Here is a 52890-nt window from a genome sequence, read left to right as displayed (position 1 = left end):
GGTCTATGCCGGCGCACCACATGGCATCACCGACACGCACAAGGACCAGCTCAACGCCGACCTGCTCGCCTTCGCCAAGGCCTGATGGTTGTTCGCCGGTGCCGCCTCCGCAGGTGGCGCCGGCACTCTATGTCAAACGCTTCAGCCAAGGATCAGAGCCATGACCTCTTCCCACAATCCCGCCGACGTCTCCGGCCCCGACCGTCGTGAATTCCTTGCAGGCACCAGTGCGGTCGCAGCCTCCGCCCTTTTGCCGAAAGGCACCTATGCCGCTGATATCAAACATTTTCAGCATGGTACCTTCGATATTTCCGTCGTCAGCGACGGCTTCATCATGCTGCCGGTCAGCATCGTTCTGCCGGATGCAACGGCGGAAGAGCGGCCGGAGATCATGCGCCGGCTTGGCGGCACTCCGGAAAAGGCGCCGTTTCACACCAATATTCCGGTCATTCGCACGGGCGACGATCTGATCGTGGTCGACGACGGCTCGGGCACGCGTTTCCAGGAGAGCGCCGGCAAGCTTCACGCCAATCTGCTGGCGGCCGGCATCGACGCGAGTGCGGTGACGAAGGTGGTGCTGACGCATGCCCATCCCGACCATGCGGGCGGCACCGTCGGAGCCGATGGCAAGCTCACCTTTCCGAATGCGCAGTACTTCGTTTCGGAGGGGGAATGGCAGTTCTGGACCGATCCGAACTTCGAAAAGGTGATGCCGCAGGTGCTCCATGGCTTTGCCAAGGGCGCGCAGCGCGATCTCTTTGCGGTCAAGGACCGGCTGACCCTGGTGAGGCCCGGCGACGAAATCGTCAGCGGCATGCAGGTGCTCGACACGCGGGGCCACACGCCCGGTCATATCTCGCTTCAGCTTTCCGGCGGCGACGGCGCCGGACATGAGGGCCTGGTGATTACCGGCGACGCGGTCACCAGCAACATCGTCTTCTTCGAGCACCCCGATTGGCATTTCGGCTTCGACACCGATGCGGAGCTCGCCTTGAAGACCCGCAAGGCCCTGATTGATCGGGCCGTGTCGGAGCGGCTGGCGCTGCTTGGTTATCACTGGGCCTATCCGGGGATCGGGCGGGCCGAGCGAAACGGGACGGCCTATCGCTTCGTGGCGGCGTCGTAGCGGCTTGGGGCCGGCAAGTCTTGCAGCGCAGTGGACGGGCGCGTCTCTCAGGAGGCGCGCCCATCGATCCGATCTCAGACAGTAAGTTCGCTGTCCTTGATGTCGCTGACCGGCGCAAGGAACGGCAGCGCGAACGGGCGCAGATCGCTGCGTTTGGCTGTCAGTAGAGGCCAGTCGGGGTTGACAAGCGCGCCACGGCCGAGCGCGATCATGTCCGCCCCGGCCTCCATCACGTCTTCCGCGCGGGCAAGATCGTGCAGGCTGCCGTTGGCGATGAGGAAGAGGCGCGGCGCGTGGCGACGGGCAAGCGCCACGAGCGAGGTGTCGCCACCCTCGAAGGCCGGCTGCCAGGCTTCGAACTCGGTCACATGGACGAAATCGGCGGGGCTTTCTGCGAGCGCCTCGAACACGCGCGCAGCACCCGGTTCCCGCTCCACCCACTTGTGCCTGAAGTCGTTGACCTTGCCCTGGGAGAGGCGCAGCCCCAGCGGAATGTCCGGGCCGATCGCCGTTCGCACCGCTTTCAGCACCGCGAGCGACAGGCCGAGCCGCTCGACGATATCGCCACCCCAGCGATCTGTCCGCCTGTTCGAAAAATCGGTGAAGAACTGGTCGAGCAGATAGCCGTTGGCGCCATGGATCTCGATGCCGTCGAAACCGGCGACGTCGATTGCAAGGCGTGCGGCGGCTGCGAAGCCTTCGATCGCCTCGGCGATTTCGGCTTCGCTGATTTCGCGCGGCAGGGCATAGGCGCCGTCGCCGTGATAGCCGGCCAATTGGCTGCCCTTCGGGCGGACGGCGGAAGGGCCTACGGTCTCGGACCTATGCGGATTGCCCTGTGCCAGCGCGCCGCCATGCATGAGCTGCGCGAAGATGCGGCCGCCGGCGGCATGGACCGTGTCGACGATTTTTCCCCAGGCTTCCGCCTGTTCCTGGTCCGTCAAGCCCGGCTGATCCTTGTAGGTCTGGGAATAGGCCTTGTCGGTGTAGATGCCTTCGGTCGTGATCAGGCTGAAGCCGCCGCGGGCGAAGCGCTCGTAATAGCGGGCCATGCGTTCGCCAGGAACGCCGCCTGCCAAGGCGCTGATGCGGGTCATTGGCGCGACCGAAAGGCGGTTGGCAAAATCGATCCCCTTGAGGGAGGTGCCGGTGAAGACCGACGAGGGGATGCTCTGTGGTGCGTTCATGTCATTGATCTCCGGTGAGTGCGATCGCTTCGATTTCGATCAGCGCCTCGGGTGAAGAGAGGGATGGGACCTCGACCATGCTTTCGGCGGGGTAGGGTGCCGAAAGCCATTGGCGGCGAAGCGCCACCAAACGGCCGGCGGTCTCGATGGAGCGCAGGAAGATCGTGGTCTTGACGATCCTGTCGAGCCCGGAGCCGGCCGCCTTCAGGGCGCGGTCGATGTTGCGGAAGGCCTGATCTGCCTGGCGGTCGAAATCCCCGGGAGCGATGATCCGGCCGTCGTCGCCGATGGCCACCTGGCCCGAAACGAAGACAAGGCCATTGGCTTCGATCGCCTGGGAGATCAGGAACGGTGCATAGGGATCAGGCCGGGTGACGGCCTGTACCAGAGGCATGGGATGTCCTTTCGGGACGCGCGTGCACTCGCGGGCGTCAGCGGCCCGCATCGAGCGCGATTGCCTCGATCTCGATCAGCGCGTCCGGTGAATAGAGCGAGGAGACCTCGATGATGCTGTCGGCGGGATAGGGGGCGGAAAACCACGTGCGGCGCAGTTCGATGATCTTTGCGAAGTTCTCCATGGAGCGCAGGAAGATCGTGACCTTGACGATCCTGTCGAGGCCGGATCCGGCGGCCTTCAAAGCCCGGTCGAGGTTGCGGAAGGCCTGTTCGGCCTGGCGGTCGAAGTCGCCGACGCCGACGAGTTCGCCGTCGTCGCCGATCGCGGCTTGGCCGGAGACGAAGACGAAACCGTTGGCCTTGATCGCCTGGGAAAGCAGGAAGGGCGCATAGGGATCCGGCGTGGTGACGACCTGTTCGAGAGACATGGCATGTCCTTTCATGCTTGAGATTTTCTCAGCTCGGCGCTGTTGCCTTGGCTGTTGATCTCAATATGCTGGGGCGGTCTCCGGCTGACAAAGAGTGATTTCTCAGCTAATAGATGAGTTCAGTTCATTCATCGAGGATATGATGAGAAAGTTGCCACCGCTTGGCGCGCTCAGGGTTTTCGAAGCCGCCGCCCGGCGGATGAGCTTCAAGCATGCGGCCGAGGAGTTGAATGTTTCGGCGACCGCCGTCAGCCACCAGATCCGGCAACTGGAGGAAATACTTGACGTGAAGCTCTTCGAGCGCGGGACGCGGCAGGTGCGGCTGACCGCCGCTGGAAAGCTACTGTTTCCCGTCTTGCGTGATGGTCTCGACCGTTTCGAGCAGGCAATTGCCGATGTGCGCCGTCAGCGGACGGAAAAGGTGGCGCGGCTGACCTCGACCGTCGCCTTCGTCGCTAAGCGTCTGGCGCCGCTTGCCGGTTCCTTCCGCGAGACCTATCCCGAATGGACGTTGAGGCTGGATGCGTCCCACCGAATGGTCGACCTGGAGGCCGATGCGGACGCGGCGATCCGGCTTGGCGGCGGTGACTATCCGGGGCTCATCACAGAACCGTTGTTTGCGGATCGCTTCGCACCGGTTTGCGTGCCGCGACTGGCTCCGGCCGGGACCGCCGACCTCAAGCACGCGACGCTTATCCACTATGACTGGGGGACGCTGCGCCGCCACGATGCGCGTGCGCCGGTGTGGCGGCATTGGCTGGAGCGCGCCGGCGTCACCGATGTCGAGGCGGGCGCGGGGCTCTCCTTTACCGACGAGATCCACGCCGTACAGGCCGTCGTGGCCGGGCAGGGGATCGGCCTGCTCAGCCTGACCCTGGTTGCCGAGGAACTCGCCTCCGGCATTCTCGTCCAGCCGTTCGACCTGACGCTGGAAAGCGACCGCTACGACCTCGTCTACAGTCCGCGAATGGCCGAGCGGCCGGCGACGAAGGTTCTGCGCGCCTGGGTGGCGGAACAGTTCTGCGACGCCGATTGTCGCGGCCTGCGGCATGGCGCTCTGCCGCCTTTGTAGCCGCCGACCCCACGGACTTCATTCCTGCAGGTAAGGATATCCGAGCGACCTTGCATTGACATATCGGTAAATCTCGATATGAACGGGGTATGGAACTGCTCGATATATTCAAAGCCCTCTCAAACCGGACGCGTCTTGAAATCCTTCAAGGGTTGAAGGATCCGGTGAAGAACTTTCCCCCGCAGGATGAGGGTGACGTTCTGACGGTGGGTGTCTGCGTCAGCAGCATTCAAGAAGGCGTCGGCCTGTCGCAGTCAACGGTGTCTGACTATCTTGCAACGCTGCAGCGGGCGGGTCTGGTCGAAGTCAGGCGCATCGGCCAGTGGACCTACTACAAGCGGAACGAGGCAACGATCCGTGCTCTTGCCGCGATCATCGGCAAAGAGCTCTAATTTTTTGCCGCGATATATCGACAATTCCCGATATCCCTTTTTATCGAAACGAGGAACTGCAATGAAAGCGATGATACTGAGATCATTTGGCGGCCCGGAAGCGTTCGAGCTTTGCGAGGTTCCGAAGCCTGTGCCGCAGGCGGGACAGGTCCTGGTGCGGGTGCATGCAACCTCCGTCAATCCGTTGGATTACCAGGTCCGGCGCGGCGATTATGCCGAACTGGTGCCGCTGCCGACCATTACAGGACATGACATATCTGGTGTGGTCGAAGACGTCGGGCCGGGTGTGACGAGCTTCTCTATCGGCGACGAAGTCTGGTACACCCCGCAGATATTCGACGGGCCAGGAAGTTATGCCGAGTACCACGTCGCTGCCGAGAGCATTGTCGGGAAAAAGCCGGCCGCGCTGAGCCATCTTGAGGCAGCAAGCCTGACGCTCGTCGGCGGGACGGCGTGGGAAGCGCTGGTCGTGCGTGCGGCGCTCCGAGTGGGGGAAAGCATTCTCATACACGGCGGCGCAGGAGGGGTCGGTCATGTGGCGATCCAGCTTGCAAAAGCCGTGGGAGCAAGGGTGTTCACGACGGTGCGCGAAGCAAACGTCGAGTTTGTCCGAAGCCTGGGTGCCGATGTCGTCATCGATTACGAAAAGGAGGGCTATGTCGACGCCATCCTGCGGGAAACCGGTGGTCGCGGCGTCGACGTCGTGTTCGATACCATCGGCGGCAACACATTGTCGCTGAGCCCGGACGCGCTTGCTCAACTTGGCCGCGTCGTCACGATCGTGGATATTGCACAGCCACAAAACCTCGTTCAGGCCTGGGGCAAGAACGCGAGCTATCACTTTGTCTTCACAAGACAAAACCGCGGCAAGCTTGATGAGTTGAGCGCATTGGTAGCGCGCGGTCAGCTGCGGCCACATGTTGGCGCCGTCTATTCGCTCTCCGACATTCCACTCGCCCATGCCCGCCTGGAGAGCCCCAATAACGGCATGCGCGGAAAGATCGCGATTGCAGTGGGACCGTCGGCTGATCTCGCAAACGTATCTTGACCGTCAAACGCACTTGAGTGCCAAGCCGCGAAGGTGGGGCCCGGGTTTCCGCGACCCCACCGGGGCGGGGCTCATTCCATCGCTGCGATTTCATGCAATTACGGCGGCCGGAGCCGGCCGACCGCTGGACGAACTCTTTGTTGCGGCGTACCCTGCGCATGCTCCAAAAGGTAGAGCTGCAATCAACGACGAGGCAGCCATGCGCCGCGTGATATCCTACCTCACAGTTGCTTCATTTTTCTGGACATCCGCCTTTGCCGACCCTGCCACGCTGACGGCCAACGTCAATTTCCGAACCGGCCCCGACACCGGGTTCGCGTCGATGCAGGTCATCGCGCAAGGCGAGGAGGTAGACATCAAGGAATGCGATACCGCTGCGACGTGGTGCGCCGTGTCCTATGCCGGCGCCAACGGTTTTGTCGCCGGCAAGTACCTGCAGCAGTCCGATGCCAGCACGCCAGCCTGGCCAAAGGTGTTCACCTCGGAGGCCGGGGCGACCTTGACGCTCTACCAGCCGCAGATTTCCGATTGGGCCAACTTCACCCAGCTCGACGCCCTGATTGCCGCCGAAGTCAAGATGACGGCGGACGCCAAGCCTGCCTACGGCATCATCGCCGTTTCCGCCAAGACGCTGGCCGACGACGACAGCGGGAACGTGACGCTGACCGACGTGAAGGTCACGCGGGTCGATTTTTCGACGCTCGGGCGGCAAGAGCTTTCGGATCTTGCGCTTGAGGTCGGCAAGCTGTTGCCTGCCGATCCGATCGTCGTCTCGCAGGAGCGGCTGACCGCGAGCCTGATGGACTACAAGCGGCTCGCCGACGTCCCCGATATCAAGGCGGATCCGCCGCCGATCTTTACGAGCGAGACGCCGGCGATCCTTGTTCAGACCAATGGCGCGGCGGTCCTGGCACCGGTCAAGGGCGTCCAGGGCCTTTCCTTCGTCACCAATACGAACTGGGATCTCTTCAAGGTCGATGCGGACAACAGCTACTACCTGCGCGACGAGAAGAACTGGCTGAAATCGGGTGCGCTCGAAAGCGGCTGGGCGGCTGCAGACGCGCTTCCGGATCTCATCTCCAAGTTGCCGGACGACGAGAGCTGGAAGGAGACGAAGACGGCCCTTCCTCCGGCGCCCTTTGCGGATAAGGCCGTGCCCAAGGTTTTCTATTCGGACCGTCCGGCAGAACTCATCGTTCTTGAGGGAAAGCCCGCGCTCGAGCCGATCAATGGCACAAGTCTGGAGTGGGCATCGAATACCCGAAGCGGCGTCTTCTACCACACGCCGAGCAAGACCTGGTACACGCTGTTGTCCGGGCGGTGGTTCTCGTCGAGCTCACTCGATGGACCGTGGGTCTTCGCCACGCCCAACCTGCCGGCCGATTTCCTGAACCTGCCGAGCGATGCGCCATACTCCGTCGCGCGCGCTTCGATCCCCGGCACGTCGGAAAGTGCCGAGGCGCGGCTGAGGGCCAGCATTCCGAGAATGGCGCGGGTTTCGACCGACGGGTCGGTCATGGCGCAGCCGACCTACAGCGGCGAGCCGAAGTTCGTGCCGATCGAAGGCACGGCGATGTTCTATGCGGTCAATTCCAATGAGCTGGTGATCAAGGTCGCCGACAAGTATTTCCTGCTGAAGGACGGGATCTGGTTCGTCGCCGATACGCCGACCGGTCCCTTTGCCGTCGCGCGCGCGGTCGCGGATGAAATCTATACGATCCCGCCGTCCTCGCCGGTCTACAATGCCACCTATGTGCGGGTCTACGATACCGAGGATGACGCCATCTGGTACGGCTACACGCTCGGCTATCTCTACATGTACCTTGCCTGGGACACAGTGGTCTGGGGATCGGGCTGGTACTATCCGCCCTATTGGGACTATGACGATGGCGGCGATTGGCCCCCCTATTATCCACCTCCGATCAGCTATGGCATGGGCGCCTTCTACAATCCCGCCTACGGAACCTTCGGGCGTTATGGTTATGCCTACGGCCCGAATAGAGGGCTTGTCCTCGGTGCGGGCTACAATCCGAAGACCGGCACGTATTTCCGTGGCGGCGCCGTAGCCGGACCGAGCGGAGCGCGAGGGTTCGTCGCTGCGTACAATCCAGGCACCGGCAATGCGGCCATCGCTCGAGGCGGGCAGGGCGTCTATGGCTCCTGGGGAAGCGTGTCGGTCAAGCATGGCGGCGAGTTTGCCAAGATCAGCGGCGGGTCGACCGGGACGGCGGGTGGTCTGCGCTGGAAGAACAGCAGCGGCAATAGCGGCTTTGCCGTCGGCAGCAAGGGCGGCGATGTCTATGCGGGCCGGAACGGCAATGTCTATCGGCGCGAAAACGGCCAGTGGCAGAAGCACACGCCCGATGGCTGGCAGCCCGTCCAGCGGCCGCAGGGCGAAGACCTGAGGAACGCCGCCAAGGGGGCGGTTGCCAATCGTCCGCAGGCGGCGCAGCGCCGGCAGGGAGGCGCGGTCAACAGGCCCGCCACCGGCCGCAACCGGCCGCAGGTGCGCGAGCGCGCCCCCGACTATCTGGCGATCGACCGAATTGGACGCGAGCTCGGCAACCGGAATGAACTGAGCCGCAGTTATGGCCGCCGCTTCCCCGAAGGGGGCGGAGGGTTCCAGAACTTCGACCGGGGCGGTGGAGCGATTTATGGTGGCGGCGGCGGCTTTGGCGGTGGCAGCTTCAGCGGTGGCGGCCATCGTGGCGGTGGCGGCTTCACCGGCGGCGGTGGCCATCGCGGCGGCGGCGGTTTCAGTGGTGGCGGCGGTCGCGGCGGTGGCGGCTTCAGCGGCGGTGGTGGTCGCGGAGGCGGAGGCGGCGGAGGTTTTCGCGGCGGCGGCGGTGGGCGCGGGCGCTGACCTGCGTTTTCCAGGACCGGCCTTTGCCAAATGCGTTTCGACGGCAGGGTGCCCTGCAGGGTCAAGCCGAGCCCTCGCGATCGGCGACCTTGGCTGCCCTTCTGGGCCGAACGTCAACGACGCTTGGAAAGACGGATCGTCGCCTGACCCATTTGCTCAGGCTCCGCGCGACGATGCGAAAGCGGCAGCTTACCCCAAAAGCATCCCGCCTTCAGGTGGGATCACTGGGAGCGGAAGGGTGCTCTAGAATAAAAGCGCCAGACCGCTCTGAAAGCGTCCCCCAATGCGTCCGGTTGAACGCCCGGCGTTCTAGTCGTCGAAGCCGAAGACGTCATCCGGCTGCCAGCGCCGGCTGGTGAGACGCAGCGACCGGTCGGGCTCGATAATATAGGTTTCGTAGACCTTGCGGCCGTAGGAATCGATGAACTGGTGCGGCACGATGCTGCCGACCGGCGACTTGGTCAGCTTGGTGCGCGGCTGGCCGCCATAGGTGATGCTGCCGGGGATCGGCTCGAGATTCGGCGAGTAGCCGTAGTAGGTGGAGCTGGTCGTTGCGGTGCAGCCGCTCAGAAGCAGCGCTACGGAGATGACGGCAAGGGCGTGTTTCATGTCGGCGATCCTCTTTGCGGGTGCGCTTGCTCTTTTCGCGCTGCAATCGGTTTTGGTCCTCAGCGCGCTAAGCGACGTGCCGCAACACGTTGATCTATTGTACAATTTCCTGATGCAAAGCCAAGAGCGGGCATCACTTGCGAGCGTCTCCGATGGCAGAGCCGTCGGAAGGGTCCGCGCACCTCATCGTCCGAAAGCCGGTGACCACGGAAGCGCGCAAGCTTGCGTCATCCGTTCAGGAACGTAGGGTGGCGCTCGCGAGTTTCGGTGAACATGCCTGGTGTCGGTCACCAATTTGTGTTCGTACCCAGATTTGTCGCCCGGCGGAATTTCGCTCGGCGAAAAGATACGTTACTTCTCGGGCGAACGTTCCGGCGGATCGTGCGTTTTGCTTTCAGGCTCCGCGCCGTCCGTCCCTCGACTTGACCGGGTATTTGATGACCGCCGAACAGTCCCTCGCGTTTCTCGTCATCGGCGCCATGATGGCCTTCTTCATCTGGGGGCGGTTTCGATATGACGTGATCGCCTGTTCGGCGCTGATGCTGGCGGTGGCCGTCGGCATCGTTCCCTACGACCATGCCTTCGATGGCTTCAGCGACGACATCGTCATCATCGTCGGCAGCGCCTTGATCGTCAGCGCCGGGGTGGCGCGCTCGGGGATCGTCGACGCGGCGATCCAGCGGTTCCTGCCGAACATCTCGTCGGTGCGGGCGCAACTTGCGCTGCTGGTCATTACCGTGACCGTGCTTTCGGCCTTCATCAAGAACATCGGCGCGCTGGCGATCATGCTGCCGGTCGCCTTCCAGTTTGCCCGTCGCTCCAATGTGCAGCCCTCGGTCTTCCTGATGCCGATGGCCTTCGGCTCGCTGATCGGCGGGCTGATGACGCAGGTCGGCACGTCGCCGAACATCGTCGTGTCGCGGGTGCGCCAGGAACTGACGGGCGAAAGCTTCACCATGTTCGACTTCACGCCCGTCGGCGCGACGCTGGCTGTGGTCGGCTGCATCTTCCTGCTCTTTGCCTACAAGCTGGTGCCGCAGCGCACGAGCAGCCAGGTCTCGGTTCATTCGGCGATCGAGATCACCGACTATACCTCCGAGGCGGTGGTTGCGGCCGGGTCGCCGGCAATCGGCAAGGCGCTCAGCAATCTGGTCAAGCTCGGCGATGGCGGTGCCGTCGTCATCGCAATCTTTCGGCGCGGCCTGCACCTGGCGCCGCTGCCCGACGTGACGCTTGAGGCCGACGATATCCTGCTTTTCGAGGGCGGTCCGGCGGCGCTCGATCGCATCGTCTCCCAAGGCAAGCTCAAGATTGCCGGCGACCGCGCGCCGCATGGACGCGAAAAGGCCGGGGACGAGATCGAGGCGATCGAGGCCGTCGTCGGCAGCGGCTCGCCGCTCGAGGGCATGTCGGCGCAGCGCCTGGCGCTGTTCAACACGCACAATATCAACCTGCTTGCCGTCAGCCGCCAGGGCGAACGGCTGAAGCAGCGGCTCGGCAGCATCCGTCTTCGGGCCGGCGACATCATCGTGCTGCAGGGCGCGCGGCGAGAGCTGACGCTCTTCCTGCAGGATTTCGGCTGCCTGCCGCTCGCGCAGCGCGAGATCCTGCTGGGCACCACCCGCAAGGCGCCGCTGCCGCTGATCGTGCTTGCCGCAGCCATGGGCTCGACGGCGGTCGGCCTCGTGCCGGTGCCGATCGCCTTCTTTGCGGCCGCACTTGCCATGGTCGTCTTCCGCATCATTCCCTTGCGCGACTTCTATCGCTCGGTCGACGGACCGATCCTGGTGATGCTGGCAGCGCTGATCCCCGTCAGCGATTCACTGCGCACGACCGGCGGCACGGACGTCATCGCCGGCTGGCTCGGCACGGTCGCGGCCGGCCTGCCGCCGGCGGGCGCGCTCACCATCATCCTGCTTGCCGCCATGGCGGTGACGCCGTTCCTCAACAATGCCGCAACCGTGCTCGTCATGGCGCCGATCGCCGCAAGCTTTGCCGGTGCGCTCGGCTACAAGCCCGAGGCCTTCCTGATGGCGGTCGCGATCGGCGCCGGCTGCGATTTCCTCACCCCGATCGGCCACCAGTGCAACACGCTGGTCATGGGGCCGGGCGGCTACCGCTTCAGCGACTATCCGCGCCTCGGCCTGCCGCTGTCGCTGGTGATCGTGATCGTCAGCATTCCGACGCTGATGCTGGTGTGGCCGCTGCGTTAGGCCGCCGGCGGGTCAGGGGATTGAGGAAATGACGAGAGCACCATCGGATATCTGCGATGCCTTCGGGTTTTGTCTCGTGCTGGAGCGGTACGGATGGAGCGATCTGTACATCGCTCACGAGGGTGGCACACTGAACTGCCGGATCAGTGCGGTCTTCACGGATGTGGCGGAAGAGCTCTTGAAGCTATGCCGCTGCATTCTGGACAACGAGGCCGAGTCGATCGCGCTCTTTGACGAACCCGGTGGTTATCTTGTTTCATTGACGCCGGATGCTCAGCAACAACATACAATGCTGTTGGTCGTTTGGGAGCTTCGTGGGGACCTCGGAGTGTCCCGGATTACCGGTAGCGAAACAATAGCTCTGTCCATGCGAGTTAAGCGCAAGCAGCTGCTGGGCGCAATCATGGCGGAGCTTTGGAAGGCTGATCAGTTTCTGTTCGAGCCGTCGTTTCAGAAGGGCCGCGGGACAGACTTCCCCAGAGATCAATTGATCGCCCTCAATAAGGAATGGGATGTTCATACGTCCCTCGGCCCGTCATTCCTCAAGTAATGAAGCGAGAGTCTGCCGGGAAGTCAGGTGGATCATCAGCCGCTACCCAAGCATCGTAACCAGCACCGCACCCCAGAGCGCCAAAAGCACGTTGCCGATGGCATAACCGAGGCCGTAGCCCAAGGTCGGTACCTTGCTGCCTGCCGCCTCCTGCACGGCGGCAAGCGCCGGCGCCGACGTGCCGGCGCCGCAGCAGGTGCCGGCGAGCACGCCTTCGTTCATGCGGAAGACCCAGCGGCCGAGTGCCAGTGCCGCTAAGTGCGAGATCAGGCAGATCAGCAGGCTGGCGACCACGAGCGCCGGGCCGGACTGGACGAGGCCGGCTACAAAGCTCGGCCCGGCGGAGATGCCGACACAGGCGATAAAGGCGCAAAGCCCGACGCTGTCGAAGAACCAGAGCGTCGCCTCGGGCACGAAGCCGAAGGTGCGCCGCACCGAGCGCAGCCAGCCGGCGCAAAGGCCGGCGATCAGCACGCCGACGGCGACGCCGAGGCCGATCTCGAGCGCGCCGAGTTTGAGGGCGGGGATGCCGATCAGGCCGCCCAGGAAGATGAAGACGCCGACGAAGACCATGTCGGTCGCGGTCGTCTCGCGGTCGGCATAGCCGAGCAGGGCGGCCGCGTCCTCGACATGGCGGCGCGCGCCGGCGATCGACATCACGTCGCCGCGGCGCACCGTCAGGCCGGGAAAGATCGGGATCGGCTGGCCGGCGCGCAGGATGCCGCGCAGGAACACCGAGCGTGCTTCCGGCTGCTGCCTCAGCTGCCACAGGCGTTTTCCGGCCACCTCCTTGTTCGTCACGACCACGTCGAGCACTTCGACCGGGATGTCGAGAAGCTCGCGGTCGTCGATCTCCGTGCCGATCCGGCTGGAATATTCGACGAGGAAGCCGCGAAGGCCTGCGACGGCGATGATGTCTCCGGCCTGCAGTCGCTCCTTCGGCGTCACGGAGACGATCTCGCTGCCCCTGCGGATCTGCTCGATATAGGCCTTCTGGTTTTCGGGAACGCGTGCTTCCGCTTCGGCAACCGTAAGGCCCACCAGGTTGTCGCCGATGACGAAAGCGCGCGCCTCGATTTCGCGTCGGGCGCTGTCGCCACTGTTCTGCGGGGCGATGTTGAGTTCGGCCTCGAGTTCGGCGCAGGCATCCTTCAGGCTGCGCCCGAACATGCGGGGCGCGAGTTGCGACTGGACGAGGATGGCGGTGACGACGCCGACGAGATAGGCGACGGCAAAGCCGGTGGCCACAGCGGATTCGAACTGGCTCGCTGCTTCCGCCGTTGGCGCCGTCTTGCGGAAGGTGTCGATGGCGACGCCGACCGTTGCCGATTCCGTCGTCCCGCCGGCAAGCACGCCGGCTGCCGTTCCGAGATCGAAGCCGAAGAGCATGGAAAGAACGATGGCGGTCGCGAGCGCCACGACGCAGAGCATCACGGTGACGGCGATCTGCGGCAGCGCGTCGGCGTTGAGGCTCTGGAAAAATTGCGGGCCGGTGCGATAGCCGATGGCAAAGAGGAAGAGCAGGAAGAAGGCCTGCTTGACGTCGTTGGAGAGCACAGCGCCGGTCTGGCCGATCAGCACGCCCGCCAGCAGACAGCCGGTGACCGCACCGATGGTGATACCGAAGATGGTGATCTTGCCGATCGCGTAGCCGATGCCGAGCGCGAGAAACAGGGCCAATTCGGGATGCGCCCTGAGGATGCTGAAGATGGTCTCGATCACGCGGCAGGGCCTCCCGTTTGCCGACCGAAGAGGCGTCTTCAGCCGGATGATGCGCTGGTCGCCACAGCGCCGCGCGCCTTGTGAGATGCGCGAAGATCGCTGTTGCACCTTGAAATGCCGGCAAGGACTTTCGTGCTTGCCGAAATGCGGGGATGCTCGTGAGCCGGGGAAGCGCTGGCCAGGCGCAGGTGCATGACGGCGGCCGGCAAGTTGCCGGCCGCCCTTGAGCTGCTAGCTGATCTTCAGGCCCTTGGCGGCCTGGTAGGTCTGCACGTAGCCGCGCGCGACAGAGCGCACGGCGCGGCCGATCTGCGAATAGGCGTCGTCATTGAGGTTGGCGAAGGAGACGCGCGCCGACCAGCTTGGCGCGTCGAAGCCCGAGCCGTTCAAGAGCACGATCCCGTGGTCCTCGGCCAGCCGGAAGGGAATGTCGAGCGGGTGGATGTTGTCCTTCACCCAGGTGACGACATCCTCGCCGACATATTTGCGCAGCCAGAACTCGAAATCGATGATGCCGTAATAGTGGTCGAAGTAGATGCCGGGGTTGGACTCGACTCCCATGCCCTCGACCAGGTTCCAGAAGCGCTTGGTGCAGATGGCGATGCAGGCCTTCTGGTAGAGCTTTTCGACATCCATCAGCTCGACGAGGCTGAAGAGCGACATCATCACCTGCTGCGGCAGCGACAGGCCGGCGGTGTGGTTCAGCGCCACGTCGCGGCTGTCGGCAACGATGCGGTCGATGAACTTCACCTCGCGCGGCTTCGGCGTCATTGCCTTGTAGCGTTTTTCCAGAAGCTTCTGGATCGGCTCGCCATGGGCCTTGATCTTCTCGTCGAAGATGTTGTCCTCGGCCACCGCAACCACGCCGAGGCGCCAGCCGGTGCAGCCGAAATACTTCGAATAGGAATAGACGCCGATGGTGTTGCGCGGCAGATGGCCGAGCAGGGACTGGAAGCCCGGAACGAAGGTGCCGTAGACGTCGTCCGTCAGCACGATCAGGTCGGGGCGCTTCTTGTTGACGAGGTCGACAAGGCGCTTGATCGAATCCGGATCCATCGCCACGGCGGACGGGTTGCCGGGGTTCACCAGGAACAGCGCCTTCACCTTGGGGTTCTCCAGCGCCTTGATATCTTCGTCGGTGAACTGGAAGCGGTCCTCCTGTTCTGCGCTGACGTTGATCGTCTTGAGGTCGTAGTCCTCCAGTTCCGGCATTTCGAGATAGGGCGTGAAGATCGGCGTGCCGAGCGCGATCGTGTCGCCGGCGTTGAGCAGGCGCGCATTCTTCAAGGCCTTGAAGATGTAGCACATGGCAGCCGTGCCGCCTTCGACCGGGTAAAGGTCGAACTTCGCCTTCGGCCGGTGGCCGGCGCACATCGCCCACATCAGATATTCATGGGTGATGATTTCGTTGTGGTGCAGCGCCCGGTCGGGCACCGGATAGTTGTCGCCGATGATCGAGTCGGTCAGTTCGTGCAAGAAGCCATCCGGGTCGAAGCCGAAGGTCTTGATGGCGTAGTTGACCGCATCCGAAAGGGTCTTTGCCGGCGGGATGCCTTCATCCTCTTCGTCCCAGTCGGCGGTGTTCTGAAGCAGCTTCTTCGTCCACTTCTCGAAGCGCTGATGGACGCCGTCCTTTGGCGGCATGCCGGCCACACCCGCCTTCGGGTCGTAGTAGGCGCGCTTGGCTTCCGTCAGCGCGAACTGGCCGAGCAGGAAGAAGGCTTCGCGGGCGCGCGTCGCCGTCCAGTTGGGGTTGCCGCGGCCGGCATTGAGGAAGGCCTTGGCGGACTTCTGCGAGGTCGTCCTTGCGAGCTTGATCAGTTCGTCCTTGATTTCGAACGGGCTGAGATCGGAAATGCTGTCGTAGAATTTGCGGTCCAACATGATCCACACTCCCTGTGATCTGTAAACTTGGAACGATGGTCTCGGTCGTGCCCGCCCGCCTCAGGCGAGCATGATGACGATGACGAGGCCGAAGATGGTCAGCAGCGTGTTGCCGATGGCGTAGGGCATGCCGTAGCCGAGTGCCGGCACCTTGCTCTTGGCCGCCTCCTGGATCATGCCCAGCGCTGCCGTCGTCGTTCGCACGCCGGCGCAGGCGCCAAACAGGATTGCCGGGTGGAACTTGAAGACATAGTGGCCGAGAAGCACCGCTGCGATCATCGGGATCGAGGTTGCGACCACGCCCCAGATGAACAAGGAAATGCCGACTTCCTGCAGCCCGGCGACGAAGCCCGGACCGGCGCCGATGCCGACCACGGCGATGAAGATGTTGAGGCCGAGCGTGTTCAATAGCCACAAGGCCGGCGACGGGATGCGGCCGAAGGCGGGGTAGGTGGTGCGCAGCCAGCCGAGCACGAGACCGGCAAGCAAGGCGCCGCCTGACGTGGAGAGGCCGATCGGAATGCCGCCGATCGTGATCGTGAGCGCCCCGATCATGGCGCCGATGAAAAGCCCCCAGCCGAGGAAGGCGATGTCGGTCGTCTCGACGGGCCGGTCGGCAAAGCCGAGCGCCTTGATCGCCGCTTCGACATGGCGCTTGGCGCCGCCGATGGTGACGATGTCGCCACGCTCGACGGTGGTACCCGGCAGCACCGGGATCTCGACCAGCGAGCGGATGATCTTGCGGGCGTAGACGCCGCGCGCCCAGTCCTCGTTGCTCACTTCGGCAAGCGTCTTGCCGGCGAGCGCCCTGTTGGTCACGTAGACGTCGACGACCTCGGCTTCGGCGTTCAAGAGTTCCTTGTCCTCGACCTCGACCAGCTTCGAATCGAGGTTTTCGACGAGCAGGGCGCGCCTGCCGGAGAAGGCAACGACATCGCCCGGCTGCAGCACGGTGTTGCCGTCCGCCTCGATGATCTCGCTGCCGCGGCGGACGCGTTCGACGTAGACGCGGATGCCCGGAAGCAGGTTCTTGACCGGCGTTCCGGTGAGCCCGCTTGCCTGATCGACCCGATAGGCGCGAAGGCCGAAATCGTGATAGGCGCGGGTGATGCCGGGTTCGCTGCTTTCGGCGCCGCCGCCGAGCTTGGCCTCATATTCCTTGCAGGCGGCCGGCAGATCGATCCCGAGCAGCCTGGGCCCAAGCTGGGCGAGAATGATCGCCGAACCGATCGTGCCCCAGATATAGGTCACCGCATAGGCGATCGGGATCTGGTCGGCAAAGGTCTTGGCCTGTTCGGGCGTCAGCCCGAGCGAATTGATCTGGTCGGTCGCAACGCCGATCGCCGCCGAGATCGTCTGCGAGCCGGCATACATGCCGGCGCCATAGCCGAGCGGCAGCCCGGCGATCAGCGCGCAGAGATAGGGAACGATCAGGCAGAGCACGAGGACCGAAAGCGCAAAGGCGATTTGTTTCGGCCCATCGGTGCTCAAGCCCCGCACGAATTGCGGCCCGACGCCGTAGCCGACGGCGAAGAGGAAGATCAGGAACAGGGTTGACTTGAGGTCGCCTGAAACCTGGATGCCGAGCTGGCCGATCAAGACGCCGGCCAGAAGCGTGGCGGTGACGTTTCCGAGATTGAAGCCCGCGACCTTGATGGGGCCGATGAGGAAGCCGATGCCAAGCGCGAGGAAGACGGCGACGGGCGGGTAGGTCCGAAGCGTGTCGACGAAGAAATCGATGGGATTCACTGCTGCTATCCCCTTCAGAAAGTTGAGTTGCCATCACTTTATTTCGGGACTTGCGCGGCTAAGTTGAGCTTGTCCTCGTGGTTTGTCGTCGCCCAATCTTAATCCCGGCGATTGTTGTCCCGGTTGTAGAATTTCTCAACGGCCATGGGGTTACGTGAGCGTAACGTACGTTACATTTCAGCGGTTTACTTGAGGCGAGGGGCGGCGGTGGGCGGAGCGAAAGGCGCGTCCGCTGTGCAAGGACGATGCACCCGGCCCGGTCCCGTCAGAATTTCAACTCTGGTGTTGTAAGTTGCCGCGCGTCTCACAGCGTCCCGGGCAGGGCGCTTTTCTTCGCTGTGCCTGGCAAAGTGCTGGACGCGCGAGGAACCGTGCGCTTTCCTGTTTGCTCCGGAGTTGGCAGAACTTCGAGATGGGGAGGCTATCCTCGAACCGAAGGCGGCATCATCCCGCCGGCCAGCCGGTTTCGACGGGTGCTTCGAGGGAAGACAAGGAAAGGGAAGCAATGGCAGACGAGGTCGTTCAACGGCTGGAGGCACTCGGGCATCGGCTCCCGACGCCGCCAAGGCCGCTTGGTGCCTACCGTGCGGTGGTCGAGGCGGGCGAGATGCTGCATGTCTCGATGCAGGGGCCCCTGCTTGACGGCCGGTTCGCGTTCACGGGTCTTCTGGGACGCGAGGTGTCGATCGACGACGGACGCAGGGCGGCCGAGCTTTCCGTCCTCAACGCGCTGGCGCAGATCCACGAGCATCTCGGCCGCTTCGAGCGCATCCGCCAGATCGTGCGGCTGGAGGGGCATGTGGCCTGCACCGAGGATTTCCTCCAGCATCCGCAGGTGCTCGATGGTGCATCAGAGCTGCTGGCGGCCGCGTTTGGCCAAAGGGCCGGCCATGTGCGCTCCGTCTGCGGCGTGCGCAACCTGCCGGGCAACGTGCCGGTTGCGGTAACGCTGACGGCGGAACTCTTTCCACCGGAGTTCTGAGAAAACGAGCGTCGCCTTGAAGCCTGAGGTCACGGGGCGTCGCTCATCCGTTCGGTTCACGAGCAGGGGGCTGCTTCTGCCGGCCCCGCGCTGCCTCAGATGGCGATGCCTTCCAGGGCGATGATGCGTGTCCGGGCGCAGCGCTCGCGGATCGCCTTCAGGCGCTGATACTCCGGCGATTGATACCACGAGAGCAGGGACGGCATGTCCGGGAATTCGAGGATGACGAGCCGGTGCGGCTCCCAGTCGCCTTCGAGCACCTCAGTTGCGCCGCCGCGGCCGAGATAGCGTCCGCCATAGCGGGCTTCCGTCGCCGGCACCTCTCTTTTGTACTCCTCGAAGACCGCTGCATCCGTGATATCGACATCTGCGATCAAATAGGCAGCCATGGCAAAGCTCCTTTCCACGCAAGCCGGCTCTCAAGGATACGCCGTTCGTCCCCGTCAGGCGAGGTTCAGCCCAGGCGAGCCCGTGATGCTTGGCGTTCATTTCCTTGTTGATTCTTGTTATGTTATTTTATAACAAGATCGCATGACGAAGCGCCGCATGTTGATAGAGCCTGACACGGACGCCCGCGCGGTTGTCTCGTCAACCGATTCATGCGAGGAAGGCATCGATGGTGCTGCGTCCGCGACAATGCGGAAGCGGCTGAAAAGGGAACACGGAACGGACGACCCTGACGGGACCGAGACCGTGGCTGCCCCCGCAACTGTGAGCGGACAGCGCATTCACACCATGTCACTGGTCGAAGACCGGGAAGACGTGGATGCGCCGCGACCCGCGAGCCAGGAGACCTGCCATCGAACCGATCAACCACAGCGGACGGGGTGTTCCGATGGAAAAGAACTGGCTTTTCAGCGACGGTTTTCCGTCATCTTGCCACTTCGCCATCTCCTGCCGTCAGTCCGGCGGAGAGAGACGATGGCTGAGCCGAAATCCCGACAGCACAAGATAACGGTCTGCACCGATTGCCGCTTCACCGGGGCGCCATGCGCGCCCGGTGCCGAGCTGATCAAGCGGCTCAACGGCAGCATTGCCGCGCTCGGCGCGCCGCTCGACCGTGACTTCTCGATTGCCGGCACTGTCTGCATGGCGGCCTGCACGCGGCCCTGCACCATCGCCTTCCAGGCGACGGGAAAGGCGACCTATCTCTTCGGCGACGTTTCGCCGGAGGAGGACATCGACGATCTCGTCAGCTTTGCCGCAACCTATGCCGCGCGTGGCGATGGCATGACGCGGGCGGCAGAGCGGCCGCGCGGCCTGAAAGGCAAGACGCTGGCCCGCATTCCTGCCGCCATGCTCGTCTCCGAAGATCTCGGCGGGCATTTCCAATGACGGCGCGGGGGGGGGTCAACCCATGAGCTGCCACGCGACAGGAGCGGCGTTGCGGGTCGAAGGTCTCCACTGGGGGCCTCGCGCCGGTCTGACGCTGGTCAACGACATCGGCTTTGCGATCGAGGCCGGCAGCCGGCTTGCGATCCTCGGGCCGAACGGCGCCGGCAAGACCTCTCTTCTGCGCTGCCTCTACCGGGCGGTGCAGCCGAATGCGGGCCGCATTTCGGTCGACGGCGTCGACCTCTGGTCGATCTCGGCGCGCGAGGCGGCAAGAACAATCGCCGTAGTCTTGCAGGAGATGCCGGGCGATTTTCCCTTCAGCGTGCGCGACGTCGTGATGATGGGACGCATCCCGCGGCGGGAGGGCTTGAGCGGCTGGAGCGATTTCGATCGCGAGCGGGTGCAGCATGCGCTCGCGCATCTTGATCTCGGCCATCTTGCCGGCCGCCAGTTCGCCACACTTTCGGGCGGTGAGAAGCAGCGGGTGCTGATCGCCCGCGCGCTGGCGCAGGAACCGCGCATCATCATCCTCGACGAGCCGACGAACCATCTCGACATCCGCCACCAGCTCGAAATCCTCGAGCTCTTGCAGACGCTGAAGTTGACGATCGTCTCGACGCTGCACGACATCAATCTCGCCGCCGAGTTTGCGACTGACGTCGCGATCCTGACCGCCGGGCGACTGACGGCCTTCGGCTCGCCCGAAGACGTGCTGAGGCCCCGGGAGCTGTCGGCCGCCTTCGGCGTCAACGCCACCGTTCACAATGCTGCCGCCGGCGGCGCCCGTTTTTCCTTTTCACTTCCTCGACAGGGATCCATTTCATGAAGATCAACATTGCCCCAACTGCTCTTCTGTTGCTCATCGCGGCCGCCACCCCGGCGCTCGCCTATCCGGTCACCGTCAAGAGCTGCAACCGCGAAGTGACCTTCGACGCCGCGCCGAAGCGTGCGATCGCCAACGACGTCAACCTGGTGGAGATGATGCTGGCGCTCCGGCTGCAGGACCGCATGGTCGGCTACACCGGCGTGTCCGGCTGGAAGACGCTCGACGAGAAGCTGCGCGAGGGGGTGAAGGAACTGCCGGAGCTGGCGGAGAAATATCCGACCAAGGAGGTGCTGCTCAATGCCGATGCCGATTTCTTCTTTGCCGGCTGGAACTACGGCATGAAGGTCGGCGGAGAGGTCACGCCCGAGACCTTGGCGCCCTTCAAGATCAACGTCTACGAACTGACTGAGAGCTGCATCCACATCATGGCGAAGGCCAAGCCTGATATGGACGACATGTTCGTCGATCTTCTCAATCTCGGCCGCATCTTCGGCGTCGAGGACCGGGCGCAAGCGCTGGTCGACGGCTATCGCCGCCAGCTCGCCGAGATCACCAAGGCATCCGCCGGAACGGAAAAACCGGTGCGCGTCTTCGTCTATGATTCCGGCGAGGAGAAACCCTTTACCTCGGGCCGCTTCGGCATTCCGACGGCGATGATCGAGGCCGCCGGCGGCGTCAACATCATGGACGACGTGGAAAAGAGCTGGGTCGAGGTCTCCTGGGAGCCGGTGATCGAGCGCGACCCGGAGGTCGTGGTGATCGTCAACTACGGCGAGGTGACGGCCGAGGACAAGATCGCCTTCATGAAGGACAACCCGGCCTTCAAGAACGTCGATGCCGTCAGGAACGATCGTTTCGTCGTGCTCGACTATGTCGAGGCGACGCCGGGCCCGCGCAACATCGACGCCATTGCCAGGCTTGCCAAGACCTTTTACGGGCAAGGCCTGTAAGCGATGCTGGCTGAGGATGCGTCGCCCGGTCCCGTCGCCGTTCCACGTCTAGCACCGGCGCGGGCGCTGAAGGCGGGCGCCGGTTTCATGGCGGCGCTTTTGTTGCTTGCCTTGACCGTCACGGTCGCCGTGTCGCTCGGTTCCGCGCCGATCCCGGTTGCCACCGTCTGGTCGATCATCGCCAGCAAGATTTCGCCCGGAAGCGTCGACGTCGTCTGGTCGGCCGGGCGCGAGAGCATCGTCTGGGACGTGCGCCTGCCGCGCGTCATGCTGGCGGGCCTCGTCGGCGCCGGTCTCGGGCTCACCGGCGCCGTGCTGCAGTCGGTCACGCGCAACCCGCTCGCCGATCCGCATCTGCTCGGCGTGTCCTCCGGCGGCGCGCTCGGCGCGATCGTGGCGCTGCTGCACACCGGGCTGATCCTCGGGCTTGCCACGGTACCGCTCTTTGCCTTTGCCGGCGCGCTTCTTGCTACCGTGCTCGTCGCCTTCGTATCGCGCGTGCTCTGCAGCAGCGCCGACCGGCTGGTGCTTGCCGGCGTCGCCGTCGCCTTCGTCTTAACATCCATCGGCAACCTCATGATTTTCTTGGGGGATCCGAGGGCGACGCATACGGTGATCTTCTGGATGCTCGGCGGCCTTGGCCTGGCCCAATGGTCGCAGCTCGTCTATCCCGGCCTGGTGCTTTTCGCCTCGCTCGGCTGGCTCTCCATCCGGGCGCGCGAGATCAATGCGCTTGCCATGGGCGACGAAACGGCGATGACGCTCGGTGTTCCCGTGCGCCGGTTCCGGCTGACGCTGTTTGTCGTCACGGCTCTTCTGACCGGGGTGATGGTCGCCTTTTCCGGCGCGATCGGCTTCGTCGGGCTGATGGTGCCGCATTTCGTGCGGCTGCTCGCCGGCAGCGACAACGTCCGGGTCATTCCGCTGTCGGCCTTCTTCGGGGCGCTGACGCTGATCCTTGCGGATCTTGCCGCACGCGTCATCATGGCGCCGGAGGACATGCCGATCGGGGTCGTCACCGGGCTCGTCGGCGGCATCGCCTTCATTGCCATCCTGAAGCGACGCGCGTAAGGCGTGTAGGGGCGGATACCGCTTATGGACATCTGCCATATGGACGCGGATCGATCCGGGCCTATGTCATAGCGGGACGTGGGGCCGAGACATCGGCGGCCTGGCCGCATGAGGAACACATGAACGAAGCTGACATCTGCACGCCCGAGGACGTTTTGAACTTCTGGTTCGGCGAACTCACCTATGACGACTGGTTCGGGACGAGCCACGCGCTGGACCAGACCTGCATCCGCCGCTTCCAGGCGTCGCATCTGGCCCTTGCCCGCGGCGTCGGGGAGATCTGGCGGGCAACGCCGGAAAACCGGCTGGCGGCGATCGTGCTGCTCGACCAGATGCCGCGCAACATGTATCGCGGCACGCCGCTCGCCTTTGCGACCGATTGCCTGGCGCTGCACGAGGCCAAGCTTGCCGTCGGCGCCGGGGCCGACATGGCGATCAAGCCGGAATGGCGCGCCTTCGTCTATCTGCCTTTCGAGCATTCGGAGAACCTGACCGACCAGACGTTGTCGGTGAAGCTTTTTACCGAGCTCGGCGATGCCGATTATCTCGACTATGCCATCCGGCACCGCGAGGTGATCGAGACCTACGGCCGCTTCCCGCATCGCAACGCTTTCCTCGCGCGGACGTCGAGCGAGGCCGAGCTTGCCTATCTGGCAGAGCCCGGCGCCGGGTTTTAGCGGAAAAGCAGGCCCCGGCGGCGATTTATTGCCGTTCTTTGCATCTTTCCGCCGTCTTTCGTATTCACATCGAAACGTGAAGACGGCCGGAGCGATTCCGGGCCACGGTCTCAATCTGCAAGGATCATGAAATTGCGTTCTGTCGGAAAACTGCCTGCCATTCTCGTCTGCCTGCTGGCGCTTGCCATGGGCGGCCCGGTCATGGCCCAGAAGGCGGCACAGCCGACAGCGCAACAAACCGCACAGGCAAACGGGCAAGCTGGCCAGAAATCGGCGCAGCCGGCGCAATCGCCGCAAGGGGCACAATCGTCCCAGACCGCCACCCAGCCCGCTGACGGAAAAGCGGCGCAGGAGGCGCAGCCAGCGGAGAACGGGGCGACCCCCGGTGCCGCCGAACCTGCGGCGACAACCACCCAGCCTGCCCAGAATGCCCAGCCGGCGGCCGATGGCGTGCCGGCAGATGCCACGCCGCCAGCCCAGAGCCAGGCGGCCGAGCAACTTACCAAGGCGGGCGAGGAACTGAGGGCGCTGACCGAACGCGTTGAGAAAGCCAAGGACGACGACATCGTGCTTGCCGACCTCAAGGTTCAGGTCGATGCGCTCGCCAAGCAGATCATCGGCGTCTCGGTCTCGACCCGCCCGCGTCTCGACGAGATCAAGGCGCGGCTGACCGAACTCGGCGATCCGCCGGGCGAGGGGCAGCCGGCGGAGGCCGACATCGTGACCGCCGAGCGCAAGCGGCTGATGGCCGAGCGCGGCGCGATCAACGCGCTGACCGGCGAGGCCGAAGGCCTGTCGGTGCAGGCGACGAAGCTCTCCAACGCCATTACCGCGACCCGGCGCGCTCTGTTTTCCAACACGCTCCTGAAGAACACCGAAGTGTCGACCGGAATGTTCGACGATGCGCTGACGGCGACGGCGGACGAAACCCGGGTGCTGTCGCGCAGCGTCGGGAGCTGGCTGAGCTTTGCCTGGAATTACAAGCGCGTGCCGCTCCTGACGGCGCTGTTCCTGTCGCTGCTGGCCGCGCTCGTCTTCCTTTCGGGCAGCCGCAGGCTCTTTCGCCCGCTGATCGAGCATGACATCACCGATGAGGAGCCGAGCTACTTCCGGCGGCTCTCGGTCGCCTTCTGGTCGACGCTGATACCGACGATTGCCTCGGCCGCCTTCGCGGTCTCGAGCTTCCTGTTCCTGCGCGGCTTCAATGTGCTGCGTTCCGATATCGCGCCGATCATTGCAATCACGCTCGGGGTCGCCGTCGTCGTCTTCTTCGTGACGAGGCTCGCTCAGGCGGTGTTGTCGCCGCGCGACTCACGCTGGCGGCTCGTCCGGGTGTCCGATCGTGGCGCCAGAATGCTGATGATCGCCATCTTCGCCATGGCGCTGGTCAACGGTCTCGATTACCTCTTCGGCGGCGTCAGCGAGGCGCTTGGCTCGCCGGTGGTGCTGACGGTGGTCAAGAGCTACATCGCCTCCATCGTCATTGGCCTCATCATCATGGCGTCGGCCTGGATCAAGCCGATGCTCAGAAAGGACGAGTCCTTCGATGCGCACGGCCGTGCCTGGCCTAAGGTGGTGTCCTTCACGCTGCTTGCGATCGGCGCTTCGCTGATCATTGCGGCCGTGTCCGGTTATGTCGGCCTTGCCCGCTTCATCGCTACGCAGATCATCATCACCGGCGCGATCATGGTGACGATGTATATCGGTATCCTCACCGGCCGGGCGGTCGCCAAGCAGGGAGCGTTCGGCGAGACTTCGGCCGGGCGCTATCTCGAGCGGCGCTACAATCTCGAGCAGGTCGCGCTCGACCAGATCGGGCTTGCCGCCGGCTTGAGTATCTACGCACTCGTTTTCGTGTTCTTCATTCCGCTGATCCTGTTGCAGTGGAACTTCCAGATCGCCGACATCGAGTCCTGGGCCTATAGGATGGTGACCGAGATCAAGATCGGCTCGATCACCATTTCGCTGGTCGGCATTTTTGCCGGCATCCTGTTCTTTGCGCTTGGTTACGTCGTCACTCGCTTCGTCCAGCGCTGGATCGACGGCAACATCATGGCGCGCAGCCGGGTCGATGCGGGCGTGCGCAACTCGATCCGCACCGGCATCGGCTACACCGGCGTCGGTCTTGCCGGCCTCATCGGCCTGTCGGCGGCGGGCATCGACCTCTCAAATCTCGCGCTCGTCGCCGGTGCCCTCTCGCTCGGCGTCGGTTTCGGCCTGCAGAACATCGTCTCGAACTTCGTCTCCGGGCTGATCCTGCTGGTCGAGCGGCCGTTCAAGGTGGGCGACTGGATCGTCAGCGGCACGACCGAAGGCTTCGTCAAGCGCATCTCGGTGCGCGCGACCGAGATCGAGACCTTCCAGCACCAGTCGATCATGATGCCGAACTCGCTGCTCATCAACGCGTCGGTTGGCAACTGGACGCACCGCAACAAGCTCGGCCGCTCTGAGATCGCCATCACCGTCACCTATGCCAGCGATCCGCGCCGGATCATGGCGCTGCTTTCCGAAATCGCCGCTGCCCATCCGATGGTGTTGAAGAACCCGTCGCCGAGCGTCGGCTTCACCGCCTTTGGCGACGAGCGCATGAACTTCGAGCTCCGCATCTATGTCGCCGACGTGCTGACCGGCGGCGGCGTGCGCAACGACCTGCGCATCTCGATCTACGAGCGCTTCCGCGACGAGGGCATCGGTGCGCCGTTCCCGGTCAAGATCGAGGACGTGCCGGTCGAGGATCAGACGGGCATCGAAAGCCACCACCCGGAGCAGGTTGGGGAGCCGAAGGGCGCCACCTCCGCCGAGGAAAGGGCGGCTTCCAAGACGACCGCTTCGGACAAGAAGACGGCCTCGGCGGCGCCTCTCGACGAGGAGCGCGAAGTGGAGGGCGCAAGCGGTCGCCGGGCTACCGGCCGCCGCTCAAACCCAAACCGCTGATAAACGGACCATTCAGCCACTATTCAGCCGGCCTGCCATAAAAAGCATGCAATTCCTCTGGTGACCGACTACGCTGGTCATCGGCTGAAGAGGTGGCCGGCGCAGCGTCGCGAAACCGACGAGGCGGCCGGCTCGACGAGAGGGCGGCGCCTTCATGCGCCGATGGGCAATGAAGAAGTTTGTAATTGCTTTGCTTTCCGGCGTCCTGGTGACCGGGGTCTTGGCGGCGGAGGCGGCCTCCGCCGCGACCGTGACCAACAAGGACAGCGAGACCGCCGTCCTGATCGTCGTCGAGGGGGAAAGCCGCGTGGAAGTGGCGATTGCATCCGGCGCGACCGAAATGATCTGCCCGAGCGGCTGTTTCGTGACCGCGCCTAGCGGCGACCGGATCGGCCTGCAGGGCGACGAGGATGTCGAGATCGTCAACGGCAACGTCGTCGTCAAGTAAGTCTCCATCTCCCGGCAACGGTGCGGCTGACCCGCCATGTCGTTGCCGGCAATCCCGAAAATCTGTCGGCAGCCGCGCGCATTCGATCCTCGAAGCGGCGCTTCAGCCCGTGCTCACCCAGGGGAAACCGGGCAGGTTGAGCGGACGCGCAACCTTTCGAACGCCTGCCTCGCCGCGCAGTGCATAGGTCCCGAACAGGGCCTAATCCCATTGGATGATTGAATGAACGGCCCGCTTCGTTCGTTATGACAGGGAGCGGGGGCTGAAGCGCATGACCCCGTAGTGACGCAGGTCGTTGCCGGTAGCGTGCTTGACCATAGGGCCGACGCGCGCGACGTTGCGATCGCCAGCGGAATGCCGGAGGGGAGCCATGCCGTTCCTTCGCATCGCCTTGTCGCTGTTGCTGCTGCTTTCAGCGTCGCAGGCGCTGGCCGAAAAGCGCGTGGCGCTGGTCATCGGCAACGCCGCCTATCAGAACGTCGCGCCCTTGCCCAACCCCGGCAACGATGCCGCCGACATGGTCGCCAAGCTCGAAGCGCTTGGCTTCGAAGTGGTGAGCGGCCGGGACCTCGACCTCTCGGGCGTGCGCCGGGCGGTGCGCGACTTTGTCGGCCGGCTCGACGGTGCGGACCTGGCGCTCTTCTACTATGCCGGCCATGGCCTTCAGGTGGATGGCGAAAACTACCTGGCGCCGGTCGATGCCAGGCTCGCCTCCCAGGTCGATCTCGAATTCGAGGCGGTGCCGATGAACCTGATCCTGACGGCGATGGAGCGCAGCACGCGGGTCAATGTGGTGCTGCTCGACGCCTGCCGCGACAATCCGCTTGCCGTCAATCTCGCCCGCTCCATGGGCACGCGCTCGGCCTCCGTCGGCCGCGGTCTTGCCAAGATCGGCACCGGCATCGGCACGCTGATCGCCTTTGCCACCCAGCCCGGCAACGTGGCGCTCGACGGCAGCGGGCGCAATTCGCCGTTCACATCGGCGCTGCTGAAGCATCTCGGCCAGCCGGGACGCGACATTACCCGCGAACTGATCGACGTGCGCCGCGACGTTCTGGCGGCGACCGGCGGCAGGCAGGTGCCCTGGGACAATTCCTCGCTGACCGGCGAGGTGGTGCTGAAGCCGGCGACAGGAAACGAACCGACCCCCGCCGAGGAGAAGAATGGGGAGCAGGCCGCCGAACTTGCCTATTGGGATACGATCAAGAACGCCACCGACCGCGACCTCTTCGACGCCTATCTGCAGCAGTATCCGCAAGGCGTCTTCGCATCGCTCGCCAGGGCCAAGATCCAGATCATCGAGCGGGCGGCCGCGACGCCTGACGCTACGACTGTGGCGCCGGATGGCGGTGCGGCGGCGCTCGCCGACCCGGCAGTCAGCGCCGAACCGGACGCGACCACCGGCCGTGCGCTCGCCCGTTCCGTGCAGGTGGAGCTCAACCGCCTCGGCTGTCGCGCCGGTGGTGAGGATGGGCTCTGGGGCGCCGGCAGTCGCAAGGCGCTGGAGGCCTATGCCAAACACGGGAAACTTCAGCTTGCGACACTAGAACCTTCGAACGCGGTGCTCGACCGGCTGAAGGCGGAAAAGCAGCGGGTCTGCCCGCTTGCCTGCGCGCGTAATCAGGAGGCGAAGGACGGCCGCTGCGTCACGATCCGGCGTGAGGCCAAGCTGCCGCAACCGGGCGAGACACAAGGCACTGCCAAGACACCTGAGAAGAGCACGGGCACGCGCACGATCACCCCGCCGGCTGAGTTGCAGAAGAAGAGCTTTGCCAACTGCCCCGCCAATGCCAACGTCGCCTTCCGGCAGATGTTTGCGCGCGGGTCGGGTTCGGGCCGCGGCCGCACGACGATCGCCGCCACCCATTCCTGCGGCCGCGCCTTTGCCTGCCACCGCACGGCGCGAGGGCAACCATGGGATTGCGGCTGGCGGTGAGGGGGAGCATGGCCGCCCCTGACGGGCGGAGCGTCGAGCGTGGGCGTCGCCCCCGCATTTTGCGGCGGGCCCCTCAATCGCGGCGGCTGAAGCCCTTCTGCATTGCTTCACCCGAACCGCATTGACAAGACCGCTTGATGGCCCGCGCAAGGCCATCAGGCGCTATGCTTCCGCGGACGTTTACGATGACTTTGCAGTCGCGTTGAGCGGGCGTTTCGGACCAGCCGTTGATGAGGGCGTTTTCGCTGAGACCGACTTCCGGCTAAAGGATGTCAGGCAAAACGACTGTGCCTCGACGCGTGCGTCATCGCGTACAGTGAAGTCAGTTATGATGCCGCCTTCGCTCGAAACGGCGAGGACGCAGTTGGCGACTTCATATCCTGGCGGCTTGTGGACGGTCATGGTCATATTGGGGCCGGCGCCGATCGTCTTGAACCGTCTGGGCATCCACTGGATCTTGGAGGCTCGCCATTTCATCGTCGTGACATTCTTGGCAGTTGTCGTTTCCATCGGGGCGCCAAAGCGGCTTTCGAAAGACTGAACGGGCGTCCCGTTCCATTCTTTTTCAAGTGTTTTGCCGACCCCGTACTCCCAGTAGAATTTCCCATTTTCCGAGACGCAACCGGTCAGGGTCATCAAGGCAACGCCAAGCAAAAGAGTGGTTTTGACGGCATGTCCGTGTTTCTTGGCTGCTTTCATTTCCTGTTCCCTGAAGGCTTGTACGATCATCCCGAAGTATTCGCTCGGGTGCCGACGACATTGATTGTCAGAAGCCGTAGCGCAAGGCGTTGCCGATCTGACTTAACAGTCAATCGTCGTTGGCGTTAATCAATCACTTAAACAGCCCATGGGACCTTCCCCGGGGGGCCATACCGCGCAGAGGCATCCGTCGCGACAGAGGGAGCGCCACGGTGGCGCCGACAATGCGAACGGCTTTGACAGTCGACGTTTAGTGTCGCCGTCGAATGACGGTGGTAAAATCGATCCTCGCGGACAGGCGCATGCCGGCGCGTTGTCTTCGGTATACGATGTCAGGCCGCATTTCAGGGCTTGATTTCATCGCCGCATGCGCAAGGATCGCCGCCGATGGTCAATGCCGGTCCCGGCACGGGAGGACACCCATGAAACTCCAGCTTATCCGCAACGCCACGCTCAAGCTCGACTATGCCGGCCACACCATTCTGGTCGATCCGTTTCTGGGGCCCAAGGACAGCCTGCCATCCTTTGCCGGGCGTGCACCCAATCCGATGGTCGACCTTCCTGTCGACATCGACACGATCCTGGCCGGCGTCGAACTCGTCATCATCTCGCATCTGCACGAGGATCACTTCGACGACACCGCCAAGCACCGGGTGCCGAAGGGGCTGCCGGTCTTCTGCCAGCCTGGTGACGAGGAGGCGATCCGCGCCGCCGGTTTTCGCGACGTGACCCCGCTCACCGACAAGGCGCAGTGGCAGGGCCTGAGGCTGACCCGGCGCGACGGCAGCCACGGCCTCGGTCCCGTCGTCCAGGACATGGGCCCCGTCATCGGCTTCAGCCTGGAGGCCAAGGGCGAGCCTTCGGTCTACTGGGCCGGCGACACCGTCTATTACCCGGCCATCGAACAGACCATTCGCGAGACCAGGCCGGATGTCATCGTCACCCATTCCTGCGGCGCCAAGTGGAACGGCGACCTGATCGTCATGGATGCGCAGCAGACGATCGCGGTCTGCGAGGCCGCGAAGAATGCGATCGTCATCGCCACCCACATGGAGGCGCTCGATCATGCGACCGTCAGCCGGAGCGAGCTCAGGGCCGCCGCCGATGCGCACGGCATCCCCTTGACCAAGCTGGTGATCCCCGACGATGGCGAGGTGCTGACGCTGATACCGCCGGTGGTCTAATGCATGTTTCCCTTAATCGTAGCCGATTAAAGGACAAAAACATGCAACTATTAAAGGTGCTACAGCGTCCTTTGCGCGTCCGATAGGACGCGCGGCGCTGTAGGAGGACCCAATCAATGGGGCGGAACTCCGTCGTGCGGCACGGTTGCGGCGAGGCGGGACTGCCCAGGAGCGGCCTTTCGTCCGGCCCTGCTTGCGACAAGCATCTGTGAAAACAGGAAAATATGCGCATATTAGGCTCAGCGCAATCGTCCGCCGCAGGAGCGGTCACGACAGTGGAACGAAAGCTCGCAGCCATCCTTTCAGCCGATGTTGCCGGCTACAGTCGCCTGGCGGCGCTCGACGAGGAGGGAACGCTAGGTGCACTCGATGTGTGCCGCAAGCGGATCTTCGAATTGGTCGACGAACATGGCGGCCGTATATTCGGCAGCGCAGGTGACGGCTTTGTCGCCGAGTTTCCAAGTGCTGTGCGGGCCGTCCGGTGCGCGGTGGACATCCAGCGCCGTCTCTTCGCCTTACGCGCAGACTTCCCGCCGGACCGCCGCCTGGAATTCCGCATCGGCGTCAACCTCGGTGACGTTGTCGTGTCCGGAGACGATCTGCTCGGCGATGGCGTCAACATCGCCGCGCGCGTGCAGGAGATCGCCACTCCATCCGGCATTTGCATTTCCGGGTCGGTGCGCGAACATCTCGACGGCAAGGTGCCGTTCGCGTTGACCAGCCTCGGCGAGCGCAGTTTGAAGAACATCCCCCGGCCGATTTTCATCTTTCGCGTCGATTGGCAGGAGGAGGCGCCCACCGAGGGCGGCATGGTGCCCTTGCCGACGTTTTCGGCCCGCCGCGGCAAGGACCAGCCGTCGATCGTCGTCATGCCCTTCGACAATCTGAGCGGTCAGGGCGACGAATACTTCGTCGACGGGGTCGTGGAAGAGATCACCGCCGCGCTCTCGCGCGTTCGCGATTTCTTCGTCATCGCGCGGCAGACGGCCTTTACCTACAAGGGGCGTTTCGTCGACGTGCGCGAGGTCGGCAGGGAGCTCGGCGTCAACTACGTGGTCGAAGGCACCGTTCGTCGTGGCGGCGAGCGGCTGCGCATTTCCGTGCAGCTGGTCGACGCCGAAACAAGGACACAGTCCTGGTCCGATCGCTACGAGGGCGCGATCGAAGACATGTTCGAATTCCAGGATCGGATCGCGGCGCAGGTGGCCGGCGCCATTCGTCCGGCCATCCGCGATGCCGAGATCGAGCTGGCCAGGCGCAAGCCGCCGGCCAGTCTCAGGGCCTATGATCTCGTCATGCGCGCCTTCCCAAACCTTTGGGGGCGCCGCAAGGACACCAACAACCAGGCGATCGAACTGCTGCGGCAGGCGATCTCCATCGATCAAGGTTACGGTCGCGCGCACGCGCTTCTGGCGTGGTGCCATGCCTCAAGCGCCTCCTATCTGTGGACCGACCGGCCGGAGCATGAGCTCGATCAGGCGCGCGCAGCGATCGAAGCTGCGGGCTCGATCAGCGACGACCCGACCGCGCTGACGGCCGCCGGCGCGGCAATCAGCATCTGCGGCGACCAGGAGCGCGCCGCCACCTTTATCGAAAAGGCGCTTGCGCTTGACCCAAACAATGCCTGGGCCTGGGCCCGCCTTGGCTGGGTCGCGATCTTCACGGACGAGGCCGCGCGGGCAACGGAACGCTTCCAGCGCGCAATGACGCTCAGCCCGAGAGATCCGCTGGGATTTAACATGAGATTGGGGATGGCCTTTTCCATGGCCATGCAAGGTTCCCTTGCGCAAGCCATCACGATCGCCCACGACGTCGTCAATAGCTATCCTGACGTGACCTGGTCCTATCGCCACCTGGCCGCCTGGTCGGCGATGAGCGGAGACCTCAAGACCGCGCGATGGGCGGCTGAGAAGCTGCTCGCGGCCGAGCCGGCTTTTACGATCGAGCGTTATCTCGCATTGCCGTGGTTTCAAAAGATATCGCAGTGGCAGCAACAAATGGCCGAGGGGCTGCGGCAAGCGGGATTGCCGGACCGCTGACACCAGCAGGATGCGGTTTCACGACGTTCACGGGATCGAGAAGATGCTGATCTCGTTTGTGATGCCCCGGAGCGCCACATTGTGCGACTGCGGATTGAGACCGCGGTCGGAAAGCAGGCTCGACGCGCGCGGATCGTCGAGCACCGAGCCGGTGGCAAAGATCTCGCGCGAACTGGCAAGATGCTGGACGCGCGAGGCGATGTTGACCGTCTGTCCGAAGTAGTCCTGCCGCTCGTTGAGGCTGACGGCGATGCACGGGCCCTCGTGAATGCCGATCTTCAACAACAGGTCTTCCGCGCCGCGCGCCTCGTTCAGCTCGCGCATCGCTTCGCGCATGCGCATGGCGGCGGCGACCGCCCGGTCCGGCGTCGGGAAGGTGGCCATGACCGCGTCGCCGATCGTCTTGACGACCGCGCCGGCTTCGGCTGCCACGATCTCGTTGACGACGCTGAAATGGGTTTTCACCAGGTCGAAGGCGGCGAGATCGCCGACACGCTCGTAAAGCTCGGTCGAGCCGCGCAGATCCGAAAAGAGGAAGGTGAGGCTGGTGATCTTCAGCCGCTGGTCGACGTCGATCGTGTCGGTGCGGTAGATGTCGCGGAAGGTCTGGTTGGATAGCAGGCGCTTGGCCGTCAGGAACGGTCGGCGTTGGCCGAGGATATCGTGCAGCGCGTCGTTGGCGATACAGACCGAGGGCAGGGTGCGCACATCCGTGTGGTTTTCCACCTGGATGCGCAAGGGGCCGGGCTGCATCGTCAGCGCTTCGTCGTGGCGATGGCCGCGGTCGAAGACGAGCGACAGCGTGCGACGCTCCTTGGTCGGCTCGCCCTTGACGTCAATGAACTGCGCGGCATGGGTGACCGGCTCGAAGACGATGATGAACTCTGCCGGCAATTGCAGCGAAATCACCGCCTTCTCTCCGGGCGGTAGCTCCAGCGCCTCCAGCACGAAATCGTCGATCCGGGCCTCGTAATCCTCTTCCGGCAATTCGATGCCGGAGCCCCAGTAGACCTGGCGAAAATATTCGAACGGCGGCAGTTCATGCGGGTTGTGCGCCTCGATGTGCCGGACGCGCGGGTTCACGGTGAAGGTCACCTCCACCATTTCGTCCAGCGTCGGCTCGTAGCCGGCAGCACAGAGCGAGCAGGTATAGGTGTCGCTCTGCACCGTCTTCAGCGAGGTGTTGCTGTCGAGCACGCCACCGCATCCGGGGCAAAGCACGTTCCATGACAGCTCGAAGAGGCCGAGGCGAGAGGCGTGCAGAAAGGCGGCGATCGCCTTCTCCTCGTCGAGCCCGTGCTCGGCGGCAAAGGCGAGCGCATTGATACGGCAGAGCTTGCGGTCCGGCGCTTCCCGGACAAATCGCTCCAGTATGCCGGCGATTTCAGGCTGCACGGTTTGGCGCAGCATATCGAACAGAGGCTGGGCTTCACTCATGGTGGTATCTTATACTGAAAATTGCGTGTGTGGCAGAGGCTTGTCGGGGCCGGGTTGACGAGACAAGGCGCGACGCGTCGGTTGTTCGCGCCACGGCAGAACGTCCAGCATCGCGCCAGCGATCGGCCGTGCCGCGCATTGCCGCCATCTGCAGGCTAAGCCGCCTTGCGGTCGCGACCGAAGGGATCGCCGAGCACGGATTCCGTGTGCAGCGAAGCCAGCCATCGGCCCTCTTCGCGCACCCATGTGGTGGCATCGGCCGCCTTGATCGTCAAAGGCTTGCCGTCGACCTCCATCTCCTCCGTCACCGTATAGGCGATGACGGCGACGTCATCCTTCGGAAAGATGACGCTGACGTCGTCGAGGCGGAAGGAATTGAGCTTCCAGTACCCTTCGGCCTGTTCCGACATCCGGCGATAGTCGTCGCGGGTCAGCACCGCCGCGCCCTGGGCCCCGACCACGATCGAGCGTTCGGGCAGCATGGCCAGAGATGCTTCTGTGTCCTGCTTGAGAATGGTGCGCCAGAATTCCTGTTCGAGGGCGATGATTTCCTGTTCTTCGGCATGCATGATCTATCCTCCGTCTGGGATACCCGCAGAAGACGTGGAAGCGCGAAAGGTTCCGTGAAAGGCGCCGCTTGCTCGGGCAAGGCATGGCGTTGCGTATGCCGACCGCATCGAGCGCCCCGGTTACGGGAACCCGACGCCCGCGTGCGTCGTTTCCTGTTTTGTCATCAGCCGCTCAGCGCAGGATAAGGTCATGACGATGCTCACGGGAAAGTGCCTTTGCGGCCAGGTCGAGGTTAAGGTGCGCGATGAACCGACGCGGGTTGGTATCTGCCACTGCATGGACTGCCGCAAGGAAAGCGGTTCGGCCTTCACCTTCTATGGCATCTGGCCTGCCAACCGCTTCGAACATACGGGCGACACCTCCGAGTTTCAGGGGCGGCGCTTCTGTTCCCATTGCGGTTCGCGGGTATTTTCCGCTGACGATCAGGAGGCGGAGATCAAGCTCGGGATCCTCTCGGAAGCCCCGACGCCGCTGAAGCCGAGCTACGAGCTCTGGATCAAGCGCCGCGAGGCATGGCTGAGGCCGGTCGAGGGCGCAGAGCAATTCGAGGAGGATCGGTTGCCCCGGGCCGACGGCGAGCGCTTCTAGGTCCGTGTGAAGCTCAGTCGGCGGTCTTGCGACAACGACCCGCGAAAGATCCGGAAATCAAAATGCAAGGCGCTAATCCGGGAGATCGCGGCGCGCTTTCGTTCGGTCGGCCTCCTGATTTCGCTGTTTCTTTATTTGAGCATCGATTAATGTATGGAATTGTGCTTTAAATCAAAGCGTTACTGTCTTGACTTCAATGGCAGTCGAAACGGCCGCGCGGTGGCGGCCGTTGGGGGAGTGTATGTCGGCACGGCCTTTGTTGAGGATGTCAGACGCTGCCAATGGCCTCCTGGCGGCGGCCGGGCTCGTGGCGGTTGCGGCGCTGACCGCGTCGAGCCTCGGCGCTGGAGTGCGGCTCGCCATCGAAGGGCTGCTTGCCGGGATCTGGGCTGTCTATCTCCTGCAGCTGAGCGACACGCTGATTGCGTTTTGGGCAAGGGATGGCCGGGCCTCGGTGACGGAAGCCGTGATCGATCTTCTGGCCGTCGTCGTTCCCCTTGCCGGATTGCTCTTTGCCGGCACGCGCGACCAGAGCCTCTACTGCGGCGTCTGGCTGTTGAAGCCGCTTCGTCACTCCACCTTCTTCCGCCTGCTCGGCCGGGTGGTGGCACGCGCGGCACCCAATCTCGTCGGCGTCACCTCGCTCTTCGGCATCGTGCTGTTCGGCGCGTCGCTCATTGCCTACCTCATCGAGCGTGATGTCCAGCCCGACAAGTTCGGCAGCATTCCGCAGGCGATGTGGTGGGCGGTGGTGACGCTGTCGACCACCGGCTATGGCGACGAGATCCCGATGACCTTTGCCGGGCGGGTGCTGGCGGGCCTGGTGATGATGAGCGGCATCGGCATCTTCGCGCTCTGGGCCGGCATTCTTGCGACCGGCTTCTTCGAGGAGGTGCGCCGGCAGGACTTCGTGCGCAACTGGCAGCTCGTGGCAGCCGTGCCGCTGTTCCAGAGGCTTGGCTCGGCCGCCTTCGTCGAGATCGTCCGGGCGCTCCGCCCGAGAGTGGTGCCATCAGGCGCCATCATCTGCCGCAAGGGCGAGGCGGGCGACCAGATGTTCTTCATCGTCGAGGGGCGCGTGACCATCGCCACCCCGTCGCCGACGCCGGTCGAACTTGGTCCCGGCAGCTTCTTCGGCGAAATGGCGCTGATATCGGGCGAACCGCGCTCGGCCACCGTCACGGCCGAAACGGAGGTCTCGCTGCTGTCGCTCTACTCCGAGGATTTCCAGATGCTGTCGAGCAGCAATCCGGAGATCGCCGAGGTCATCCGCAAGACCGCCGAGACGCGGCGCGGCCGAACACCGGAGGCATGAGAGGAACGGCGTCACGGCGACCGGGCGTCTCAAGCCGACACGTCGGTCTCGTCAATTCGCCGGTTGCTCATTAACACCGAAGAAAGCCTTTCTCCTCTAGCATGGTGGCTGCAAGTTACAGCGACTAGGCGGGCATGAAGAACGCGCGGAGCTGTAGGGGGACACTCTTTTACATAGGCGTTCAATGTCATTTTTTGGCGTTTCCGGAATGTATTATTCCGGCGAATCCCTTGCCGAGCACCGCATCGTGCTTGCCGAGGACTCCAATCTCTTCTCCTCGATGGTCTCGAAGCGGCTGAAAGAGCTGTTCGACATCGATGTCATCGTCTGCCGCGACTATGACGACCTGCAGTTCGCCGTCGAGAACGCCACCTTTCCGGCGTCGCTCGCCATCTCCAACATCAACCTGCCGGGGGCGGAAAACGGCGAGGCGCTCAACTACCTGATCGAGATGAGCGTGCCGACGGTCGTGTTCACCGGTTCGTTCCAGGAATCGACGCGCGAAAAGATCCTCGCCAAGGAAATCGTCGACTACGTCATCAAGGACAGCGTCTTTGCCGTCGACATGCTGGCGGAATCGGTCTGCCGCTTCCTCACCAACCACAAGCACCATGTGCTGATCGTTGACGACAGCCCGACGGCGCGCGCGCTTTTGACGACGCAGCTCAAGCGTTACAACTTCCGCACCAGCTCGGCGGAAAACGGTGCCGCGGCGCTGGAGATCCTGAAGAACAATCCGGATATCGGCCTGGTCATCACCGACTACAACATGCCCGATATCGATGGCTTCGAACTGACGCGCCGCATCCGTAGCTCCTACGGCCCCCACCAGTTGCGCATCATCGGCGTGTCGTCCTCCACCAACCGGCTGTTGTCGGCACGGTTCCTCAAGGCCGGCGGCAACGACTTCGTCGTTCGTCCCTTCGTCAACGAGGAGTTCTATTGCCGCGTCAACCAGAACCTCGACACGCTGACGAAGATCCGCACGCTCAGCGAAAAGGTTGGGGTTCCGGCGAAGGCTTCAGCCTGATACGAAAAATAATCCCCAAAATATCATGGTAAAGGGCGCGAAATCCCGCGCCCAAGTTGCCGCATTAACGAAATTGCAATCCGATCGGTCTTCAATCCGCCGCAGCAGGAGCGGGGAACCCGGTCACACCGATCTCGCCGGCCGAAAGGCCGGCGCGGCGTGACGGGTTAATCATGTATTCGGAGCCAGCGTCACCCTCAAGGGGAAGCACGCCTGCGGCTCGAGAGGGGTTGCAGGGACGTGAGATTGCGCCGCACGCCGGGCCGGGTGAACTCTGTGCAAAAGCACGGCGACAAGCGCATGCTGCTGGTCGAAGATTCCCGGATGTTCGCGACGGCACTGAAATATGGGCTTGAGTCCGTCCACGGCATTCGCGTCACCCATTGCAATTCGCTGGCGGCGCTGCGCGAGGCGCTCAAACAGGCGCCGGAGAGCTTCTCGCTCGCGGTGCTCGATCTCAACCTGCCGGATGCGCCCAATTGCGAGGCGCTCGACTTCATCCTCGACAACCAGGTGCCGGCGGTCGTCTTCACCGCCGCCTTCAACGACCATACGCGCGAGGAGATCCTGTCGCGCGGTGTGCTCGATTGCGTCATCAAGCACCAGCCGGAATCGATCAACCTCCTGATCGGCGCCGTCGACCGGGCGCTGACCAACGGCAAGACAACGGTCTTGCTCGCCGATTCCGATGCCGCCTCGCGCAGCGAGCTTGCCGGCATCCTCCGTCGCAAAAGGATCTCCGTCTGCGAGGTCGCTTCGGCCGCCGATGCGCTGCAGGTGCTCGACAGCGGCGAGGCGATCGATCTCGTCGTGACCGACCTCGATCTCGCCGACATGACCGGTGCAGCCCTTCTGGCGGAGGTCGAGCGGCGGCGGGGCGATGGTGCCGTGCCGGTGATCGGCCTTTCCGACAGCGGTGACCGCCGCGCCGGCGCCCGGTTCCTCGAAGCCGGCGGCACGGATTTCATCCAGAAACCCTTCCTCGAAGCCGAGTTCAACGGCCGCATCGCCCAGGCCGCCGGCGTGCAGAAGCGCCTGCAGACGCTGCAGCGGCAGGCGGCGAGCGACTATCTCACCGATCTCTACAACCGCCGCCACTTCTTCCTCGCCGGCCCGCGCCTCGTCGACCAGTGCCTCAGACGCGGCGAGCCGACGGCGATCGCCGTGCTCGACATCGACCATTTCAAGCGGCTGAACGACACCTATGGCCACGAGATCGGCGACATCGTGCTGAAGCACGTGGCCAAGCGCCTGGCAGCGCTCGTCGGCGAAGACCACCTGCTTGCCCGTCTCGGTGGCGAGGAGTTCGGCATTCTCTTCAACGGCTGCGACGTGCGTCGCGCCTTTGCCTTTTGCGACGCGCTCAGGCTGGAACTGGCAAAGTCCCGCATCGTCGCCGATGACGAGGAACTGACGATCACGGTTTCGATCGGTCTGGCAACCATCGAGACCTCGGAGGCCTTCGAGAACTACCTGCACGCCGCCGACCAGTTTCTCTACATGGCCAAGCACGCCGGCCGGAACCGGGTGATTTCGGAACTGGCGCTGCTCGACGCGCTGGCGTCGTAAACTCCCACCGCGGGCCTGCCCTCAGAAAAATTGCGGCCCCTGTCGGCCTGGAACGAAGTCGAACGTCCTTCGGTTACCCACTAAGGAGCAAGGAGGACGCGACACATGACGACTGTTGTTTCGAATCTCTGGTTTGCGAAGGAGGCGCGCGAGGCGGTCGACTTCTACATATCGCTCGTTCCCAATTCGGCGATTACGCGCATCAGCACCTTGCCGGCGGAGAGTCCGAGCGGACCGGCCGGCAGCGTGACGATCATCGAGTTCATGCTTGGCAGCCAGGAATTCATGGCGCTCGAAGCCGGGCCGCTCGACCCTTTCAATCACGCCTTCTCGATCATGATCCAGTGCGACAGCCAGGAGGAGATCGACAGGCTGTGGTCGGCCATCCTCGACAATGGCGGCGAACCGGAGCAATGCGGCTGGATCCGCGACCGCTGGGGGCTGTGCTGGCAGATCGCGCCGCGCGTGCTCGGCGACATGGTCGCCCATTCGGATCGGGCGCGCGCCAAGCGCGCGACGGAGGCGATGCTCGGGATGATCAAGCTCGATATAGCCGAACTGGAGCGGGCGTTTCACGGGCAGGATTAGGAGCGTGCGCTCTGCGGATTTCATTGCTCTCGGGGCGCGCGCCAGTCGCGCTCCACCATAGCGTTTCACTTGATTTTCTGCGGATAGATCGTCTCGCCGCGCTTCAGCATATCGACGAAGGTCGCGATCTTCTTTTTCCGCCCCGCCTCGGTCTTCATGTTGTGGGTGCGGAAGGCAAGCGCGAAGCGGTTCTGGGCGCTGAGCCTGCCAAGCATCTCGCGGGCCTCGGGTTCGGCATCGATCGCCGCCTGCAGGTCGTCGGGGATCTGCATGTCCTTGCCGCTGGCATAGGCGCGGTCCCAGCGCCCGTCGGCCTTGGCGGCGTCCACCTGTTTCAGCCCGTGCTCGGTCATGCGGCCCTCGGCAATCAGCCGCGCCACGTTGTCGACGTTGATCTTGCTCCAGATGCTTTTCCTGCCGCGCGGGGTGTAGCGTTGCAAGAAGCTGCTATCGTCAAACCCCTTGCGCACGCCGTCGATCCAGCCCCAGCAGAGCACCGCGTCGATCGCTTCCTTGGGCGTGATCGAGGCGAGGCCGGAGCCGACCTTGTGCGTCTTGATCCACACCTCGGTTTCGCTCTGGTGGTGGGCGGCAAGCCAGTCGTAGAAGCTCAGGAAGTCCTTGAATTCGTGGACCTTGGCGGGATTGATGTCGATTGGTGCCATCGGCGAATTGCTCCCGTGCAGTTGACGTGGCGGCTATTCAACCGAAAAATAACGGGCGCGCAAGCGGTGGCAGCCGATCTCCATCCTCCGCCCGCCGGTTTCATGATTGGGCGGGCACCGACGAAGAAGCTGCCGGTGCGGGCCGGACGTTGGATTTCTCATCCACAGGCCTCGTGGCGAATGTGATGATGCCAATGGAAGCCGCCGCGATCGCGATGCCGGCGACGACATCGACGGCGTAGTGACTTCCTGCAGGTATCGCGGAGAAGCCCATTGCGAGGTTCAGGACGAGGGCGGGATACCGAAGCAAGGCGACAGGCCACAGTGCCCACGCGCAGAGCACAGCGACGGCCGCATGCACCGACGGAAATGTCACGATGCCCTGACTCTCTGGCAGTCGCCAGATGAAGTTGGGATCGTTCCGGACTGCATGAAACTCTTCGAGAAAGAGGTATCCGTAGGTTGCGTTGATGTGTTGCAAGCTGCTCGCGTCGAACTGGTAGTAGGCATAGGTGCCGAGCGCCGGGAAGAAGGCCGAGATCGCGGCCGAGGAGAAGCACAGGAGCGCGTAGGCGCCGACCATCTGATAGGCCCGCTTGTGGTGGTTGGACAGCACCAGCAGCACCGGGCAGAGCAGAAGCTGATAGGGGAACGAACGATAGGCCTTGTTCAGCGCCTCGGACAGGAGTTGGTGTCGATCGATCCATGCCATGATGGCCGGCCAGTCGACACCAAGCCAGCTGTCCCATCCGGAGAGCCGGTCGTCGGCCAATGGGAAGTTTGTCCACGTCGACAAGTAGGTTGACAATGAGATCGGGACTACGAGCAGCAGGCCACATCCGCAACATTCGATCATTGGCCGAAGTTGCTGAAAGTTGAAGCGCAGAGCAAGGAAGCTGGCCGCGAAGACGACGATCGCGAAGGCTGTTGCTTCAAACAGCCAGCCTTCAAAGCTCACCGGAAAGCCGGCGATGGATGCCATGAACAAGAGCGCCGCGTAGGAGGAGATCGTGCCCCCGATCAGGAGCAGGCGAGCCCGAGAGAAATCCATTGTAAAAACTCCGCACCAATATGCGGCGGAGCTTTAGCTGTTTTTGGTTGTGCCAAAGTAAATGCAATCGCCAGGGGTTGTGAATCCCTCGCGTGCTTCAATGGGGAAACCTCAACCCTGACGTGGGCTGGCTTGCCGAGGTCAAGCCAGAAGGAAAGGGCGGATCGCTCCGCCCTTCAGCCTGTCTCGATGTGGACGCTTACCGCGCCATCTGCAGAGTCAGCTTGCGGTCGGCGCGCTCCTGCTGCGGCGAGCGGTTGTAGAGCTCGCGATAACACTTGGAGAAGTGCGAAGCGGAGACGAAGCCGCAGGCAACGGCCACTTCGACGACCGGCATCGACGACTGGATCAGGAGGTGCCTTGCGCGGTCGAGGCGAATTTCCAGGTAGTAGCGGGCAGGCGAGCGGCCCATTTCCTGGCGGAACAGCCGCTCGATCTGGCGGCGGGAGAGATCGGCGCCCTCGGCGATTTCGAGCAGCGACAGCGGCTCGGCGAGGTTGGCCTCCATCAGCTCGATGATCGACAGCACCTTGGCGTTCTGCACGCCGAGGCGGGCGCGCAGCGGCAGCCGCTGGCGGTCATGCGGCCCGCGCACGCGGTCGGTCAGCGCCTGTTCGCAGACGCGGTTGACGAGGCTCTCGCCGAAATCCTGGTCGATCAGGTTCAGCATCATGTCGAGCGAGGCGGTGCCGCCGGCGCAGGTGTAGATGTTGCTATCGATTTCGTAGAGGTCGGCGTAGACGTCGACCTGCGGGAAGCTTTCGGAAAAGCCCGGCAGGTTCTCCCAATGGATGGCACAGCGCTTGCCGGTCAGAAGACCGGCGGACGCCAGCACATGGGCGCCGGTACAGAGGCTGCCGACGGCGACGCCGCGATTGTAGACTTCGCGCAGCCAGGCATTGACCGACTTGTTGTTGAAATCCTCGACATAGATGCCGGAACAGACCAGCACCATCGAGGGGCGGTTTTCGCCGCCGAGAAACTTGCGCTCGTCGGCCAGCGACGAGTTGACCTCGAGCGCGATGCCGCTCGACGACAGAACCTTTTCGCCGTCGGACGAAGCGAGGCGCCAGGAATAGGCCTCGTAGCCGAGCATGCGGTTGGCGATGCGGAGCGTTTCGATCGCCGCCGAAAAGGGCAGCATGGAAAAGTTCGGCACCAGGAAGAAGACGAGAGAACGCTTTTTGGTCAGTGGCTTGTTCATGAGGCTTCCCATGCTTGGCGATGCGGGTATATTCGTCGCTTGGAAGATACTCTTCGGCTTGTCTGTTTGCGACATTCGCATGGATAGCAGCGACCGCAAAGAGATTTCGCATTGCGACATCGTGCGGCAAAAGGCGGTTCGGCCCCGATTTCCGGCTTTTGTAAGGAAAGCGACAGTTTTTACAGCGCTGTTGACGCTATCGGACAAGAACTGCCAGAGATACGCAACATCTGCAAAGCGCTCGCGGTGGTTGTGTTTGCCGATTGCGACGCTTTCGGTAGTTCCTGAAGGTGTCGGTAAGAGACAAGTGAAACTCCTACAGCCCATGGCACTCCATATGACTTGACCCTTGTGGAGGCGCGAGCCAAGCTGACGGTCACCCGATATTGGTGCCGAGTGCCTTCCACACTACATGCAAGGCGATAGCCTCTTCGAACGGAATGTGCATGCGTGAAGATCAGCCAACACCTATGCGTCGCGTGGTCTCGTTGATGAAAGTCCTATGGACGCTTTCGGTCGTCACCGCGGCAACCGCCGTCGGCGCCCACTACGGGTGGGTGGGCCATGGCGTGGTGGGAGCGTTGGCGCTCGGATTCGTTGGGCTTGTGGCCGGCTACTTCCTCAGTCGGCCGTCGATGATTATGCAGCTGCTCACCTAAGGTCACTCGTGCGATGTCGGCGGCGCGCCCTTACCGCGGCGTTGGTGTGCTCCCGATGCCTGAGATCAGATGGAGGAGACGGCAGGTTGCTGGGCGGCGTCGCGGAGAGAACAATCCGCGCAAAGAAAAAGGGCACCGCCTCCTCGGCAATGCCCATCGATCGATCCGGAACGTGACGCTCAGAAGAGACAGGTCACGCCGTCATTCATTGTTCGGTCTTGTGCACCGCATCGTCCACCGACGGGAAGCCGATGTCCTTCAGCGTGTCATAGGACAGGTTTTCGAGGGCCCGTTCCTGGCGATGACGCTTCCACGCCGCCCAGGCACGAACCTGAAGATTGAAGAGACCCGGAAGGGACGAGTGGGAGGATGCCCGTTCCGAGGCCGATGAAAGATGAGTGTTGGACATTTCATGGCTCCTTCTGAGTGTCTCAGCAGGTCGCGACCACGATGGTAGTTATGGCCTAACCTGACTTATCATTCCAACGAATATGTTTGATGTCTTTCATCAAAGATGGTGATTGATTAGCGGGTCCGCAAACATCACGTCGTCACGGACTCTCTTCGGCAGTTTGGCGAGTTCGCGCCGGGCTTCCACCCGATTTCGCGCGATCTGTTTTTCGCGTCTCTGCCTTGCAACACCGTCGAGCACGGCGATCATCTGGTTAAGGGCGTTGAGGACCATATCGTTGCTCCTTCTATGCTCCTTTTTTACCACTGCCTGCGGCAGGCGGCTGTTACGGAGGGAACTCTTCGAAGCGGCGATGCCAAGGGCTGCGGTGGACATGGGTTTCTCCTTCCTGCGTCGTCCTTGAACTTGACTATCGGTCATCGCTGATGTTCAATCAAACGAAATGAAGTGAAGTAATCTTTCAAATTTTCTGAATGAGGGTGCCGCCATGAACATGCTGATGCGCCATGCGCTTCCGCTTCTCGAAATGGACGTGCTGAAGACTTTCATCGCCATTGCCGAGACCGGCAACTTCACCACCGCCGCCGAAACCGTCTATCGCACGCCGTCGGCCGTCTCGATGCAGATCAAGAAGCTCGAGGAAATGCTCGGCTGCACGCTCTTCCTGCGCGACGCGCGCTCGGTCACCCTGACGCCCAAGGGCGAGTTGCTGCTCGGTTTTGCCCGGCGGCTGCTGTCGCTCAACAACGAGACGGTATCGCGCTTCCTGCTGCCCGACATGAACGGCGTCGTGCGCGTCGGCGCGCCGGAAGATGTGGGCGAGCGCATCCTGCCCGAGGTGCTGAAGCGTTTTGCCGAATCCTATCCGAACGTCACGGTCGACGTGTCGATCGGCATGAGCAATGCCATGCGCAAGAAGGTCGACGAGCACCGGCTCGATATCGCCATCTTCAACAGCCTCACCGAGGGCACGCCGCGTAACGGCGAGATCCTGATGCAGGAGAAGCTGGTCTGGGCCGGCGCCAAATGCGGTAACGCGCATCTCAAGGACCCGCTGCCGGTGTCGATGTGGGAGGACGGCTGCGTCTGGCGGGCCGATGCGGTGGAAAAGCTCGCGCGGGCAGGGCGCAAGTTTCGCATCGCATTCCTGAGCGCCTATACCACCGGGCAGCGCGCCGCCGTGCTTGCCGGTCTCGCGATCGCGCCGCTGCCGCGCTACCTCGTCCAGGGCGAGATGGTGCAGCTTGGCGAGCGCGAGGGCCTGCCGGACCTCGGCCACTACAATATCGGCCTGCAGGTGATATCAGATGCACCGGCGCCGGTGCTGGCGGTGGCCGATCATGTGCGCGACGCGTTTGCCGATCTGCAGGCGCAGTAAGAGGGGCGCTGCTTGCAGTCTGGCTTCCCACCGTCCGTGCCCGTCACCGGCCTCGAGGCGCGAGGTGAGCGGCCTTGAACGATGAGCGCGCCATCCTTGACCCGGTCGACCGGCTGTCGGAGATCATCTTCGGCTTGCTGATGGCGCTCACCTTTACCGGAACGATGAGTACGGTCACGGGGGAAGAGGGCGGAGTCAGGGCGGTGCTCGTCGCCGCCTTCGGCTGCAACCTCGCCTGGGGCATCGTCGACGGCGTCATGTATGTGCTGGCGACGGTGGTCGAGCGGACGCGGCGCCATGGCTTCATCGAGGCGCTCCGGCACGAACCGCTGGAGCGCGCCCGAGAGATGTTTCTGGACAATCTGCCTGAAGACGTGCGCCGCGTATCCTCGCCGAAGGAGACCGAGGCCCTGCTGTTGAGGGTGAGGGCGCTCGGCCACGATCCCCGGCACAGGGCCGTCACCGGCCGCGACCTGAAGGCGGCCTTCGCCATCTTTCTGCTGGTCGCCATCTCGACGCTGCCGCCGAGCATTCCGTTTCTGCTGACCGACAATGTCGGCCTCGCCATGCGCCTGTCGAACGGCATCGCGCTCGTCATGCTCTTCATCATCGGCGCGCGGCTCGGCCGCTACATGGGCCGCAGCCCCTGGCCGATGGCTTTTGCCATGGCGGCGATCGGTGCCGTGCTGGTTGTGGTCACGATCGCGCTCGGGGGGTAGCTGGAAGGCAGGGATTGGAGCCCACAAGTGCAGATGACCGCTTCTGGCGAGAAGCGGTCGTGCCATCTCGACCGAACGGGGCTGGTTCCGGTGCCTGCGTTTTCGAACGTGGACGCGACGTTCTATCCATCGTCACCCATTGACGTCGGCATTTTTCTTTACAATAGGGTCAGGCCGATGAGGGTGGCGAGCGTCAGCCACACAGTGACAGGAGTGTAATCGTGAGCGAACCGTCCGTAGCAGAGGCAACCAACCGCATTTATGAATCGCTCCAGGCTGATAATGCCGACATCGACGTGCATATTGCGACCCTCAAGGCAGCGTTGGCGCGGGCGGGTTTGAAGGAAGCCGTATTCGACCCGGCCCGGCTCGTGCAGAACAATCGTTCTGGCCGCAAGCTGATGCAGGCATACTTCCGCCAGCGCGGCGTGACGGTGAAATTTTCGGCTGAGTGAAGCCCCGCGTCCAAGGGACCCTGTCGGCCTCAAGCGGTCATGCGCTTCTCAAGCCAACCTCCCGTTTGCCTTCACCGCCAGGCCAGGACGGTCAAGATCGTCATTGTTGAAGACGGCGTCCGCACTGACGCCTGGCGCGCAAATGCGTTCGTAGAGGCTGTATGCGGGCCGATATCGCGTGGCATAGAGCTGGCGAGCCGCGTCCGTTCCCCCCAGCAGCCGGGCGTCGCGCCCAACGCCGCGCTGCTCGCAAACAGCCTCGGTGGCGTCAACGAAGATCGCCAAATCCCAGTTTCCTGACAACTCTGGGCGCTGCAGGAACGTACCGTCCACGATGAGGATGGCATCAGGGGAAGCCAGCCTCGCTTCCTCATCGATTGGCTTATCGTTCAAGAGATCAAAGGATGCCGTGCGATATTCGCGGTTACCATCCGGCCCGAGTGGCTCCAGAAGCAGGGTATTGATGGCAACGAGATCACGCGCATCGTAATAATATCCCTCCGGGGATTGCCGCCCGCGTGCATAGCGTTCGGCTTTCGGCTTGTGGAAGCCGTCGATGGACGTGCGAATAATCTCCCTGCCGCTCGCAGCAAGGATTTCCGAGAGTTCATCCGCAAGCGTTGTTTTCCCGGAGGCGGTCCGCCCATCAATTGCAACCCGAATTGGTCTTGCGAAGGGGACTGACGAGATTGCAGCAGCAAGTGCCTGCAAGGCAGCCGTACGGTTCGGATAGGACAAGGCAAAAACTCCCTATGAAATCGAACGCGTAAGTACCTGCAGCAATTGACAGTTTTACGTCACGACGATCTTTTTTGGCGCAAGGTTGCCGGCCGCGACGCTGCCGCCGACCGGCGAAGCGCCCAGTGGTCGAAGGCTCACGCCTTGATCGGCGCCTGGCGGATGTGGATTTCGATCAGCCGCTTCAGCTCGGGGAGGTCTCCGGCCTCCAGCGCATCGACCATCAGGTGGTGCTCGCGTGCCGACTGCTCGATGCGGGCGCGGGTTCGCCATTGCGAGACCGGGGCCGAGACCGTGCGCTGGCGGATCTCGGCGACGACCTCCACGAGTTCGCTATTGCCCGAGAGCATGAGAAGGGCGCGGTGGAAGGCGAGGTTGGCGTCGTAGTGTTCCATGATGGAGCCGCGGAACGACATCTCGTCGAACTGCCTTGCGAGCCCGCGCAATTCGGCGATCGCCGCGGGCGTGACGTTGGCGACCATGCGGTCGGCGACCCCGGTTTCGAGAATCACGCGGATATCGCTGATCTCGCGGGTACGCTGGTCATCAAGCTCGTAGACCTGATAGCCGCGGTTGGGATTGTGCTGCACCAGCCGGCGCTGCGACAGCCGGTCGAGCGCGCGCCGCACTTCGGGCCGGGTGCAATCGTAGCGGCGCTCCAGGTCGATCTGCTTCAGCCAGGCGCCGGCCGGCAAGGTTCCGGTCAGGATATCGTGCAGCAACAGGTCGGTGACGTCCTTCTTCTCCTCGGGCTTTTCCTCGGGCGCCAGCATTTCCGTCAGATCGTCGCTCATTCCTGCCTTACACTCTCTTTGCCGCCATCGCTGCGGCCGAATTGGCTCCATTTTTGGAGAAACTATGATGCTGTCCTGAACAATTCAATGCGGGAGAACGGCGTTCCATACCGGTCCTTCGCCGTTGTGCACATCGCTCGAAATGTTTCAGGACCCTCTTGTGTATCCAAAAATGTTATCATAAATTGGCGCCAATTCTGGTTACTATTGTTGCGGAAGTCAAGAAACGATGAAAAATGCCGATGCCGTCTGGGACCTCCTCGAAGCCAAGCGCGAACGCTTTTTCGTGCTCAGCGACCGGGTCTGGGATACGCCGGAAACGAACTACGAGGAGTTTGCCTCGTCGTCCGAGCACGCGGCGCTGTTGGAGGCCGAGGGCTTCCGCGTGTCGCGCGGCATTGCCGGCATGCCGACGGCTGTCATGGGTGAAGCGGGCGAGGGCGGACCTGTTATCGCCATTCTCGGCGAGTTCGATGCGCTGCCGGGGCTGAGCCAGGAGGCTGGCATTGCCGAGGAGCGGCCGGTCATCGAAGGCGGCAACGGCCATGGCTGCGGCCACAACCTGCTCGGTGCCGGCGCGATGATGGCGGCGACCGCCGTCAAGGACTATCTCGCCGCCGAAGGCATCAAGGGGCGCGTGCGCTATTATGGCTGCCCGGCGGAAGAGGGCGGCTCGTCCAAGGGTTTCATGGTTCGCGCCGGCGTTTTCGACGATGTCGACATTGCGATTTCCTGGCATCCGGCACCCTTTGCCGGCGTCAACAACCCGATCTCGCTTGCCTGCAACGAGCTTGACTTCCGCTTCAGCGGCCGCGCCTCGCATGCGTCCGCAGCGCCCCATCTCGGCCGCAGCGCGCTCGACGCGCTCGAACTGATGAACGTCGGGGTCAACTATCTGCGCGAGCACATGCCCTCGACGGCGCGCATCCACTACGCGGTGACGGATACGGGCGGCAACGCGCCGAACGTGGTGCAGGCCCGCGCCAAGGCCCGCTATCTCGTGCGCGCCCGCAGCCTGCCGGAACTGCTCGATCTCGTCGAACGCGTCCGCAGCGTCGCCAAGGGCGCGGCCATGATGACCGGCACCACGGTCACGGACGAGATCGTCAGCGGCGACGCCAATCTGATCGGCAACACGCCGCTCGAAGCGCTGATGCATCGCCAGCTCGAGCATCTGGGACCGCCGCAGTTCGACGAGGACGATCGGGAGACGGCGGCAAAGTTCCAGGAAACCTTTACCGGCGAGGATATCGCGTCTGCCTTCGAGCGCTTCGGGCTGAAGCTGCGCCGCGGCATTTCGCTCTGCGACACGATCTTTCCCCCGGAAAACGGCGCCGGCACGCTCGTCGGCTCCACCGATGTCGGGACGGTCAGCTGGGTGGTGCCGACCGTGCAGATGCGCGGCGCCACCTACGCGATCGGCACGCCCGGCCATTCCTGGCAGCTGGTCGCCCAGGGCAAGCTGCCGGCCGCGCACAAGGGCATGGAACATGCCGCCAAGGTGATGGCGAGCACGGCGGTCGAACTGATCCTCGACCCCGCGCTGATCGCTGCCGCCAAGGCCGACCATGCGGCAAGGCTGGACGGCACGCCCTTCGTCAATCCCATCCCTGACGATGTCGACCCGCCGATCCCCGGGGTGAGCCATGGTTAAGTCATCGGTCGACAAGCGGAGGGAGGCGCTGCGATGACTGAGCCCGGTTTCCTTGACATCATCAGCTTCGGAGCGGACGGCTGGGGGGCGGCGCTTGCCGCAGGCGCCTGGATGACAATCCTGATCGCGATCGCAGGCTTTGCGATCGGCGGCCTCATCGGCACCTTCGGCGCCTGGGCGAAGATTTCCGGCGGCCCGGTCGTTCGCGGTTGCGCCGAGGCCTACACCACGATCCTGCGTGGCATTCCTGACCTCCTGGTCATCTATCTCTTCTATTTCGGCGGCAGCGCGGTGGTGACGGCCGTCGGCCAATTGTTCGGTGCGGAGGGTTTCGTCAGCCTTCCGGGCTTCATCGCCGGCGCCCTTGCGGTCGGCATCACCTCCGGCGCCCAGCAGACTGAGGTCTATCGCGGCGCCTTTCGCGCCGTGCATCCGGGCGAACTGGAGGCGGCGACCGCCTGCGGCATGGGGCGGCTCCTCAAGTTCCGCCGCATCACCGCACCGCTGACGCTGCGTTACGCGCTGCCCGGCCTCGGCAATGTCTGGCAGGTGGTGCTGAAGGAATCGGCACTGGTCTCGGTCACCGGCGTCGTCGAACTCCTGCGCCAGGCGCAGATCGGCGCCGGATCGACCAGCCGTCCCTTCGACTTCTTCTTCATCGCGGCGATGATCTATCTCGCCATTTCCACGGTCTCGGGCCTCATCCTTCAGGTCACCGAGCGCCGGTTCTCGCGCGGCGTCAGGAGGGGCTGATGGATATCCGGTTTGCCCTTGAAACGTTCTGGAGTCTGCTTGCGGCCCTGCCGCTGACGCTGGAGCTTGCAGCAACCTCGATCGCGCTCGGCTCTATCCTGGCGCTCGGGCTGGCGCTCTCCCGTCTTTCGGGCATTCTTGCGCTCGATCTCTTTGCCCGCACTTACGTGTTCCTGTTTCGCGGAACGCCGCTGCTCGTGCAGATCTTCCTGATCTACTACGGCCTCAGCCAGTTTCCGGCGGTGCGCCACAGCATCTTCTGGCCGCTGCTTCGCGAGCCCTACTGGTGCGCGGTGCTGGCGCTGATGCTGAACACGGCCGCCTATGCCAGCGAAATCATCCGCGGTGGGCTCCTTTCGGTGCCGCACGGCCAGGTCGAGGCGGCACGGGCCTGCGGCATGGGTCGCTTCATGATCTTCCGCCGCATCGTCATGCCGCAGGCGCTGCGCCAGGCGCTGCCAGGCTACGGCAACGAGATGATCTCCATGGTCAAGGCGACGTCGCTCGCCTCGATCATCACGCTGATGGAAATCACCGGCGTCGCCGCCAAGCTCATCTCCGAGAGCTATCGGGTGATCGAGGTTTTCGTCGTCGCCGGCGTCATCTATCTCGCCATCAATTTCGCGCTGACCCGGCTGGTCGCGTTTGCCGAACACCGGCTGAACCCGAAGCTGCGCGCGCCGCTTCCGATCTCCGCCGACCTCAAGGGAGAAACGCATTGAACATGTCCGCCGCCGTTACCGCACCGGTCGCGATCCGCGTGCACGACCTTCACAAGAGCTTCGGCCCCGTCGAGGTGCTGAAGGGCGTGTCGCTCGAGGCGCGCGAGGGCGAGGTGATTTCCATCCTCGGCTCGTCCGGCTCCGGCAAGTCGACGCTGCTTCGCTGCATCAACATGCTGGAAGTGCCGAATTCCGGCACGATCGAGGTCGCCGGCGAGGCGATCCGCCTGAAGACATCGAGCGACGGGCGCAGCCGCCCGGCCGACCAGAAACAGGTGGACCGTATCCGCTCCGAACTCGGCATGGTGTTCCAGAGCTTCAATCTCTGGTCCCACAAGACCGTGCTTGAAAACGTTATCGAGGCGCCGGTGCATGTGTTGAAGCGCCCGCGCGTCGAGGCGGTCGAGGAAGCCGAAGCGCTGCTTGCAAAGGTCGGCATCGCCGACAAGCGCAACCACTATCCCTCGCATCTGTCCGGCGGCCAGCAGCAGCGCGCCGCGATCGCCCGGGCGCTTGCCATGCGCCCGAAGGCGATGCTCTTCGACGAACCGACCTCGGCGCTCGACCCGGAACTGGTCGGCGAGGTGCTGCGCGTCATGCGCGGTCTCGCCGAGGAGGGCCGCACCATGCTGGTCGTCACCCACGAGATGGGCTTTGCCCGCGACGTGTCGAGCCGCGTCGTCTTCGTGCACAAGGGCACGATCGAGGAGGAGGGGCCGCCGCAGGAGGTCTTCACCCGTTCGAAGTCGGAGCGCTTCCGCCAGTTTATCAAGAGTTGACGTCTGCCGTCAGCGGCAGGCGGGCCACCAACAACCAAGGCAATCAACATCCACAAAAGGGGAATGCTGTAATGAAGAAGACGACCGCAATCATCGCTTCGGCGCTTGCCGTGGCCGCGGGGCTGATGTCCATGCCGGCGAATGCCGAGGACAAGAAGTGGACGAAGGTGACGATTGCCACCGAAGGCGCGTTTCCGCCCTATAACCTCACCAAGGCCGACGGCACGCTCGACGGCTACGAGATCGAGCTCAGCAAGATCCTCTGCGACCATATGAAGGTCGAATGCACCATCATCGCCCAGTCCTTCGACGGCCTGATCCCGGCGCTCAACGCCGGCAAGTTCGACGCGATCATGGCCGGCATGTCGGCGACGGAGAAGCGCAAGGAAGTCATCGACTTCTCGGTTTCCTACGGCAGCACCGGCCAGGCCTTCGCGACGCTGAAGGGCGGCGATCTCGAAACCCTGCCGATGAAGGGCGAACTCTTCTCGCTCGCCTCCAACGAGGCGGGCGCGCGCAAGGCGGTCGATGAGCTGAAGCCGCTCGTCGAAGGCAAGACCATCGGCGTCCAGACCGCCTCGATCGCCGCCCGCTTCATCGACGAATACCTGAAGGACGTCGTCGAAGTGCGCGAATACAAGACCACCGAGCAGCACGACCTCGATCTCGTCGCCGGCCGCGTCGATTTCGTCATGGCCTCGATGGGCTACCTGAAGACCACGGTCGAAAAGCCGGTCAACAGCGACATGGTCATCACCGGCCCGCGCTTCCAGGGCGGCTTCCTCGGCGCCGGCAGCTCGGTCGGCCTGCGCAAGACCGACCCGGAACTGAAGGCGCTCTTCGACGACGCGATTGCCGCGGCCAAGGCCGACGGCACCATCAAGCGCCTCTCGGAGAAGTGGTTCGGCTTCGACCTGACGCCGCAATAAGGCTCGACCTGTTCTCGCCAGGAGCGCCGCGTGTTTGCCGAACGCGCGGCGCTTTTTGCGTGCGACCTTGTTTCGAACACAATCGCCTTCTATGTACCCAATCACCGGCATTGCTGATGAGCGCTGAAACGTTTCGCCGCTCGCAATTGCCGCGTCGCTTTAGACTTTTGACCACGGATGTACTGGCACTGGTGTAAGAGCGATGATGAGGAAGGTCGGTGCGGTTTCGCCCCGGCCTTTTTTATTGCCTGTGCGGCGCTCCCAGCCTGACTCCGTTCGGGTCAGCTGCAATTGCCCACGTCGTCGCCAGAGCGGCAGCATGCCAGTCATCGATAGAGCCTTGCCGCAACGGCGCGGTTTCCGGCCAGCCGGATACCGACCGTCAAGGCACTTGCGACCGCGACGAGCGAGGAACAGCTTCGCCTGAAGGGATGGCGGGGCAGCGATCGCGTCCCGTGAGGTGGTGTAGCAGACGGCATTGGTCGCCGTGCTCTCCGGCATGGACCGGGATGATCAGCGCGCCACGGCTGGCAGGCTGATGAGCGGATCATCGCTCATCTG

General features: G+C 63.5%; 50 protein-coding genes and 1 riboswitch. Of the genes, 32 read left to right on the top strand and 18 right to left on the bottom strand.

Going from position 1 to position 52890, the window contains the following annotated elements; all coding sequences use genetic code 11:
- The first annotated feature begins 160 nt into the window (after window positions 1-160).
- Window positions 161-1126 (top strand): MBL fold metallo-hydrolase, encoded by a 966-nt coding sequence (locus tag C1A35_RS34040; RefSeq protein ID WP_104668643.1) that lies wholly within the window; start codon window positions 161-163, stop codon window positions 1124-1126.
- A gap of 74 nt (window positions 1127-1200) precedes the next feature.
- On the opposite strand, the gene C1A35_RS34035 is transcribed toward C1A35_RS34040, so the two are convergent.
- The 3 genes from C1A35_RS34035 to C1A35_RS34025 are packed head-to-tail and all read right to left on the bottom strand — an operon-like array spanning window position 1201 to window position 3137.
- Window positions 1201-2313 carry an NADH:flavin oxidoreductase gene (locus tag C1A35_RS34035; RefSeq protein WP_104668642.1) on the bottom strand — a complete coding sequence of 371 codons (1113 nt, stop codon included), beginning with the start codon at window positions 2311-2313 and terminating at the stop codon, window positions 1201-1203.
- A gap of 1 nt (window position 2314) precedes the next feature.
- Entirely contained in the window at window positions 2315-2707 is a 393-nt protein-coding gene (locus C1A35_RS34030) for a RidA family protein (protein ID WP_104668641.1), read from the bottom strand.
- 37 nt (window positions 2708-2744) lie between these two features.
- On the bottom strand, window positions 2745-3137 hold the full coding sequence (locus C1A35_RS34025; protein WP_104668640.1) for a RidA family protein: 393 nt from the start codon (window positions 3135-3137) through the stop codon (window positions 2745-2747).
- Between the two features lie 142 nt (window positions 3138-3279).
- Between C1A35_RS34025 and C1A35_RS34020 the strand changes: the two genes are divergently transcribed.
- From C1A35_RS34020 to C1A35_RS36200, 4 genes are all read left to right on the top strand, one after another.
- Entirely contained in the window at window positions 3280-4209 is a 930-nt protein-coding gene (locus tag C1A35_RS34020; RefSeq protein ID WP_104668639.1) for a LysR substrate-binding domain-containing protein, read from the top strand.
- Window positions 4210-4298: 89 nt separating this feature from the next.
- The gene (locus tag C1A35_RS34015; RefSeq protein ID WP_104668638.1) at window positions 4299-4601 is read left to right on the top strand and encodes an ArsR/SmtB family transcription factor; all 303 of its coding nucleotides are present in this window, start codon (window positions 4299-4301) and stop codon (window positions 4599-4601) included.
- Window positions 4602-4662: 61 nt separating this feature from the next.
- Complete coding sequence (locus C1A35_RS34010) at window positions 4663-5649, top strand: zinc-dependent alcohol dehydrogenase family protein (RefSeq protein ID WP_104668637.1); 987 nt, start codon at window positions 4663-4665, stop codon at window positions 5647-5649.
- A 199-nt stretch (window positions 5650-5848) separates the two neighbouring features.
- Window positions 5849-8512, top strand: a complete 2664-nt coding sequence (locus C1A35_RS36200) for an SH3 domain-containing protein (protein WP_158665239.1) — start codon at window positions 5849-5851, stop codon at window positions 8510-8512.
- A 309-nt stretch (window positions 8513-8821) separates the two neighbouring features.
- On the opposite strand, the gene C1A35_RS34000 is transcribed toward C1A35_RS36200, so the two are convergent.
- A complete protein-coding gene (locus C1A35_RS34000) occupies window positions 8822-9121 on the bottom strand; it encodes a hypothetical protein (protein WP_104668636.1) in 300 nt (99 codons plus the stop codon).
- A 437-nt stretch (window positions 9122-9558) separates the two neighbouring features.
- Here C1A35_RS34000 and C1A35_RS33995 point away from each other — a divergent pair, with 437 nt between their 5' ends.
- Both C1A35_RS33995 and C1A35_RS33990 read left to right on the top strand, forming a co-directional pair.
- A complete protein-coding gene (locus C1A35_RS33995) occupies window positions 9559-11334 on the top strand; it encodes an SLC13 family permease (protein ID WP_104668635.1) in 1776 nt (591 codons plus the stop codon).
- A gap of 28 nt (window positions 11335-11362) precedes the next feature.
- Window positions 11363-11884: a hypothetical protein gene (locus C1A35_RS33990; protein WP_234823116.1), complete on the top strand. Its 522-nt coding sequence runs from the start codon at window positions 11363-11365 to the stop codon at window positions 11882-11884.
- A gap of 42 nt (window positions 11885-11926) precedes the next feature.
- Here the strand turns inward: C1A35_RS33990 and C1A35_RS33985 are convergent, their stop codons facing one another.
- The 3 genes from C1A35_RS33985 to aspT all read right to left on the bottom strand — a co-directional run bounded on the left by C1A35_RS33985 (window position 11927) and on the right by aspT (window position 17239).
- Entirely contained in the window at window positions 11927-13606 is a 1680-nt protein-coding gene (locus tag C1A35_RS33985; RefSeq protein WP_158665238.1) for an aspartate:alanine exchanger family transporter, read from the bottom strand.
- Window positions 13607-13837: 231 nt separating this feature from the next.
- Complete coding sequence (locus C1A35_RS33980; protein WP_104668633.1) at window positions 13838-15490, bottom strand: bifunctional aspartate transaminase/aspartate 4-decarboxylase; 1653 nt, start codon at window positions 15488-15490, stop codon at window positions 13838-13840.
- Between the two features lie 60 nt (window positions 15491-15550).
- On the bottom strand, window positions 15551-17239 hold the full coding sequence (gene aspT, locus C1A35_RS33975; protein WP_234823115.1) for an aspartate-alanine antiporter: 1689 nt from the start codon (window positions 17237-17239) through the stop codon (window positions 15551-15553).
- Between the two features lie 505 nt (window positions 17240-17744).
- Between aspT and C1A35_RS33970 the strand changes: the two genes are divergently transcribed.
- Window positions 17745-18221 carry a RidA family protein gene (locus tag C1A35_RS33970; RefSeq protein WP_104668632.1) on the top strand — a complete coding sequence of 159 codons (477 nt, stop codon included), beginning with the start codon at window positions 17745-17747 and terminating at the stop codon, window positions 18219-18221.
- Window positions 18222-18316: 95 nt separating this feature from the next.
- On the opposite strand, the gene C1A35_RS33965 is transcribed toward C1A35_RS33970, so the two are convergent.
- On the bottom strand, window positions 18317-18610 hold the full coding sequence (locus C1A35_RS33965; RefSeq protein WP_104668631.1) for a DUF1330 domain-containing protein: 294 nt from the start codon (window positions 18608-18610) through the stop codon (window positions 18317-18319).
- Between the two features lie 211 nt (window positions 18611-18821).
- A riboswitch (cobalamin riboswitch) is annotated at window positions 18822-19037 on the top strand.
- Between the two features lie 105 nt (window positions 19038-19142).
- On the opposite strand from C1A35_RS33965, the gene C1A35_RS33960 reads away from it, so the two are divergent.
- From C1A35_RS33960 to C1A35_RS33925, 8 genes are all read left to right on the top strand, one after another.
- Window positions 19143-19556 carry a DUF1636 family protein gene (locus tag C1A35_RS33960; RefSeq protein WP_104668630.1) on the top strand — a complete coding sequence of 138 codons (414 nt, stop codon included), beginning with the start codon at window positions 19143-19145 and terminating at the stop codon, window positions 19554-19556.
- Window positions 19557-19578: 22 nt separating this feature from the next.
- Window positions 19579-20382, top strand: coding sequence for an ABC transporter ATP-binding protein (locus C1A35_RS33955; protein WP_104668629.1), 804 nt, complete (start codon window positions 19579-19581; stop codon window positions 20380-20382).
- The gene (locus C1A35_RS33950; RefSeq protein WP_104668628.1) at window positions 20379-21332 is read left to right on the top strand and encodes an ABC transporter substrate-binding protein; all 954 of its coding nucleotides are present in this window, start codon (window positions 20379-20381) and stop codon (window positions 21330-21332) included. Before C1A35_RS33955 ends, C1A35_RS33950 begins: the two co-directional genes overlap by 4 nt.
- 87 nt (window positions 21333-21419) lie before the next feature.
- Entirely contained in the window at window positions 21420-22403 is a 984-nt protein-coding gene (locus C1A35_RS33945) for a FecCD family ABC transporter permease (RefSeq protein ID WP_104668646.1), read from the top strand.
- Window positions 22404-22522: 119 nt separating this feature from the next.
- Entirely contained in the window at window positions 22523-23080 is a 558-nt protein-coding gene (locus C1A35_RS33940; RefSeq protein WP_104668627.1) for a DUF924 family protein, read from the top strand.
- 126 nt (window positions 23081-23206) lie between these two features.
- Window positions 23207-26014, top strand: a complete 2808-nt coding sequence (locus tag C1A35_RS33935) for a mechanosensitive ion channel domain-containing protein (protein WP_234823114.1) — start codon at window positions 23207-23209, stop codon at window positions 26012-26014.
- A 169-nt stretch (window positions 26015-26183) separates the two neighbouring features.
- Complete coding sequence (locus C1A35_RS33930; RefSeq protein ID WP_104668626.1) at window positions 26184-26462, top strand: hypothetical protein; 279 nt, start codon at window positions 26184-26186, stop codon at window positions 26460-26462.
- Window positions 26463-26832: 370 nt separating this feature from the next.
- Window positions 26833-28398, top strand: a complete 1566-nt coding sequence (locus C1A35_RS33925; RefSeq protein WP_104668625.1) for a caspase family protein — start codon at window positions 26833-26835, stop codon at window positions 28396-28398.
- A 180-nt stretch (window positions 28399-28578) separates the two neighbouring features.
- Here the strand turns inward: C1A35_RS33925 and C1A35_RS33920 are convergent, their stop codons facing one another.
- A complete protein-coding gene (locus C1A35_RS33920) occupies window positions 28579-29097 on the bottom strand; it encodes a hypothetical protein (RefSeq protein WP_104668624.1) in 519 nt (172 codons plus the stop codon).
- Window positions 29098-29519: 422 nt separating this feature from the next.
- Between C1A35_RS33920 and C1A35_RS33915 the strand changes: the two genes are divergently transcribed.
- On the top strand, window positions 29520-30281 hold the full coding sequence (locus C1A35_RS33915) for an MBL fold metallo-hydrolase (RefSeq protein ID WP_104668623.1): 762 nt from the start codon (window positions 29520-29522) through the stop codon (window positions 30279-30281).
- Between the two features lie 224 nt (window positions 30282-30505).
- Window positions 30506-32320, top strand: coding sequence for an adenylate/guanylate cyclase domain-containing protein (locus tag C1A35_RS33910; protein WP_104668622.1), 1815 nt, complete (start codon window positions 30506-30508; stop codon window positions 32318-32320).
- Between the two features lie 27 nt (window positions 32321-32347).
- Here the strand turns inward: C1A35_RS33910 and C1A35_RS33905 are convergent, their stop codons facing one another.
- Window positions 32348-33757 carry an adenylate/guanylate cyclase domain-containing protein gene (locus C1A35_RS33905; RefSeq protein ID WP_104668621.1) on the bottom strand — a complete coding sequence of 470 codons (1410 nt, stop codon included), beginning with the start codon at window positions 33755-33757 and terminating at the stop codon, window positions 32348-32350.
- 155 nt (window positions 33758-33912) lie between these two features.
- Entirely contained in the window at window positions 33913-34326 is a 414-nt protein-coding gene (locus tag C1A35_RS33900) for a nuclear transport factor 2 family protein (protein WP_104668620.1), read from the bottom strand.
- 190 nt (window positions 34327-34516) lie between these two features.
- Here C1A35_RS33900 and C1A35_RS33895 point away from each other — a divergent pair, with 190 nt between their 5' ends.
- From C1A35_RS33895 to C1A35_RS33875, 5 genes are all read left to right on the top strand, one after another.
- Entirely contained in the window at window positions 34517-34915 is a 399-nt protein-coding gene (locus C1A35_RS33895) for a GFA family protein (RefSeq protein WP_104668619.1), read from the top strand.
- A 241-nt stretch (window positions 34916-35156) separates the two neighbouring features.
- Complete coding sequence (locus C1A35_RS33890; RefSeq protein ID WP_104668618.1) at window positions 35157-36230, top strand: cyclic nucleotide-gated ion channel; 1074 nt, start codon at window positions 35157-35159, stop codon at window positions 36228-36230.
- A gap of 184 nt (window positions 36231-36414) precedes the next feature.
- On the top strand, window positions 36415-37260 hold the full coding sequence (locus tag C1A35_RS33885) for a response regulator (protein ID WP_104668617.1): 846 nt from the start codon (window positions 36415-36417) through the stop codon (window positions 37258-37260).
- A 276-nt stretch (window positions 37261-37536) separates the two neighbouring features.
- Window positions 37537-38829: a GGDEF domain-containing response regulator gene (locus C1A35_RS33880; protein ID WP_234823113.1), complete on the top strand. Its 1293-nt coding sequence runs from the start codon at window positions 37537-37539 to the stop codon at window positions 38827-38829.
- 105 nt (window positions 38830-38934) lie between these two features.
- Window positions 38935-39417, top strand: coding sequence for a VOC family protein (locus tag C1A35_RS33875; protein WP_104668616.1), 483 nt, complete (start codon window positions 38935-38937; stop codon window positions 39415-39417).
- Between the two features lie 65 nt (window positions 39418-39482).
- Here the strand turns inward: C1A35_RS33875 and C1A35_RS33870 are convergent, their stop codons facing one another.
- From C1A35_RS33870 to C1A35_RS33860, 3 genes are all read right to left on the bottom strand, one after another.
- Window positions 39483-40082, bottom strand: a complete 600-nt coding sequence (locus tag C1A35_RS33870; RefSeq protein WP_104668615.1) for a YdeI/OmpD-associated family protein — start codon at window positions 40080-40082, stop codon at window positions 39483-39485.
- A 100-nt stretch (window positions 40083-40182) separates the two neighbouring features.
- Complete coding sequence (locus C1A35_RS33865; RefSeq protein WP_104668614.1) at window positions 40183-41133, bottom strand: phosphatase PAP2 family protein; 951 nt, start codon at window positions 41131-41133, stop codon at window positions 40183-40185.
- A gap of 199 nt (window positions 41134-41332) precedes the next feature.
- On the bottom strand, window positions 41333-42337 hold the full coding sequence (locus C1A35_RS33860) for a GlxA family transcriptional regulator (protein ID WP_034788530.1): 1005 nt from the start codon (window positions 42335-42337) through the stop codon (window positions 41333-41335).
- 491 nt (window positions 42338-42828) lie between these two features.
- Here C1A35_RS33860 and C1A35_RS33855 point away from each other — a divergent pair, with 491 nt between their 5' ends.
- The gene (locus tag C1A35_RS33855) at window positions 42829-42996 is read left to right on the top strand and encodes a hypothetical protein (protein ID WP_234823112.1); all 168 of its coding nucleotides are present in this window, start codon (window positions 42829-42831) and stop codon (window positions 42994-42996) included.
- Between the two features lie 205 nt (window positions 42997-43201).
- On the opposite strand, the gene C1A35_RS33850 is transcribed toward C1A35_RS33855, so the two are convergent.
- On the bottom strand, window positions 43202-43405 hold the full coding sequence (locus C1A35_RS33850; protein ID WP_043619754.1) for a hypothetical protein: 204 nt from the start codon (window positions 43403-43405) through the stop codon (window positions 43202-43204).
- Window positions 43406-43504: 99 nt separating this feature from the next.
- Window positions 43505-43783, bottom strand: a complete 279-nt coding sequence (locus tag C1A35_RS33845) for a hypothetical protein (protein WP_104668612.1) — start codon at window positions 43781-43783, stop codon at window positions 43505-43507.
- 112 nt (window positions 43784-43895) lie between these two features.
- Here C1A35_RS33845 and C1A35_RS33840 point away from each other — a divergent pair, with 112 nt between their 5' ends.
- The 3 genes from C1A35_RS33840 (at window position 43896) to C1A35_RS33830 (ending at window position 45960) form a co-directional block, all read left to right on the top strand.
- On the top strand, window positions 43896-44786 hold the full coding sequence (locus C1A35_RS33840; protein ID WP_104668611.1) for a LysR substrate-binding domain-containing protein: 891 nt from the start codon (window positions 43896-43898) through the stop codon (window positions 44784-44786).
- A 74-nt stretch (window positions 44787-44860) separates the two neighbouring features.
- A complete protein-coding gene (locus C1A35_RS33835; RefSeq protein WP_104668610.1) occupies window positions 44861-45505 on the top strand; it encodes a VIT1/CCC1 transporter family protein in 645 nt (214 codons plus the stop codon).
- Between the two features lie 218 nt (window positions 45506-45723).
- The gene (locus tag C1A35_RS33830) at window positions 45724-45960 is read left to right on the top strand and encodes a hypothetical protein (protein WP_104668609.1); all 237 of its coding nucleotides are present in this window, start codon (window positions 45724-45726) and stop codon (window positions 45958-45960) included.
- A 48-nt stretch (window positions 45961-46008) separates the two neighbouring features.
- On the opposite strand, the gene C1A35_RS33825 is transcribed toward C1A35_RS33830, so the two are convergent.
- A complete protein-coding gene (locus C1A35_RS33825) occupies window positions 46009-46698 on the bottom strand; it encodes a uridylate kinase (RefSeq protein WP_104668608.1) in 690 nt (229 codons plus the stop codon).
- Window positions 46699-46835: 137 nt separating this feature from the next.
- Entirely contained in the window at window positions 46836-47492 is a 657-nt protein-coding gene (locus tag C1A35_RS33820) for a GntR family transcriptional regulator (RefSeq protein ID WP_104668607.1), read from the bottom strand.
- 229 nt (window positions 47493-47721) lie between these two features.
- Between C1A35_RS33820 and C1A35_RS33815 the strand changes: the two genes are divergently transcribed.
- The 5 genes from C1A35_RS33815 to C1A35_RS33795 all read left to right on the top strand — a co-directional run bounded on the left by C1A35_RS33815 (window position 47722) and on the right by C1A35_RS33795 (window position 52329).
- Complete coding sequence (locus tag C1A35_RS33815; protein ID WP_104668606.1) at window positions 47722-49146, top strand: M20 family metallopeptidase; 1425 nt, start codon at window positions 47722-47724, stop codon at window positions 49144-49146.
- Window positions 49147-49179: 33 nt separating this feature from the next.
- Window positions 49180-49899 (top strand): ABC transporter permease, encoded by a 720-nt coding sequence (locus tag C1A35_RS33810; RefSeq protein ID WP_104668605.1) that lies wholly within the window; start codon window positions 49180-49182, stop codon window positions 49897-49899.
- Entirely contained in the window at window positions 49899-50621 is a 723-nt protein-coding gene (locus C1A35_RS33805) for an ABC transporter permease (protein WP_104668604.1), read from the top strand. The genes C1A35_RS33810 and C1A35_RS33805 overlap by 1 nt, the downstream gene beginning before the upstream one ends.
- Window positions 50622-50623: 2 nt before the next feature.
- On the top strand, window positions 50624-51400 hold the full coding sequence (locus C1A35_RS33800) for an ABC transporter ATP-binding protein (protein WP_104668603.1): 777 nt from the start codon (window positions 50624-50626) through the stop codon (window positions 51398-51400).
- Between the two features lie 71 nt (window positions 51401-51471).
- Window positions 51472-52329, top strand: coding sequence for a transporter substrate-binding domain-containing protein (locus C1A35_RS33795; protein WP_104668602.1), 858 nt, complete (start codon window positions 51472-51474; stop codon window positions 52327-52329).
- Window positions 52330-52890: the final 561 nt, after the last annotated feature.

Source organism: Ensifer adhaerens (genome assembly GCF_002940685.1).
GTDB classification, from domain to species: domain Bacteria; phylum Pseudomonadota; class Alphaproteobacteria; order Rhizobiales; family Rhizobiaceae; genus Ensifer; species Ensifer adhaerens_E.
This window is presented reverse-complemented; position numbering and strand designations above follow the sequence as displayed.

Excerpts from the sequence above, each read along its gene's own strand:
- C1A35_RS34025 (WP_104668640.1), bottom strand. The coding sequence starts at position 3,137 with ATGTCTCTCGAACAGGTCGTCACCACGCCGGATCCCTATGCGCCCTTC.
- C1A35_RS33800 (WP_104668603.1), top strand. The coding sequence starts at position 50,624 with ATGTCCGCCGCCGTTACCGCACCGGTCGCGATCCGCGTGCACGACCTT.
- C1A35_RS33930 (WP_104668626.1), top strand. The coding sequence starts at position 26,184 with ATGAAGAAGTTTGTAATTGCTTTGCTTTCCGGCGTCCTGGTGACCGGG.
- C1A35_RS33815 (WP_104668606.1), top strand. The coding sequence starts at position 47,722 with ATGAAAAATGCCGATGCCGTCTGGGACCTCCTCGAAGCCAAGCGCGAA.
- C1A35_RS33960 (WP_104668630.1), top strand. The coding sequence starts at position 19,143 with ATGGCTGAGCCGAAATCCCGACAGCACAAGATAACGGTCTGCACCGAT.
- C1A35_RS33945 (WP_104668646.1), top strand. The coding sequence starts at position 21,420 with ATGGCGGCGCTTTTGTTGCTTGCCTTGACCGTCACGGTCGCCGTGTCG.
- C1A35_RS36200 (WP_158665239.1), top strand. The coding sequence starts at position 5,849 with ATGCGCCGCGTGATATCCTACCTCACAGTTGCTTCATTTTTCTGGACA.
- C1A35_RS34030 (WP_104668641.1), bottom strand. The coding sequence starts at position 2,707 with ATGCCTCTGGTACAGGCCGTCACCCGGCCTGATCCCTATGCACCGTTC.
- C1A35_RS33875 (WP_104668616.1), top strand. The coding sequence starts at position 38,935 with ATGACGACTGTTGTTTCGAATCTCTGGTTTGCGAAGGAGGCGCGCGAG.
- C1A35_RS34020 (WP_104668639.1), top strand. The coding sequence starts at position 3,280 with ATGAGAAAGTTGCCACCGCTTGGCGCGCTCAGGGTTTTCGAAGCCGCC.
- C1A35_RS33905 (WP_104668621.1), bottom strand. The coding sequence starts at position 33,757 with ATGAGTGAAGCCCAGCCTCTGTTCGATATGCTGCGCCAAACCGTGCAG.
- C1A35_RS33980 (WP_104668633.1), bottom strand. The coding sequence starts at position 15,490 with ATGTTGGACCGCAAATTCTACGACAGCATTTCCGATCTCAGCCCGTTC.
- C1A35_RS33955 (WP_104668629.1), top strand. The coding sequence starts at position 19,579 with ATGAGCTGCCACGCGACAGGAGCGGCGTTGCGGGTCGAAGGTCTCCAC.
- C1A35_RS33850 (WP_043619754.1), bottom strand. The coding sequence starts at position 43,405 with ATGTCCAACACTCATCTTTCATCGGCCTCGGAACGGGCATCCTCCCAC.
- C1A35_RS33890 (WP_104668618.1), top strand. The coding sequence starts at position 35,157 with ATGTCGGCACGGCCTTTGTTGAGGATGTCAGACGCTGCCAATGGCCTC.
- C1A35_RS34035 (WP_104668642.1), bottom strand. The coding sequence starts at position 2,313 with ATGAACGCACCACAGAGCATCCCCTCGTCGGTCTTCACCGGCACCTCC.
- C1A35_RS34015 (WP_104668638.1), top strand. The coding sequence starts at position 4,299 with ATGGAACTGCTCGATATATTCAAAGCCCTCTCAAACCGGACGCGTCTT.
- C1A35_RS33845 (WP_104668612.1), bottom strand. The coding sequence starts at position 43,783 with ATGTCCACCGCAGCCCTTGGCATCGCCGCTTCGAAGAGTTCCCTCCGT.
- C1A35_RS33935 (WP_234823114.1), top strand. The coding sequence starts at position 23,207 with ATGAAATTGCGTTCTGTCGGAAAACTGCCTGCCATTCTCGTCTGCCTG.
- C1A35_RS33920 (WP_104668624.1), bottom strand. The coding sequence starts at position 29,097 with ATGAAAGCAGCCAAGAAACACGGACATGCCGTCAAAACCACTCTTTTG.
- C1A35_RS33990 (WP_234823116.1), top strand. The coding sequence starts at position 11,363 with ATGACGAGAGCACCATCGGATATCTGCGATGCCTTCGGGTTTTGTCTC.
- C1A35_RS33870 (WP_104668615.1), bottom strand. The coding sequence starts at position 40,082 with ATGGCACCAATCGACATCAATCCCGCCAAGGTCCACGAATTCAAGGAC.
- C1A35_RS33995 (WP_104668635.1), top strand. The coding sequence starts at position 9,559 with ATGACCGCCGAACAGTCCCTCGCGTTTCTCGTCATCGGCGCCATGATG.
- C1A35_RS33915 (WP_104668623.1), top strand. The coding sequence starts at position 29,520 with ATGAAACTCCAGCTTATCCGCAACGCCACGCTCAAGCTCGACTATGCC.
- C1A35_RS33925 (WP_104668625.1), top strand. The coding sequence starts at position 26,833 with ATGCCGTTCCTTCGCATCGCCTTGTCGCTGTTGCTGCTGCTTTCAGCG.
- C1A35_RS33970 (WP_104668632.1), top strand. The coding sequence starts at position 17,745 with ATGGCAGACGAGGTCGTTCAACGGCTGGAGGCACTCGGGCATCGGCTC.
- C1A35_RS33820 (WP_104668607.1), bottom strand. The coding sequence starts at position 47,492 with ATGAGCGACGATCTGACGGAAATGCTGGCGCCCGAGGAAAAGCCCGAG.
- C1A35_RS33860 (WP_034788530.1), bottom strand. The coding sequence starts at position 42,337 with ATGAACAAGCCACTGACCAAAAAGCGTTCTCTCGTCTTCTTCCTGGTG.
- C1A35_RS33855 (WP_234823112.1), top strand. The coding sequence starts at position 42,829 with ATGAAAGTCCTATGGACGCTTTCGGTCGTCACCGCGGCAACCGCCGTC.
- C1A35_RS33940 (WP_104668627.1), top strand. The coding sequence starts at position 22,523 with ATGAACGAAGCTGACATCTGCACGCCCGAGGACGTTTTGAACTTCTGG.
- C1A35_RS33885 (WP_104668617.1), top strand. The coding sequence starts at position 36,415 with ATGTCATTTTTTGGCGTTTCCGGAATGTATTATTCCGGCGAATCCCTT.
- C1A35_RS33865 (WP_104668614.1), bottom strand. The coding sequence starts at position 41,133 with ATGGATTTCTCTCGGGCTCGCCTGCTCCTGATCGGGGGCACGATCTCC.
- C1A35_RS33810 (WP_104668605.1), top strand. The coding sequence starts at position 49,180 with ATGACTGAGCCCGGTTTCCTTGACATCATCAGCTTCGGAGCGGACGGC.
- C1A35_RS33805 (WP_104668604.1), top strand. The coding sequence starts at position 49,899 with ATGGATATCCGGTTTGCCCTTGAAACGTTCTGGAGTCTGCTTGCGGCC.
- C1A35_RS33795 (WP_104668602.1), top strand. The coding sequence starts at position 51,472 with ATGAAGAAGACGACCGCAATCATCGCTTCGGCGCTTGCCGTGGCCGCG.
- C1A35_RS34000 (WP_104668636.1), bottom strand. The coding sequence starts at position 9,121 with ATGAAACACGCCCTTGCCGTCATCTCCGTAGCGCTGCTTCTGAGCGGC.
- C1A35_RS33965 (WP_104668631.1), bottom strand. The coding sequence starts at position 18,610 with ATGGCTGCCTATTTGATCGCAGATGTCGATATCACGGATGCAGCGGTC.
- C1A35_RS33950 (WP_104668628.1), top strand. The coding sequence starts at position 20,379 with ATGAAGATCAACATTGCCCCAACTGCTCTTCTGTTGCTCATCGCGGCC.
- C1A35_RS33910 (WP_104668622.1), top strand. The coding sequence starts at position 30,506 with ATGCGCATATTAGGCTCAGCGCAATCGTCCGCCGCAGGAGCGGTCACG.
- C1A35_RS33895 (WP_104668619.1), top strand. The coding sequence starts at position 34,517 with ATGACGATGCTCACGGGAAAGTGCCTTTGCGGCCAGGTCGAGGTTAAG.
- C1A35_RS33840 (WP_104668611.1), top strand. The coding sequence starts at position 43,896 with ATGAACATGCTGATGCGCCATGCGCTTCCGCTTCTCGAAATGGACGTG.
- C1A35_RS33900 (WP_104668620.1), bottom strand. The coding sequence starts at position 34,326 with ATGCATGCCGAAGAACAGGAAATCATCGCCCTCGAACAGGAATTCTGG.
- C1A35_RS34040 (WP_104668643.1), top strand. The coding sequence starts at position 161 with ATGACCTCTTCCCACAATCCCGCCGACGTCTCCGGCCCCGACCGTCGT.
- C1A35_RS34010 (WP_104668637.1), top strand. The coding sequence starts at position 4,663 with ATGAAAGCGATGATACTGAGATCATTTGGCGGCCCGGAAGCGTTCGAG.